60 protein-coding genes and 2 pseudogenes (1 of these 62 running past the window's edge) are annotated in these 53,993 nt (G+C 68.3%); 21 read left to right on the top strand and 41 right to left on the bottom strand.

The genetic code is table 11. From position 1 onward, the window contains the following. From AB0B91_RS53755 to AB0B91_RS53735, 5 genes are all read right to left on the bottom strand, one after another. On the bottom strand, window positions 1–320 hold the 5' portion of the coding sequence (locus AB0B91_RS53755; protein ID WP_358339093.1) for a DUF742 domain-containing protein. 61 nt of this gene lie to the left of the window's left edge; the window shows 320 of its 381 coding nt (coding positions 1–320); its start codon is at window positions 318–320; the stop codon falls past the left edge of the window. Then, window positions 317–2,512, bottom strand: a complete 2,196-nt coding sequence (locus AB0B91_RS53750) for a nitrate- and nitrite sensing domain-containing protein (protein WP_358339090.1) — start codon at window positions 2,510–2,512, stop codon at window positions 317–319. The genes AB0B91_RS53755 and AB0B91_RS53750 overlap by 4 nt, the downstream gene beginning before the upstream one ends. 57 nt (window positions 2,513–2,569) lie before the next feature. Then, window positions 2,570–3,244 (bottom strand): DUF998 domain-containing protein, encoded by a 675-nt coding sequence (locus AB0B91_RS53745; protein ID WP_358339087.1) that lies wholly within the window; start codon window positions 3,242–3,244, stop codon window positions 2,570–2,572. Window positions 3,245–3,459: 215 nt separating this feature from the next. Further along, the gene (locus AB0B91_RS53740) at window positions 3,460–3,648 is read right to left on the bottom strand and encodes a hypothetical protein (RefSeq protein WP_358339084.1); all 189 of its coding nucleotides are present in this window, start codon (window positions 3,646–3,648) and stop codon (window positions 3,460–3,462) included. Between the two features lie 58 nt (window positions 3,649–3,706). Further along, complete coding sequence (locus tag AB0B91_RS53735) at window positions 3,707–4,156, bottom strand: MarR family transcriptional regulator (protein ID WP_358339081.1); 450 nt, start codon at window positions 4,154–4,156, stop codon at window positions 3,707–3,709. 62 nt (window positions 4,157–4,218) lie between these two features. Between AB0B91_RS53735 and AB0B91_RS53730 the strand changes: the two genes are divergently transcribed. Together AB0B91_RS53730 and AB0B91_RS53725 are read left to right on the top strand one after the other, a co-directional pair. Next, window positions 4,219–4,728, top strand: coding sequence for a VOC family protein (locus AB0B91_RS53730; RefSeq protein ID WP_358339079.1), 510 nt, complete (start codon window positions 4,219–4,221; stop codon window positions 4,726–4,728). A 70-nt stretch (window positions 4,729–4,798) separates the two neighbouring features. After that, window positions 4,799–5,041, top strand: coding sequence for a hypothetical protein (locus tag AB0B91_RS53725; RefSeq protein WP_358339076.1), 243 nt, complete (start codon window positions 4,799–4,801; stop codon window positions 5,039–5,041). 100 nt (window positions 5,042–5,141) lie between these two features. Here AB0B91_RS53725 and AB0B91_RS53720 read toward each other — a convergent pair whose 3' ends face one another. Then, a complete protein-coding gene (locus AB0B91_RS53720; RefSeq protein ID WP_358339073.1) occupies window positions 5,142–5,717 on the bottom strand; it encodes an NAD(P)H-dependent oxidoreductase in 576 nt (191 codons plus the stop codon). A gap of 89 nt (window positions 5,718–5,806) precedes the next feature. On the opposite strand from AB0B91_RS53720, the gene AB0B91_RS53715 reads away from it, so the two are divergent. Beyond that, window positions 5,807–6,145 carry a helix-turn-helix domain-containing protein gene (locus tag AB0B91_RS53715; protein ID WP_214634886.1) on the top strand — a complete coding sequence of 113 codons (339 nt, stop codon included), beginning with the start codon at window positions 5,807–5,809 and terminating at the stop codon, window positions 6,143–6,145. Between the two features lie 7 nt (window positions 6,146–6,152). Here the strand turns inward: AB0B91_RS53715 and AB0B91_RS53710 are convergent, their stop codons facing one another. After that, on the bottom strand, window positions 6,153–7,256 hold the full coding sequence (locus tag AB0B91_RS53710; RefSeq protein ID WP_358339070.1) for a hypothetical protein: 1,104 nt from the start codon (window positions 7,254–7,256) through the stop codon (window positions 6,153–6,155). A gap of 99 nt (window positions 7,257–7,355) precedes the next feature. Between AB0B91_RS53710 and AB0B91_RS53705 the strand changes: the two genes are divergently transcribed. Further along, on the top strand, window positions 7,356–8,546 hold the full coding sequence (locus AB0B91_RS53705) for a CoA transferase (RefSeq protein WP_358339068.1): 1,191 nt from the start codon (window positions 7,356–7,358) through the stop codon (window positions 8,544–8,546). After that, window positions 8,543–9,382 (top strand): hypothetical protein, encoded by an 840-nt coding sequence (locus tag AB0B91_RS53700; protein WP_358339065.1) that lies wholly within the window; start codon window positions 8,543–8,545, stop codon window positions 9,380–9,382. The genes AB0B91_RS53705 and AB0B91_RS53700 overlap by 4 nt, the downstream gene beginning before the upstream one ends. Window positions 9,383–9,386: 4 nt before the next feature. Here the strand turns inward: AB0B91_RS53700 and AB0B91_RS53695 are convergent, their stop codons facing one another. Continuing rightward, window positions 9,387–10,178: an SDR family oxidoreductase gene (locus AB0B91_RS53695; RefSeq protein WP_358339062.1), complete on the bottom strand. Its 792-nt coding sequence runs from the start codon at window positions 10,176–10,178 to the stop codon at window positions 9,387–9,389. An 85-nt stretch (window positions 10,179–10,263) separates the two neighbouring features. Between AB0B91_RS53695 and AB0B91_RS53690 the strand changes: the two genes are divergently transcribed. After that, the gene (locus tag AB0B91_RS53690; RefSeq protein WP_358339059.1) at window positions 10,264–10,719 is read left to right on the top strand and encodes an NUDIX hydrolase; all 456 of its coding nucleotides are present in this window, start codon (window positions 10,264–10,266) and stop codon (window positions 10,717–10,719) included. Between the two features lie 6 nt (window positions 10,720–10,725). On the opposite strand, the gene AB0B91_RS53685 is transcribed toward AB0B91_RS53690, so the two are convergent. After that, complete coding sequence (locus AB0B91_RS53685) at window positions 10,726–11,853, bottom strand: hypothetical protein (RefSeq protein WP_358339056.1); 1,128 nt, start codon at window positions 11,851–11,853, stop codon at window positions 10,726–10,728. 62 nt (window positions 11,854–11,915) lie between these two features. Here AB0B91_RS53685 and AB0B91_RS53680 point away from each other — a divergent pair, with 62 nt between their 5' ends. Beyond that, window positions 11,916–12,773 (top strand): hypothetical protein, encoded by an 858-nt coding sequence (locus tag AB0B91_RS53680; RefSeq protein WP_358339053.1) that lies wholly within the window; start codon window positions 11,916–11,918, stop codon window positions 12,771–12,773. Window positions 12,774–12,792: 19 nt separating this feature from the next. On the opposite strand, the gene AB0B91_RS53675 is transcribed toward AB0B91_RS53680, so the two are convergent. From AB0B91_RS53675 to AB0B91_RS53660, 4 genes are all read right to left on the bottom strand, one after another. Further along, the gene (locus AB0B91_RS53675) at window positions 12,793–13,989 is read right to left on the bottom strand and encodes a cytochrome P450 (RefSeq protein ID WP_358339050.1); all 1,197 of its coding nucleotides are present in this window, start codon (window positions 13,987–13,989) and stop codon (window positions 12,793–12,795) included. 51 nt (window positions 13,990–14,040) lie between these two features. Further along, on the bottom strand, window positions 14,041–15,498 hold the full coding sequence (locus AB0B91_RS53670) for an MFS transporter (RefSeq protein WP_358339047.1): 1,458 nt from the start codon (window positions 15,496–15,498) through the stop codon (window positions 14,041–14,043). Continuing rightward, a complete protein-coding gene (locus AB0B91_RS53665; protein WP_358339044.1) occupies window positions 15,495–16,061 on the bottom strand; it encodes a PadR family transcriptional regulator in 567 nt (188 codons plus the stop codon). Before AB0B91_RS53665 ends, AB0B91_RS53670 begins: the two co-directional genes overlap by 4 nt. Before the next feature lie 65 nt (window positions 16,062–16,126). Continuing rightward, window positions 16,127–16,726, bottom strand: a complete 600-nt coding sequence (locus AB0B91_RS53660; protein WP_358339041.1) for an SIS domain-containing protein — start codon at window positions 16,724–16,726, stop codon at window positions 16,127–16,129. Between AB0B91_RS53660 and AB0B91_RS53655 the strand changes: the two genes are divergently transcribed. Then, window positions 16,727–16,942, top strand: coding sequence for a hypothetical protein (locus tag AB0B91_RS53655; RefSeq protein ID WP_358339038.1), 216 nt, complete (start codon window positions 16,727–16,729; stop codon window positions 16,940–16,942). It abuts the gene before it with no gap. Between the two features lie 3 nt (window positions 16,943–16,945). On the opposite strand, the gene AB0B91_RS53650 is transcribed toward AB0B91_RS53655, so the two are convergent. The 8 genes and pseudogenes from AB0B91_RS53650 to AB0B91_RS53615 form a co-directional block, all read right to left on the bottom strand. After that, entirely contained in the window at window positions 16,946–17,353 is a 408-nt protein-coding gene (locus AB0B91_RS53650) for a DUF2871 domain-containing protein (protein WP_358339035.1), read from the bottom strand. A 43-nt stretch (window positions 17,354–17,396) separates the two neighbouring features. After that, on the bottom strand, window positions 17,397–17,891 hold the full coding sequence (locus AB0B91_RS53645; RefSeq protein WP_358339032.1) for a cupin domain-containing protein: 495 nt from the start codon (window positions 17,889–17,891) through the stop codon (window positions 17,397–17,399). An 18-nt stretch (window positions 17,892–17,909) separates the two neighbouring features. Next, the gene (locus AB0B91_RS53640; protein ID WP_358339029.1) at window positions 17,910–18,281 is read right to left on the bottom strand and encodes a DUF4267 domain-containing protein; all 372 of its coding nucleotides are present in this window, start codon (window positions 18,279–18,281) and stop codon (window positions 17,910–17,912) included. 236 nt (window positions 18,282–18,517) lie between these two features. Next, window positions 18,518–18,820, bottom strand: coding sequence for an SUMF1/EgtB/PvdO family nonheme iron enzyme (locus tag AB0B91_RS53635; protein ID WP_358339405.1), 303 nt, complete (start codon window positions 18,818–18,820; stop codon window positions 18,518–18,520). Next, complete coding sequence (locus tag AB0B91_RS53630; RefSeq protein WP_358339026.1) at window positions 18,735–19,304, bottom strand: SUMF1/EgtB/PvdO family nonheme iron enzyme; 570 nt, start codon at window positions 19,302–19,304, stop codon at window positions 18,735–18,737. Before AB0B91_RS53630 ends, AB0B91_RS53635 begins: the two co-directional genes overlap by 86 nt. A gap of 62 nt (window positions 19,305–19,366) precedes the next feature. Then, window positions 19,367–19,837: pseudogene (locus AB0B91_RS53625) on the bottom strand (sulfatase-like hydrolase/transferase); the annotation flags it as partial. Between the two features lie 61 nt (window positions 19,838–19,898). Next, window positions 19,899–20,999 (bottom strand): winged helix DNA-binding domain-containing protein, encoded by a 1,101-nt coding sequence (locus AB0B91_RS53620; protein ID WP_358339023.1) that lies wholly within the window; start codon window positions 20,997–20,999, stop codon window positions 19,899–19,901. Window positions 21,000–21,003: 4 nt separating this feature from the next. Beyond that, a complete protein-coding gene (locus AB0B91_RS53615) occupies window positions 21,004–21,609 on the bottom strand; it encodes a DinB family protein (RefSeq protein WP_358339020.1) in 606 nt (201 codons plus the stop codon). Window positions 21,610–21,671: 62 nt separating this feature from the next. On the opposite strand from AB0B91_RS53615, the gene AB0B91_RS53610 reads away from it, so the two are divergent. Then, window positions 21,672–22,667: a WYL domain-containing protein gene (locus AB0B91_RS53610; RefSeq protein ID WP_358339017.1), complete on the top strand. Its 996-nt coding sequence runs from the start codon at window positions 21,672–21,674 to the stop codon at window positions 22,665–22,667. 4 nt (window positions 22,668–22,671) lie between these two features. Here AB0B91_RS53610 and AB0B91_RS53605 read toward each other — a convergent pair whose 3' ends face one another. Next, on the bottom strand, window positions 22,672–23,214 hold the full coding sequence (locus AB0B91_RS53605; protein WP_358339014.1) for a TIGR03086 family metal-binding protein: 543 nt from the start codon (window positions 23,212–23,214) through the stop codon (window positions 22,672–22,674). On the opposite strand from AB0B91_RS53605, the gene AB0B91_RS53600 reads away from it, so the two are divergent. Then, window positions 23,213–24,040 carry a helix-turn-helix domain-containing protein gene (locus AB0B91_RS53600; RefSeq protein WP_358339011.1) on the top strand — a complete coding sequence of 276 codons (828 nt, stop codon included), beginning with the start codon at window positions 23,213–23,215 and terminating at the stop codon, window positions 24,038–24,040. The genes AB0B91_RS53605 and AB0B91_RS53600 overlap by 2 nt on opposite strands. A gap of 18 nt (window positions 24,041–24,058) precedes the next feature. On the opposite strand, the gene AB0B91_RS53595 is transcribed toward AB0B91_RS53600, so the two are convergent. Further along, window positions 24,059–25,522 (bottom strand): MDR family MFS transporter, encoded by a 1,464-nt coding sequence (locus AB0B91_RS53595; protein ID WP_358339008.1) that lies wholly within the window; start codon window positions 25,520–25,522, stop codon window positions 24,059–24,061. 482 nt (window positions 25,523–26,004) lie between these two features. Here AB0B91_RS53595 and AB0B91_RS53590 point away from each other — a divergent pair. Continuing rightward, window positions 26,005–26,202: pseudogene (locus tag AB0B91_RS53590) on the top strand (hypothetical protein); the annotation flags it as partial. Between the two features lie 128 nt (window positions 26,203–26,330). Here AB0B91_RS53590 and AB0B91_RS53585 read toward each other — a convergent pair. Further along, window positions 26,331–26,576, bottom strand: coding sequence for a hypothetical protein (locus AB0B91_RS53585; RefSeq protein ID WP_358339005.1), 246 nt, complete (start codon window positions 26,574–26,576; stop codon window positions 26,331–26,333). A 116-nt stretch (window positions 26,577–26,692) separates the two neighbouring features. Next, window positions 26,693–27,220, bottom strand: coding sequence for an RICIN domain-containing protein (locus AB0B91_RS53580; RefSeq protein ID WP_358339002.1), 528 nt, complete (start codon window positions 27,218–27,220; stop codon window positions 26,693–26,695). A gap of 408 nt (window positions 27,221–27,628) precedes the next feature. Between AB0B91_RS53580 and AB0B91_RS53575 the strand changes: the two genes are divergently transcribed. Together AB0B91_RS53575 and AB0B91_RS53570 are read left to right on the top strand one after the other, a co-directional pair. Beyond that, a complete protein-coding gene (locus tag AB0B91_RS53575) occupies window positions 27,629–28,384 on the top strand; it encodes a GDSL-type esterase/lipase family protein (RefSeq protein ID WP_358338999.1) in 756 nt (251 codons plus the stop codon). A gap of 190 nt (window positions 28,385–28,574) precedes the next feature. Beyond that, the gene (locus tag AB0B91_RS53570) at window positions 28,575–28,700 is read left to right on the top strand and encodes a hypothetical protein (protein ID WP_358338996.1); all 126 of its coding nucleotides are present in this window, start codon (window positions 28,575–28,577) and stop codon (window positions 28,698–28,700) included. Between the two features lie 50 nt (window positions 28,701–28,750). On the opposite strand, the gene AB0B91_RS53565 is transcribed toward AB0B91_RS53570, so the two are convergent. Both AB0B91_RS53565 and AB0B91_RS53560 read right to left on the bottom strand, forming a co-directional pair. Continuing rightward, window positions 28,751–29,011 carry a hypothetical protein gene (locus AB0B91_RS53565; protein WP_358338993.1) on the bottom strand — a complete coding sequence of 87 codons (261 nt, stop codon included), beginning with the start codon at window positions 29,009–29,011 and terminating at the stop codon, window positions 28,751–28,753. A gap of 170 nt (window positions 29,012–29,181) precedes the next feature. Further along, a complete protein-coding gene (locus tag AB0B91_RS53560; RefSeq protein WP_358338990.1) occupies window positions 29,182–31,989 on the bottom strand; it encodes a BTAD domain-containing putative transcriptional regulator in 2,808 nt (935 codons plus the stop codon). Window positions 31,990–32,226: 237 nt separating this feature from the next. Between AB0B91_RS53560 and AB0B91_RS53555 the strand changes: the two genes are divergently transcribed. Then, window positions 32,227–33,873, top strand: a complete 1,647-nt coding sequence (locus tag AB0B91_RS53555) for a phospholipase A2 (protein ID WP_358338987.1) — start codon at window positions 32,227–32,229, stop codon at window positions 33,871–33,873. Between the two features lie 71 nt (window positions 33,874–33,944). On the opposite strand, the gene AB0B91_RS53550 is transcribed toward AB0B91_RS53555, so the two are convergent. Together AB0B91_RS53550 and AB0B91_RS53545 are read right to left on the bottom strand one after the other, a co-directional pair. Then, complete coding sequence (locus tag AB0B91_RS53550) at window positions 33,945–34,628, bottom strand: response regulator transcription factor (protein ID WP_358338984.1); 684 nt, start codon at window positions 34,626–34,628, stop codon at window positions 33,945–33,947. Continuing rightward, complete coding sequence (locus tag AB0B91_RS53545; protein WP_358338981.1) at window positions 34,625–36,001, bottom strand: histidine kinase; 1,377 nt, start codon at window positions 35,999–36,001, stop codon at window positions 34,625–34,627. The genes AB0B91_RS53550 and AB0B91_RS53545 overlap by 4 nt, the downstream gene beginning before the upstream one ends. A gap of 211 nt (window positions 36,002–36,212) precedes the next feature. Between AB0B91_RS53545 and AB0B91_RS53540 the strand changes: the two genes are divergently transcribed. The 4 genes from AB0B91_RS53540 to AB0B91_RS53525 are packed head-to-tail and all read left to right on the top strand — an operon-like array spanning window position 36,213 to window position 40,758. Next, on the top strand, window positions 36,213–37,103 hold the full coding sequence (locus AB0B91_RS53540) for an ABC transporter ATP-binding protein (protein ID WP_358338978.1): 891 nt from the start codon (window positions 36,213–36,215) through the stop codon (window positions 37,101–37,103). Beyond that, window positions 37,100–38,176, top strand: coding sequence for an ABC transporter permease (locus AB0B91_RS53535; protein WP_358338975.1), 1,077 nt, complete (start codon window positions 37,100–37,102; stop codon window positions 38,174–38,176). The genes AB0B91_RS53540 and AB0B91_RS53535 overlap by 4 nt, the downstream gene beginning before the upstream one ends. After that, complete coding sequence (locus tag AB0B91_RS53530; protein ID WP_358338972.1) at window positions 38,173–39,591, top strand: S41 family peptidase; 1,419 nt, start codon at window positions 38,173–38,175, stop codon at window positions 39,589–39,591. The genes AB0B91_RS53535 and AB0B91_RS53530 overlap by 4 nt, the downstream gene beginning before the upstream one ends. A gap of 12 nt (window positions 39,592–39,603) precedes the next feature. Next, the gene (locus tag AB0B91_RS53525) at window positions 39,604–40,758 is read left to right on the top strand and encodes an alpha/beta hydrolase (protein WP_358338969.1); all 1,155 of its coding nucleotides are present in this window, start codon (window positions 39,604–39,606) and stop codon (window positions 40,756–40,758) included. Window positions 40,759–40,986: 228 nt separating this feature from the next. Here the strand turns inward: AB0B91_RS53525 and infA are convergent, their stop codons facing one another. Beyond that, the gene (gene infA / locus AB0B91_RS53520; protein WP_358338966.1) at window positions 40,987–41,211 is read right to left on the bottom strand and encodes a translation initiation factor IF-1; all 225 of its coding nucleotides are present in this window, start codon (window positions 41,209–41,211) and stop codon (window positions 40,987–40,989) included. Between the two features lie 121 nt (window positions 41,212–41,332). Beyond that, window positions 41,333–42,130 (bottom strand): GNAT family N-acetyltransferase, encoded by a 798-nt coding sequence (locus tag AB0B91_RS53515; RefSeq protein WP_358338963.1) that lies wholly within the window; start codon window positions 42,128–42,130, stop codon window positions 41,333–41,335. 426 nt (window positions 42,131–42,556) lie between these two features. On the opposite strand from AB0B91_RS53515, the gene AB0B91_RS53510 reads away from it, so the two are divergent. Next, window positions 42,557–43,219, top strand: coding sequence for a hypothetical protein (locus AB0B91_RS53510; protein ID WP_358338960.1), 663 nt, complete (start codon window positions 42,557–42,559; stop codon window positions 43,217–43,219). Window positions 43,220–43,292: 73 nt separating this feature from the next. Here AB0B91_RS53510 and AB0B91_RS53505 read toward each other — a convergent pair whose 3' ends face one another. The 10 genes from AB0B91_RS53505 to AB0B91_RS53460 all read right to left on the bottom strand — a co-directional run bounded on the left by AB0B91_RS53505 (window position 43,293) and on the right by AB0B91_RS53460 (window position 51,026). Further along, window positions 43,293–43,619, bottom strand: a complete 327-nt coding sequence (locus tag AB0B91_RS53505; protein WP_358338957.1) for an SMR family transporter — start codon at window positions 43,617–43,619, stop codon at window positions 43,293–43,295. Next, window positions 43,619–43,981: an SMR family transporter gene (locus AB0B91_RS53500; protein WP_358338954.1), complete on the bottom strand. Its 363-nt coding sequence runs from the start codon at window positions 43,979–43,981 to the stop codon at window positions 43,619–43,621. The genes AB0B91_RS53505 and AB0B91_RS53500 overlap by 1 nt, the downstream gene beginning before the upstream one ends. Further along, a complete protein-coding gene (locus AB0B91_RS53495; RefSeq protein WP_358338951.1) occupies window positions 43,981–44,526 on the bottom strand; it encodes a TetR family transcriptional regulator in 546 nt (181 codons plus the stop codon). The genes AB0B91_RS53500 and AB0B91_RS53495 overlap by 1 nt, the downstream gene beginning before the upstream one ends. After that, the gene (locus AB0B91_RS53490) at window positions 44,484–44,864 is read right to left on the bottom strand and encodes a hypothetical protein (protein ID WP_358338949.1); all 381 of its coding nucleotides are present in this window, start codon (window positions 44,862–44,864) and stop codon (window positions 44,484–44,486) included. Before AB0B91_RS53490 ends, AB0B91_RS53495 begins: the two co-directional genes overlap by 43 nt. A 436-nt stretch (window positions 44,865–45,300) precedes the next feature. After that, on the bottom strand, window positions 45,301–46,299 hold the full coding sequence (locus AB0B91_RS53485) for an ABC transporter permease (protein ID WP_358338946.1): 999 nt from the start codon (window positions 46,297–46,299) through the stop codon (window positions 45,301–45,303). Next, complete coding sequence (locus AB0B91_RS53480) at window positions 46,296–47,783, bottom strand: sugar ABC transporter ATP-binding protein (protein WP_358338943.1); 1,488 nt, start codon at window positions 47,781–47,783, stop codon at window positions 46,296–46,298. Before AB0B91_RS53480 ends, AB0B91_RS53485 begins: the two co-directional genes overlap by 4 nt. Further along, entirely contained in the window at window positions 47,780–48,751 is a 972-nt protein-coding gene (locus AB0B91_RS53475) for a sugar ABC transporter substrate-binding protein (RefSeq protein ID WP_358338940.1), read from the bottom strand. The genes AB0B91_RS53480 and AB0B91_RS53475 overlap by 4 nt, the downstream gene beginning before the upstream one ends. A gap of 14 nt (window positions 48,752–48,765) precedes the next feature. Further along, on the bottom strand, window positions 48,766–49,137 hold the full coding sequence (locus AB0B91_RS53470) for an RbsD/FucU domain-containing protein (protein WP_219534534.1): 372 nt from the start codon (window positions 49,135–49,137) through the stop codon (window positions 48,766–48,768). Next, entirely contained in the window at window positions 49,127–50,008 is an 882-nt protein-coding gene (locus AB0B91_RS53465; RefSeq protein WP_358338937.1) for a ribokinase, read from the bottom strand. Before AB0B91_RS53465 ends, AB0B91_RS53470 begins: the two co-directional genes overlap by 11 nt. Continuing rightward, a complete protein-coding gene (locus tag AB0B91_RS53460; protein WP_358338935.1) occupies window positions 50,001–51,026 on the bottom strand; it encodes a LacI family DNA-binding transcriptional regulator in 1,026 nt (341 codons plus the stop codon). Before AB0B91_RS53460 ends, AB0B91_RS53465 begins: the two co-directional genes overlap by 8 nt. An 872-nt stretch (window positions 51,027–51,898) precedes the next feature. Here AB0B91_RS53460 and AB0B91_RS53455 point away from each other — a divergent pair. Further along, a complete protein-coding gene (locus tag AB0B91_RS53455; protein ID WP_358338932.1) occupies window positions 51,899–52,243 on the top strand; it encodes a CU044_2847 family protein in 345 nt (114 codons plus the stop codon). Then, the gene (locus AB0B91_RS53450) at window positions 52,236–53,708 is read left to right on the top strand and encodes a CHAT domain-containing protein (protein ID WP_358338929.1); all 1,473 of its coding nucleotides are present in this window, start codon (window positions 52,236–52,238) and stop codon (window positions 53,706–53,708) included. The genes AB0B91_RS53455 and AB0B91_RS53450 overlap by 8 nt, the downstream gene beginning before the upstream one ends. Window positions 53,709–53,993 lie beyond the last annotated feature (285 nt).

Raw genomic sequence — 53,993 nt, 5'->3', positions numbered from 1 at the left:
TTGTTGAGCGGCGGCCGGACCGACACCAGACCGTAGTCGAGCAGATCTCCGAGCAGGACCCTGGCCACCCCCACGGGCAGGTCCAGCTCGGCGGCGATCTCGGCGACCGGTCTGGTCTGCCCGGTGACGCAGTCGACCAGGCGGCGGTGCCGGGCGCTCAGATCCGCCTTGGCCGGCGGCGGCTGGCCGGTGGCCATCACGGTCGCCAGCAGGTCGAGTTCGGCGGGCGAGGAGGACTTGGTGCGCCCCCTGGTCACCGCGTACGGCCGTACGACGGGTCCGGCCTCCTCGTCAACCCACTCGTCGGGCTCACGGGTCACGATTGGGATCCCCCATCCTGATCGCTGTCCTGCCGCCCGCGCTGCCAGCCGGACTGGAGCGAGGAGAGCAGGGCTCTGGCCTCCTCCGGCGAGCGGCCCGCGGGCGAGCGTACTTCCGCCTGCTCAGGGGGCGCCTCCTTGAGCCGCTGCGACAGGTTGGCCTGCCGCACCCGGCGGGGCAGCTGCGCCTCCTGGGAGCGCTCAGGGCCCGGCTTGGTCGTGCGCTGCCGGCGCGGGAGCTGGCCCGGGGCCGTCGTGTCCTCGGGTGTCCTGACCACCGAGACGGACACCGACTCCAGCTCGGGCACCCGCACCGGCGTCGGGAGGGCCTGAATCAGCCCCGTGGGTACCAGCACGATCGCGGTGGTTCCGCCGTAGGGGGAGGGCTTGAGCGTGACCGTGATGCCGTGTCTGGCGGCCAGCATGCCGACCACCGCGAAGCCGAGCCGCTCGGTGTGCGACGCCTCGAACTCGGGCGGGCTCGCCAGTTGCTCGTTGACCGCCTGGCGGGCTTCGGCGGGCATGCCCAGGCCGCGGTCCTCGACCTCGACGGCGAAGCCCCTGCCGACCAGCTCGCCGCGGACCGACACCTCGTTGCCCGGCGAGGAGAAGGCGGCGGCGTTCTCGATCAGCTCCGCGAACAGGTGCATGAGGTCGGCCACGGCCGCGCCGGAGACCCCGCACTCCGGCATCGGGTAGACGCGGACCCGGGTGTACTCCTCGACCTGCGCGGCGGCGCCGCTCAGCACGTCCTCGACCGGGATGACGCCGCGCCACCTGCGCCCCGCCGAGCCGCCGGACAGCAGCACCAGGCCCTCGGCGTGGCGGCGCATGCGGGTCGTCAGGTGGTCGATCTTGAACAGCCGCGACAGCGCCTCGGGGTCCTCGGTCTCGCGCTGCATCTCGTCCAGCAGCTTGAGCTGGCGTTGCAGCAGCGACTGGCTGCGCCGGGCCAGGTTACGCAGCGCCTCGGAGACGCCCTGGCGCAGCTTGGCCTGCTCGACGGCCGCGTCCACGGCGGTGTACTGGACGCTGTCGAACGCGTTCGCCAGGTCGTCGATCTCGCTCGTCGCGCCGTCGCACATCTTGATGGGCGGCACTTCGGCCTGGATGTCGACGCTCTGCCCCTGCCGCAGCTTCGTCACGACGTCGGGCAGCCTGATCTCGGCCAGGTCGAGGGCCGTACGGCGGAGCGCCGCCAGCTCACGGCTGATCCGCCGGCCCACCCGGACCGAGATGAAGATGGAGAAGGCGACCGCGATGAGGCCGAGGACACCCGCCACCGCGGCCCGCACGATGATGCTGATACCCGCCGGCTCCATCCGGGCCAGGAACCGGTCCCCGTTGTCCCAGATGACCTGCGTGTAGTCCTTCAGCGCGGGGTCGACCATGCCGCGCCAGACCGCCGGATCGACCGGCCGGCCCGAGACGTAGCCGTCCAGCGTGCGCTCCATCGCGGCCCAGCGCACGGAGTTGGTGATCTTCTCGAACGGGGTCCGCAGCTCGGTGTCGAGGTTGGCCATGGCCTTGGGGAACAGGTAGCTCCGCGTGCCGTCGATCCTGGCGAGCATGTGCATGTCGGCCATGGACGGCTTGCCGTTCGCCGCGACGATCAACGCGCGCTCGCGGTCCAGCAGCTCGCGTACCTCACTGGCGGCGATCAGGCCCTGTGCCTGCTGAGCCAGCCGGACGTCGGTGGCGAGGGTCAGCGTCGGGTAGAGGCGGTGGACCGCGTCGGAGATCGACGAGTACTCGGTGACCAGCCCGCCGGGGCTCAGCCTGCGGTTGTCGACCTGCTTCCTGATCTCGGGCAGGCGCTCGACGGTCGCGAAGACCTCCTTCAGCCTCCCCTGCATCTCAGGGGTGAGGGCGGCCTGCGTCTTCTCCGTAAGTCCATTGTCGCTGAGCCGCTTCTTGACCTCGTCGACCTTGGCGCGCGTGGTGCTCAGCGCGGCCGGGTCGGTGACGTTGCCGGAGATCACCTCGGCGGAGGCGAGGCGCTCCTGCTCAAGGGTGTAGACCAGGAAGTCGGCGTGGCTGATGACGCCGTTCCAGATCGTGTCGACCTTCAACAGGTTCAGGGCCTCACCGGAGGTGGTGCTCGCGGCGAATCCCCAGAGTCCTACCAGGGATACCAGTGGGAGAACCAGCAGCGTCGAGATCTTGAATCTGATGGATCTGCCAGATGCCATGACGCCCGCTCCCGGATAGAAGATCGCGGGAGACAATAGCACCAATTGCGGCGGTTTTTAAGATCGACTAGCCACAAACTTAGGATATGTCCGGAAATTCACAGGTTGCTGGGCAATTGCTCGGCCCCATGCGAGCCGCACCAACCACGCCGCGAGCACCGCGAGCAACGCCACCTCCGCGCCCAGCAGCAACCGCTCCACCAGCCCGATCATCACCCGCTCGCCGGGCAGGGCCACATAGGTGATCGCCAGCACCCCGAGCCCGCCCGCCAGGGCCAGCCACTCGACCGTCCGCGCGACCGGCTTCCACGCCTCGTCGGCCGCCAGCCGGGGCACCAGCAGGGCCGCCGCGGCGGGCAGGCTGACGAACGCGGCCACCGACACGTAGCGGTGGATCTGCGCGGTCAGGGTCAGGTCGTGGCCGATCGGTGTGGTCGGGATGACCGCGGCGACGATCAGCGCGCCCGACCACACCCACAGCAGCCGCTCCGGTAGCCCCCGCACCGGTGCGTGCGCCGCTTTCAGCGCCTTCAGGAGAATGAGCGAACCGAGGCCCAGCACCATCATCGCCGCTTCCGTGACGCCCCCGCGGTCGGACACGGCGTACTCGCTGACGGTCACGTTGAGGGGGTTCAGGTCCGGGTCGGGCACGAGCTGCCCGACCACGATCCCGACCACCGCGAACACGATCGACCCGCAGGCGATGATGGGATAGAGCCTCTTTGCGGTCATGTCGCTACTTTCCCGCCCACCGCCCCCACCCCACATCAGGCCCCACCCCTGACCCGACCCTGATTAGGTATCGGGGTGTCTTAAGGGATCTTTTTGTTACGGCAGGCACGGGAGGGCCCATCCGCCGACCGGGGCCGGCGGCCTTCCAGGGGCACGGTCCTCCGCCTCACCGGCTGGGCGCCGCTACGTGCGTCTTGTTGGCCGGGTTCTTCGCTTCACAAGCCCGAAGGGTCTCTGCCCACGCTGATCTCTTCGGCGATTCTGCGGAGTTCGGCCAGGTCAAGGCCTGGGGCCTTGGGCAACTGGCGCATCAGGGCCTCCATCACCACCGGGACCGGGTGGCCCGCCAGGCGGCCGGCGATCCCGTGGACAGCCCTGAAAAGTGCCTCATCCGTGTCGTGCATCCGCTCTCCTTGTACTAGGTCCGGGAGAACGGTACGGCGTCGCTGGGACAGTTTCGCGCTACTGCTCCAGCGTGTTCCGGAGCGCCGTGGAGATCTCGGCGAGATGTCCCAGTTGCTCGGGGGTGAGGACGTCGAACAGGCTCCGCCGTACCTCCTCCACGTGGCCGGGCGCGGCGGCGGCCAGCGCGGCGAACCCCTCGGTGGTGAGCACGGCGTAGTTGCCCCGGCGGTCGGAGTCGCAGCGGTGGCGCCGCACCCAGCCGCGCTCCTCCAACCGGGCGACCGCGTGCGAGAGCCGGCTCTGCGAGCTCTGCGCCCTGGCGGCCAGCTCGCTCATCCGCATCGAGCGCTCGGGCGCCTCCGACAGGGCCACCAAGATCATGTAGTAGGTGTGCGGCATACCCGCGTCACGCTGGAGCTGGCGGTCGAGCGCCTCGTTCACCAACTGGGTCGCGGCCATGAAGTCACGCCAGGTGCGCTGCTCGTCGTCGTCCAGCCATCGGGTCATGCGGCCATTTTACTTGAACTCTCATATACTTATCGGTAGCTACCGCCGAAAGGGGTTCCACCATGCCGGTCCAACGGCTCAACCACGCGGTCCTGTACGTACGCGACGTCGAACGCAGCGTGACCTTCTACCGGGAGGCCCTCGGCTTCAAGACCGTCATGAGCATGCCCGGCGCCGCCTTCCTCCAGGCCGCCGGCTCATCCAACGACCACGACCTGGGCCTGTTCCAGATCGGCGCGCAGGCGGGCCCGTCCACCGCCGGCCGGTCCGCCGTCGGCCTCTACCACCTGGCCTGGGAGGTCGACACGCTCGACGAGCTGGAGCGCGTCGCGGCCAAGCTGAGCGAGCTCGGCGCGCTGGCGGGGGCCTCCGACCACGCCACCACCAAGGCGCTGTACGCGCACGACCCCGACGGGCTGGAGTTCGAGGTCTCGTGGCTGGTGCCCGCCGCGCTCCTCACCGACGAGGTGCTCGCCGCTCGTACCGGCATCCGGCCGCTCGACATCGCGGCCGACAAGGAGAGGTACGGCGGGCAGACGCGCGGCGGGGTGGGCGTCTCCATCCCCGCCTGATTGTCTGGCGTCGCATTTCTGGCTGGATGTACCGTGGCCTTATCCCACTCCCGCGCCTTGGAGAAGGGCCATGCCGAGCGATCCTGACCATGTTCTCGACGCCATCGACGGCGTCGTCGACGAATGGGAGACGCTGAGCGCCGACGCGATGCGCTGGGCGCCGCCCGAGAGCAAGACGGAAGATCTGCTCCACGAGGTGACCGAGATCTTCGGTCCGCTGGCGAACGCGCTTACCCAGGCGTTCCGCCCGCTGGGCGACGCCGTGACCCGCGCGCTCGACCACCTGATCGACGACGACGACCAGGAAAACTGACGATGACTCCCGCACCGGCCCGGCGGGCTTTACCCCGCCGCTCGGCTCCCTCGCGTCGGACGAGCCAAGCAGGCCGGCCGGGTCAGGCGGCCCTGTTGGGTCAGGCAGCCGCGAGCCGCATGGGGCGCAGGGCGCTGGTGAGCTTGGCGAGCTCGGCCAGCATGGCGTCGGCGGCGCCGGTCATCACGTCGTTGGCCTTGACCGTGCCGTCCTCGACGAACTGCGGGTAGAACGCCAGGTTGACGGCCTCGACCACCGGGATCATCTTCAGTGAGCTGGCCACCTGGCGCAGGCCGTTGACCGCCCGGGTGCCGCCGGACAGGCCGCCGTAGCTCACGAAGCCCGCCGCCTTGTGCTGCCACTCCTGGTGCAGGTAGTCGAGGGCGTTCTTGAGCACGGCGTTGAAGCTGTGGTTGTACTCGGGCGTCACGAAGACGTACGCGTCGCCGCGCTCGACGATGGCGCTCCACTCCTTGGTGTGCGCGTGCTCGTACTGCTTGAGCCTGGGGTGGTTCGGCTCGTCCAGGAAGGGCAGGCCGACCTCGGCCAGGTCGACCAGCTCGACGTCGAACTCGCCCCCGGCCACGGCCCGCTCGTAGAACCACTCCCCGATCGCCCGGCCGGCGCGGCCGGGGCGGGTGCTGGCGATGATCACTTGCAGTACGGGCTTGGACATGTCCTGCTCCTCAGTCTCGAAGGTCTAGCCACTCAACATTATTGAGTAACTACATATTTCTTAGCAAGTTGAGGAGTATGATCTGTCCCGTGAGCCTCCATTCGGTATGCACCCGGTTTCACACCGCCCTGGAGCTGATCGGGGCGCGGTGGTCGGGCGCCCTGCTGCACATGATCTTCAAAGGCACGCACCGCTACGCCGAGCTCAAAGCGGCCATCCCCGGAGTGAACGACACGATGCTCGCCCGGCGCCTGCGGGAGCTGGAGGCGGCCGGGCTCATCGAGCGGCGGGTGCTCGACACGTCCCCGGTCAGGGTCGAATACCACCTGACGGAGATGGGCGAGGAGCTGCGCCCCGTCCTGGACGAGCTGGTCGTCTGGGCGCACAAGTGGATCCCGCTCCCGGAAGACAAGGCCGAAGCCTCCTGAGCCTTCGTCAGGCGGCGCCCAGGTGCTCGGCGACGGCCCCGGTGACCGGTATGACCGTGGGCAGCGGCCGGGCGGTGAAATGCGCCGGCTTGTGGGTGCGCAACAGCAGCTCGCCGCTGCGCTCCCACTGGAAGCCGCGCTTGTTCAGCAGCCCGGCGAAGACCGCTCCGGCCTTCTCGGGATCGCGTTCGGCCAGCCGCCGGATCGGCACCGGCGAGACGTCGTCGCCCCGGAGATAGGCGCTGACGAGCTCGCGATAGGGCCGCTTGGCGATCAGGCCGGGGTCCAGGAAGACCTCCTCCAGCATGCCGAAGTCGGCGTAGCAGCCGAGCCCGGCGACCTCGTCGAAGATCAGCGCCACCGTCTCGGCCCCGGTCAGCTGCTCGGGCAGATCCTGCCCGGCCGGTGGGGCGCCGCCCAGCCGGCCCGACTGGTAGGCCAGGTAGCCGCGCATGCGGTCGGCCAGCTCGGCGCCCCGCAGCACGACCAGGTCGGCCCCGAAGTGGCCGATGAAGCACTGGCGCTGCTCGCGCTGCAGCTCCCTGGCCTGGGTCAGCAGCACCGGGTTGCGGAACACCCAGCCGGGATGCTCCAGCGCGATGTGCGCGGCCGTCGACAGGAGCGTGTCGCGCGCGGCGGCCGGGTGCACCGCCGGGGTGCCGCTGATCAGCCAGTCGAGCCCGAGCGGCACCAGCCTGCCCACGACGTACATGCCGGGCCGCAGCTCCTCGAACGCCGCCTCGCCCAGATTGGAGAAGGCCCGGTAGACGAGTTCGTCCACGAGGTTGAACAGCAGCACGGTCGCCCCGTCGACCACCCGCACCTCGTACACGCCCTCGACCACGTCCTTCCATCTCGACAGCAGCTCGACATCGGACCTGGCGAGGTCGGGCCGCTCGCGCAGGAACCGGTCGATGACCGTGTCGCCGCCGGTCAGCCGGTGCTGGTGGGCGAAGTAGTCGACGGGCAGGAAGGCCGCGGCCTCGTCGGCGGGCGGGCCGTCGGCGTAGAACCGGTCGAGCACTTCACTCAGCTCGCGCCCGAACCGGCCGGAGGTGGCAAAGTGGATCAGCTCGGCCTTGAGCTCAATGGCGCGCGCAAGCATGGTCATCATCACTCCTTGTGTCCGAACAGACACTAACCGTCCCTGGCATGGTCGAGACGGCTCTTCCACGACTTGGGGTCACCACCTGCCACTAACCTGCCTTCTGTGAACGATGCGGCGCCCCTGGCGGGTCTGCGGGTCATCGAGCTGTCGAGCTACATCGCCTCGCCGCTCGGCGGGATGACCCTCGCCCAGCTCGGCGCCGACGTGATCCGGGTGGATCAGCTCGGCGGCGGCCCCGACCTGGGCCGATGGCCGCTGGCCCCGTCCGGCCGCAGCCTCTACTGGGCCGGCCTGAACAAGGGCAAGCGCTCCGTCACCGCCGACCTCCGCTCCCCCGCCGGCCGCGACGTCGTCGCCGCGCTGATCACGACCGCCGGCATCGTGCTCACCAACGCCGCGCCGCGCCCCGGCCTGACCTACGACGACCTGCGCGAGCGGCGACCCGACCTCGTGTACGCCCGGCTGCTCGGCCACCGCGACGGCCGCACCGCCGTGGACTACACGGTCAACGCCTCCCTGGGTTTCCCCGCCATCACCGGGCCGGAGGACCACGACAGGCCGGTCAACCACGCGCTGCCTGCGTGGGACGTCGCCTGCGGGCTCTACCTCGCCGTCGGGCTGCTCGCCGCCGAACGGCACCGCCTGGTCACCGGCCAGGGGCAGCGGCTGGAGGTGGCGCTGCACGATGTGGCGCTGGCCACCGCGGGCAACCTCGGCTACCTGGCCGAGGCCCAGCTCTGCGCCACCCCTCGCCCGCGACTCGGCAACCACGTCTTCGGCGACTTCGGCCGCGACTTCGCCACCGCCGACGGACGGCGGGTCATGGTGCTGGTCCTCACCACGAGGCACTGGCGCGACCTGGTGGCGGCGACCGGCCTGGCGGAGGTGATGGCCGCGCTGGAACGCGCCCTGGGCGCCGACTTCCTGCGCGAAGCCGACCGCTACGCCTACCGGGAGACGCTGGGCGGCGTGCTGGCGCCGTGGTTCGCCGGCCGTACCGTCGCCTCGCTCGAAGGGGCTCTGGGGTCCGTGCTGTGGGCCGAATACCGGGACTTCGGCGAGCTGGTCCGGGACGGCACGCTGCGCGACAGCCCGCTGATGGGCGAGCTCGCCCAGCCCGGCGTCGGGCCGCACCTCGCGCCCGGATCGCCCCTGGTCTTCGGCGGGCGTCAACTCCCGCCGCGTCCCGCGCCGGAGTTGGGGCAGCATACGGACGAGGTGCTGGGCGAACTGCTGTCGATGTCCACGACCGAGGTGGCCCGGCTCCGCGCTCAAGGGGTGGTGGGGGAATGACGCTCTCGGATTACGTACGCGACTGGCGTCCTGGGGTTGTGACCAGCGAAGACGTCATTTCGCCCGGCCCGGCGGCGGCTCTGGCGGCGGTGCTCGACGCGCCGCCTTCCGGTGAGCCGCTGCCGTTGCCGTGGCAGTGGCTGTACTTCCTGGAGTGGCCTGCGCAGGCCCGGCTCGGCATCGACGGGCATCCGGCCGAGGGTCACTTCCTGCCGCCGATCCCGCATCGGCGGCGGATGTTCGCGGGTGGGCGGATGCGGGCGCGGCGGGGATTGGAGATGGGGCGGCCCGCCGTAAGGACCGCTGAGCTGACGGCCGTCACGCCGAAGGAGGGACGGTCGGGGGAGATGCTGTTCGTGACGGTGCGCTACGAGTACCGGCAGGGTGGGGAGCTGCGGCTGGTCGACGAACAGGACCTGGTCTACCGCTCAGATCCACCATCTCAGGCAACGGCTCCCACGGCGGCGGTCGCCGGTGAAACCGCCGGCGCCGATGACGGTGCCGGATGGCGCCTTTCGATGACCGCCGCTCCGCCGCTGCTGTTCCGCTTCAGCGCGCTGACCGCCAACGCCCACCGCATCCACTACGACCTGCCCTACTGCACGGACGTCGAGCGCTACCCCGGCCTCGTCGTACACGGCCCGCTGCTGGCCGTCCTCATGGCCGAGCTGCCCCGCCGGTACGCCCCGGGCCGCCGGGTCACCGGCCTGACGTACCGCCTGCGCCGCCCCGTCTTCGCGGGCGAGCCGATCGTCATCACCGGCTCACCGGAGTCGGGACAACTGACCGTCCAGGACGCGGCCGGCCACCTGAGGGCCGAGGCGCACTTCACCTGACCCTTCATACCGTCTTGAGCATCCCGCCGTCGACGAAGTACGTGGCGCCCACCGAATAACCGGCCCGGTCCGAACACAGGAAGACGACGAAGTCCGCGACCTCCTCCGGAGTGGCGAACCGCTTGATCGGCGCGTGCTCCCGCGCGACCTCGTCGAGGTGCCCCTGCCAGTCGCCGCCGCTGTCGGCGGTCAGCTGCTTGGCGGTCTTCACCCAGTCGGGGGTGAGGACCAGGCCGGGGTTGACGCAGTTCACCCGGATGTTGTGGTCGATGACCTCCGTCGAGAGCGTCTTGGAGAACATCATCAACGCGGCCTTCGTCACGTTGTAGATAGGCTCGTACCACAGCGGCTGTACGGCGCAGATCGACGCGTTGTGCAGAATGACCCCGCCACCGCGCCGCCGCATACCGGGCACGAGCCCGCGGGCCAGCCGGACCGCCGCCATGACGTGCAGGTCCCAGTACGCCTGCCATTTCTCGTCCGGCGCCTCGAGTATGGTCTCGTTGGACCCGGCTCCGGCGTTGTTGATCAGGATGTCCGCGCCCCCGAAGCCCTCCTCCGCCGCCTCGATCAGCGCCGTGGTGCCTTCCACCGTCGCCACGTCGCACGCGACAGGCAGCACCCGTACACCGTGAGCCTCGACGATGCCGCGCGCCTCCTCCTCCAGCCGGTCGGCGGCACGGGCCGCGAGCACGAGATGCGCGCCCTCGGCGGCGAGCCCCCGCGCCACGGCCAGGCCGATCCCGGAGCTGCCACCGGTGACGACGGCGACCTTGTCCCTCAACCCGAGTTCCACGAATCCTCCCGCACTGTCCGCACATGCCCTCTCCATCATCGGGCACCATGGATCTTTCTCCCGGCGCGACACAGGAGGGTTCGGTATGGCGGAGCGAACACTGAGGGTTGCCGCGTACGGGGTGTGCATACAGAACGGTCAGGTCCTGCTGGCGCGGTGGATCTCCGCCGATGGCGCGGAGTGGGGATGGACCATGCCCGGCGGCGGATTGGAGCACGGCGAGGACCCCCTTGACGCGATGGTGCGGGAGGTGCGGGAGGAGACCGGCTATGAGGTGGTCGCCGAGCGGCTCCTGGGGATCGATTCGCGGCGGCGTGCACTGGCCGGGCCAGAGGGCCCCATCGACTTCCAATCGCTGCGGATCGTCTACGCGGTGCGGATCGTCAGCGGTGAGCTGCGCCACGAGGTCGGCGGGACGACGGACCAGGCCGCCTGGTTCGACCTGGACGCGGTGGCGAGCCTGCCCCGGGTCGACCTGATCGACGCCGCCCTGGAACTCCACCGCGACACTCCCCCGACGGGACGCATCACCCAGATATAGGCGGCTTCATCGGCCGTTCCGGTGCTCCCACTTGCGCGTCTCCGGGTTCCAGCGGAGCGCGCCGCGGGGGCCGCTGAGATCGAGGTCGCGCAGCGCGGCCAGCGCCTCGTCCGTCGCGTCGGTACGCATGTGCAGGCGCAGGTGGGAGTGGGGATCGCTGACCACGATCAACGTACTCGCGGCGGGTTCGCGGCCCTTGCCGAGCCTGCGCGCGAGCTTGCGCAGCTTGCCGCGGACCCCGTCGTAGGTGTCCTCGGCCATGCGGCCGATCAGCGCCTCCACGAACGGGACCAGCGCGGACGCCGTCACGACAGTGGCGACGACCGTCACCCACTCTCCCGCTTCTGGGACAGTCGGTCTGGCCCGCCGGATCCTGTCCCGCATCGCGGCCGCCTCGCTGGAATCGCCGTGACGTTCGAGGAACGCCGCGAGCCGCTCGCTGTCCCCCTTCCCCTCCAGCATCGACCGGGCTTCGGCCACGCGCCCCCGCCGCTCAAGGAACTCGCCCAGTGCCCGGGCTGATCCGGCCTCACGGTAGAGCAGCTCCGCGCCCTCCAGGTCGCCCTCGCGCTCCTGCCGCTCGGCGTAATGCACCGCCGCCAATGCGGAGCCGAGATCGTACGCCTCCCGCATCCAGCGATCGGCCGCCTCCCGCAGCCCCTCCTCCTCCGCCAACGACGCGGCGATCTGGTAGGCCTCGCCGCCCGGTTCATCGGACTCCAGGCAGACTGCCAGCGCCTCGTCGTCGGCACCGCGCATCGCCAGCAGGAGGGCGAGCCTCGGACTCAGCGACCAGTCGAACCCGCCTTCGGTGGCGCGGCGCAGCCAGACCTCCGCCTCGGGCCGCCGCCACTGCTCTTCGTAGAGGCGCGCCAGCAGCGAGAACGCCGTACGGTCCCCCGCCTCGGCGGCACGCAGGTAGAGCTGCTCCTGTTCGGCCGGATCCTGGCGGCCACGCCACGCGCCGAGCCTGCGCATGGCCTCGGTGGAACCCGCCGCCACCGCCCGCCGCACCCACGCGTCACCCTCCTCGGCCCGCGGCCCGTGCCGCCACGCGAGCCACAGGCCGATCATCGCCTCCGGGTCGCCGGCTTCGGCTCGTGCGTGCAACGTCTCTTCGTCGGCTGACTCCATAGATCCATCATGGTCGTCCGACCGCTTGACAGTCGCCACGGTCCAACCGAAAGAATCACGGCATGCGGCGGATATTAGGCAAGGCCGCCCTGGTAGGGGCCACGATCGGCGTGTCGGTGAATCTCGTCGGGGACTATTGGCCGCAGGGGTCAGGAGCCGATGACTTCGCCGGAGTCGTGGCGATGGCGCTTTCCCCTTTCCCGCTCGGATTACTGCTCGGCTGGGCGACCAAACTGCCGTATTGGCCCCTCGTGGGAGTGCTCGCGCCGTTCGCCATGTACGGCCTTGCCATGGTCGAGCTCCCATTCAGCTGGTGGATACCCGAGGGGAACCTGTTTCACCTGCTCACCTTCGCCGTCCCTGCCATGATCGGGTTTGTCCTCACGGCATGGCTGTGCGCCCTGGAAAATTGGGCGGTGGGCACCGCCATGGCCGGGACGATCGTTCTCGCCTGCTTGGCCGCGCCACCGGTGGCCGGGGCAATAAGCGAATCGGAACGGACAAGAGATTTCAAGAACTCCGGGGTGCCGCTGATCGCGCCCGTCATCCCGAACTATCGGCTCGCTTCCGTGGACGAGTGGAGCCTGCCCAAGATGGTCAGCCTCACTTATCATCCGACAGCGGCGGACAAGGTCGGCCCGGCGATCGCGGCCTATATCCAGCGGGCCACGGACGCCACCCCGAAGGCCGCCTGCGCGAATCCAATTCCGAACTATGGCTGGCAGCCGATCACGCCATGCAGGGAGATATCACCCGGCGTCTGGAGAACGCGCCTGGAGAACGAGTCCACCCTCCTGTTCGCCAGGCATGGCGACGCCCTGGTGCAAGTGGCCGGCCATGACTCAACAGAGGCGACCTTGCTCGCCATACTGCCGACGTTCCGCCCCATCACCGCGGAGGAGCTGGCCGCACTCGGGTAAGGCTTGCCACCCGGCCTTCTCACCAGGCGAGGAAGAGCGCTTCGGGAGAGCGGTGGATGAGGGTGGGGGCCATGGTCACGTCAGTGCGGGCCAGGCGTAGGCCGGGGAGGTCGCGGATCAGGATTTCCAGGGTTATCCGCACCTGCTCCTTGGCGAGCTGCGAGCCCGGGCAGCCGTGTGGGCCGTGGCCGAAGGACAGGTGGCGGAAGGCCGGCCGGCTGATGTCGAACTCGTCAGGGCGCGCGCCGGCGTCCGCGTCGCGGCCGGCTGAGGCGAAGGAGACGAAGACCACGTCGTTCGGGTGCAGCTCGGTCTCGTTCAGTGTCACGTCGGTGGTGACCGTACGCCGGAAGCCCTGGATCGGCGCCTCGAACCGGGCCGCCTCCTCGATGGCCGCGGGGATGAGCTCCGGCTGCTCGCAGAGCAGTGCCCACTGGCGGCGGTCGCGTAGCAGGTTCAGCATGACCGTGCCGAGCAGGGCGGTCGTGGTCAGGTGGCCGGCCAGCAGCAGGTTCTGGACGTTGGACACGATCTCCCTGCGCTGGTCGAGCGTGAGGTCCTCGGATCCGGGCGCCAGGCCGCGGAGCATCTCCGTGACCAGGTCGTCACGCGGTTCCCTCCTGCGCGCGCGGACATAGCCGTCGAGCAGGCGCTGCAGGGCCACGATCTCTTTCGCGGCCTCGACCTGCCCGGCCTCCGTCAACTCGGTGAACACCAGGTTCTCCGCTTGCTGCCCGCCCCTGATCGCGCCGGGGACGTCGGCGGGATCCAGGCCGAGCAGGTGGCCGATCACGTCGGCGGGCAGCGGTTTGGCGTACGCGTCCATCCACTCGACCTGGCCGTCCCCGGCGAAGGAGCCGATGAGCGCTTCGGCCCGTTCGGTGATGAACGGGAGCGCGGCGGCGACCCTGGCCGGGGACAGTCCTCTGGTGAGGGGCCGGCGCAGGCGCCGGTGCGCGTCACCATCGGCGCCGAGCACCGCCTGCACTCCGCCGAATCCCTTGACCAATTCCGAGAGCGCGGCCTTGCTGGGCAGGTAGTCGGGCCGCAGCGCACCGGCCGAGGAGAACTGCTCGGGCTTGCTCAGCACCTCGCGTACGTCTTCGCGTCTGCTCACCAGCCAGGCGTCCAGCTCGGGTACGAAGGTAAGCCCACGAGTCCGGCGAGCCTCGGCATAAAGGGGGTACGGGGCGCGGTAAAAGGCCTGGGGGTTCACGTGCCTATGATCGCCGGTGAGGTATCTCCCGAACAGGTCCAAACAGCAGCGTCATGAGGCGGCCTTCTTGGGCAACGTGAACCCGAGGGCGAAGGCGAGGACCGCGAAGCCGGCGCTGACTCCCATGGCGTACGTGGCGCCGTGGGCGAAGGCGATGGCGGCGGCGTCGGGACCGGGGGTGCTGAAGTCGAGGTTTCCGAACAGGACGCTTCCGGTCACCGCGATGCCGACAGCGCTACCGATCCGCTGGACGGTGCCGATGACGCCGCTCGCGGCTCCCGCTTCGGCCCGATCCACGGTCGCGACGATGAAGTCGGCATTGGGCGCGATGAACATTCCGCTGCCGACGCCGCCGAGGAGGAGCGGGACGGTCAGGTACCACCCGTGCAGGCTGGTGGGAGCGACGGCCACCAGGACGAGCCAGATGGCGATGATGCCGACGGCGACGAGTCCGAGGCCGACGAGGAGAACGGTACGGCCGAATCGGCTGGCGAGCTGGTCGCTTTGGGAGGCGCCGATGATGCTGCCGATGGCGAAGGGCAGCACGACGAGGCCGGATTGCAGGGCGGACGCGCCAAGTCCCGCCTGCCAGAGCAGGGCGACGCTGAAGAAGATGCTGGTGAACGCGGCGAAGTAGACGAAGGCCAGGACGACCCCGCCGGTGAAGGAGGCATGGACGAACAGGTGCGGCGGGACGAGGGGCCTGCCTCCGAGGCGGGCGACCCGGCGCTCCCAGAACGCGAACCCGACGATCAGCGCGACACCGCCGGCCATCGAGAGATAGGTCCACTCGGGCCATCCCTGGTCCTGGCCCTGGATGAGCGGCACCAGCAGGGCGACCAGGCCGCCGGCGATGAGCACGAGTCCGATCCAGTCGGTCCCCGTGTCCCGGCTTCCCTCGGCCCGCGAGGGCAGCAGCCAGAAGGCGGCGACGACGGCGACGACACCGATCGGAAGATTGACCTCGAACACCCATCGCCATCCGTCATCGGCTCCGAACGCCTCGATGATGAGGCCGCCGGTGAGGGGGCCGAGGGCGGTGGAGAACCCGATCGTCGCCCCCATGATCGCGAACGCCTTGCCGCGCAGCCGCCCCGGGAACATCAGCTGGATGAGGGCTGTGACGGGCGTGAAGAAGATGCCTCCGGCAAGGCCCTGGACCACGCGGAGAGCGATGAGCTGCACGTCGTTCTGCGCCAGCCCGCAGGCCAGACTCGCGACGGTGAACAAGGCCAGTCCTGCGATGAAGACCCATTTATGGCCGTACCGATCACCGACCCGGCCGGCGGGGATGAGCGCCAGGCCGTACGCGAGCGCATAGCCGGAGATCACCCACGACAACGTGGACTCCGAGGCGCCGAGGCTGGTGCGGATCGTCGGGATGGAGACGTTGACGATGGTGGTGTCCAGGAGCGCCATGAACACGCCCGCCAAGAGGATCACCAAGGCGAACCAGGTGGCGCGGGAAACGGTTGCCGGGAGCGCAGCCGGCGCACTCTGCTGATTCATGATGTCCCTTTCCGGGCCTTCTCATCGGCGATCACCTCGGGAAGGAGAGACGCCAGCTCCTGATGCCACGCGATCTCCGCTCGCAGTCGGTAGGACCCGTGCTTCATCGACAGCTTTTCGGCAAGTGTCAGATGGGAAGCGATCGCCTGAGCGTGCGCTTCATGGTCGGCGAGCCTCGCCTCCAGGGAGCCGATCCGTGCCGCGATCACGACGGGCAGATCGTCCAGGCGATCCGGGTCGAGGCGGGTCATGGCCAGGTCGAACGGGTCGGGTTTGACCACGATCTCGCGCAACGCGGTCAGCCGGAGGGACGCGAGGGTCCTCGAACCCTCCTGGGTGATCCCCCAGACCTGACGCTGCGGGTATGCCCCCTTCCGCTCGACCCGTAGCTCCTCGATCAATTCCTCGGCCGCGAGGCGCTTGATCGCGCCGTACAGCCCGCCCACGGTGATGTCCGTCCACAGATCGATGTGCTCCTCCTCGGCGAGCAGCCGCAGTTGGTGTCCGTGCATGGGGCCGCGTTCGGCCAGTGCCCCAAGAATGAAGATCCGAATGGAAGACACGAGACTACTCTTGCATGAGTAGTAGGCCCGCCGCAAACCACCGCGATCTCGGCACACGCCACCTTTCACTCCATGTTGGTGTGCCTGTCGCGCATCGCCTCGGGGGTGACGCCGGTCAGCGTCCCGAGCTTCAGCACCATCACCTCGAACAGCACGAACAGCGCGCCCTCGTAGACCGAACCCATCGGCAGGACGGAGGTCCGCCTTCCGCCCTGGTCGCTGGCCATGGTCTGCGCCGGGATCACGAGCGCGAAGTCGGCGAGCTTCGCCGCGCTGCTCTCAGATTCAGCCGTCAGCAGGAGGTTCGTCGCGCCCGCCGCCTTCGCCGTTCGCATCAGCGCCAGCACCGTGGCGGCTTCGCCGGGGCCGGAGGTGACGACGAGAACGTCGCCCGGCCCCAACGCCGGCATGGTCATGTCGCCGACCACCGCGACCGGCAGACCGAGATGGAACAGGCGCATCGCGAACCCGTTGATCTGCAACGCCTCCCGGCCGCAGCCGTAGACGCCGATCGTTCGCGCATCGGCGATCATCCGGCAGGCCGCGTCGATCGGCTTTTCGTCCAGTTTCGCGAGCACGGCGCCGAGCTCGTCGAGCGCGGTACGAAAGAGATTGTCGCTCATGAAAGCTCCGCTATCAGCTCCCTTTTGCCACGATACGACCATTTGGCCGACCAGTTGCGGCGTACGAGCGGCAACCGGCAACGCCAGAAGGACGTCACAGCCCTGTGGGCCAAGATCGTCGACCTCCAGGGTCAGCTCAAGACCGGAAACGGCTCCTACGCCGCCAAGGACGACCTGAAGCGCCGGCGCGAGGAGGCACTGAACCTCCGCATCGACGCCCTGGCCGCCGACCTCCGCAACCGCGCCACCACCGCGTAGCTCTCAGTTCTTGCCGGGGATCCGCTTGCCGAGGTTGATGAAGAAAAGGATCAAGCCCACGGTCAGCACGATGTGTCCCAGTCCGGCGATGCCGGAGATCGCCGCGCTGGTCTCGGCGCCCAGGACCGTCTGGGTGCCGTGGATGAGCATCATGAGGACGGTCAACCCGAGACCCGCGTTGTAGACCCAGAAGGACCAGTTGAAGAGCCTGCTGGCCGACAAGGTGAACAGCTTCTCCAACGCCAGCACGACAAGGTAGAAGAGCATGCCGAGCGCCAGCAGGTGCGTGTGCACGACTCCGAGCTGGCTGTCGCCCGTGAAGTCGTTCAACTTGGTGAGCTCGCGATAGTACAGACCGCTGATCACGCCGAGGATCATGTAGGTGTGTGCCGCGTAATAGATCTTTTTCATGATTTGTGACCTTTTGTGGGGGAGATGTACGGCCGACGGTGCGTCAAGACCTGGCGTCGTTCCAGGTCGCGCTGTTGAGGAAGTAGGTGTCATAGAGCTCCTGCACCTCAAGCAGGCTTTCCGGCGGCACCTTGCCGTAGGCGATGCGCTCCAGGTGGCGGAAGTACTCGAACCGTTCGACGCCCGGCGTGATGACGATGAGGATGTCGGCATCCTCCCCCGGTGCCGCGGCGAAGGCGTGGGCGAGACCGGGCGGCACCACCACGAGGTCGCCGCGCTCGGCGGTGACGACCTGCTCGCCGGACAGCAGCTGGGCGGTGCCGTCCAGCACGTAGAACAGCTCGGCGGAGCCGGCGTGGTGGTGCGGCTTGGCGCCGTCCGCGCCGTTCACGAGCGTCACCCGCTGGGTCGAGAGCGCGCCGCCGGTCGAGCTGCTGTCGGCCAGCAGCCGGATGGTGGTGGGGGCCTGGCCGATCACTTCGGCCTCCGCGGAGCGGACGATGACGGACTCGTCGAAGTCCGGCACGATCAGCGACATCTCGGTGACTCCTTTGGTTCAGACGAGGAAGAGCAGGGCGGCGCAGATGAGGACGAGCACGGCGGTGGCGAAGTGGATGCCGAACGCCACCGCCTTGGTGCCGCCGTTGCGCAGGACGATGACCGTGTCGAAGAGGGGGAGGATGGCGACCACCAGCATGAACCAGGCCTCGGCGCGCGCACCCACGAAGACGAGCAGGGCCAGGCCGACGAGGCCGTAGACGGAGTCGCGCTGACCCTTGATGGTCAGGTAGGCGGAGTCCCCGTCCTTCTTGGCGGGGACGCCGTAGCCGGCGGCGGCGGCCTGTGGCACCAGCAGGAACCGCAGGCCGATGAAGAGGATGAGCAGGTCGAGCAGGATGGCGAGTCCATAGGCAACGGGGGTGAGCACGATTGACTCCGATTTCTAGCGCCGCTAGTTGCAGGAGTGACGCTAACATAGCCTCGACAGAAGCGCTAGCGGCGCTAGAGTTGCGGTCATGGCGATCCAGCTCGGTTACGTCCCCAGCATCGAATGCGCTCTCCATCTGGAACAACGACAGATCTGACAACGCACCATCAACCTCGACTTAACAATCCAGACCAGCCGCAGGCGAGGCCGCTACGACGGCAGCGTGGTCCCCGAAGTCACGGCGCGCCACCACCCGTCATACGCCCGGCAGCCGGAGAGCCCCAGACGCAACGAAAGCCGATGTGGCTCATACCGGTGTCGATCATCTGTGGCCGGCGAGCGGCGGGCCGGTACCGCAGGCAGTAGGTGTCGGCGCACAGGTACGGCCCACCCTTGATCACCTTGCGCGGGATGCGGAACTGAGGCTGAGCCAGGTCATAGCTCGATTCGGCATCACCACCGCAGCAGGCCGCTTCGGGATGCCGTTCGGCAATCGGAGGTCCATTCCCAGACGTTGCCCGCCATGTCGAACAACCCATAACCGTTCTGCGGAAAGGACCCGACCGGTGCGGTCCCCGACCAACCGGACTCCCCCGTCGAGCGCCAGGGGAAGTCGGCTCCGTCCCAGGTGTTGGCCATGATGCGACCACCCGGGCGGGGCTCGTCGCCCCAGGCGAACGAGGCGCCTTCGAGTCCGCCGCGTGCGGCGTACTCCCACTGCGCCTCGGCGGGCAGCACGGCGCCGACCCACGTCGCGTAGGCGGCGGCGTCCTCGTACGCGACGTGGACCACCGGATGGTCGAGGCGGTCGTCGACGCTCGATCCTGTCCCCTCCGGAAAATGCCAGCACGCGCCCGGCGTCCACCTCCACCACAGACTGAGATGCCGCAGATCGACCGGGCCGCGCGTCGGTACGAACACCATCGACCCGGGCACCAGGTTCTCCGGAGGCGCGCCAGGGAAATCGGCCGGGTCCAGCGGCCGTTCGGCCACGGTGACATAGCCGGTCGCCGCCACGAACACGGGTGGGTGGTGTTGAACCACACGAAGAAGGGCGTGCCGGCCTCGGTCTGGCGGCGGATGAAGTCGATCGCCGAGTCACGGAACTCCTCGTCGCAGGTCTCCATCCGCTTCTTGGTGAGCGGCCCGGTGTCCTCGATGCGCTGGGTACCGTCCTCGCCGGCCCACGAGTGGATCACCCCTCGCGGCCCGAACCGCTCCCTGAACCCCGGGAACTCCTCCTCGGTCGGGTAGTCGGGCTGCTCGGGCTCCTCCTCGGCGTTGAGGTGGTAGAGATTGCCGAAGAACTCGTCGAACCCGTGCGCCGTGGGCAGGTACTCGTCACGGTCGCCGAGGTGGTTCTTGCCGAACTGGCCGGTCGCGTACCCCTGGTCCTTGAGCGCGGTGGCGATCGTCGGGTCCTCGTCGCGCAGCCCGATCTCGGCGCCGGGCATGCCCACCTTGGTCAGGCCCGTCCGGTAGGGATTCTGGCCGGTGATGAACGCGGCCCTGCCCGCCGTACAGCTCTGCTCGCCGTAGCAGTCGGTGAACCGCACACCCTCGTCGGCGATCCGGTCGATGTTGGGGGTGCGGCATCCCTGAGCTGCCAAGATTCGCTCAGCCGGTAGACGCGACGATCTGTACGCGGTCACTGTCGTTGTCGGAGAGGAACGACGCCAGCGCCTGCCCTTGCTCGGCCACGGCGGTGTCGTCGGCTCGCGAGAAACCCCGCAGCGGGGCGACGATCACGGTGCCGGCCTCGACGGTCCAGGTCGCGGCGACCCGGCCGTCGACCAGGACGACGCGGGCACCGGCGACCGACAGGTTGCGGTGGGCGTCGTCGACGATCCGGCCGCGGTCGTGGTAACCGAGGAGCGCGTTGTCGAACGCCGGCAGGAACCGCACCGGAGCGGGTGTGTCGGGGTCGGGGCGCGGTGCGTCGGGGAGGTCCAGCAGTTCCCGGCCTCGCTCGTCGCGGAAGGTGACCAGCTCCTCGCGTATCGCGGCCACCGCGGCCGGCAGTCCGGCGAGGCCGCACCAGGCGCGCAGGTCGGCTGACGAGGCGGGGCCGAACGCGGCCAGATAGCGCCGTACCAGCTCTTCACCGACCGGATCTGAGCCGTCCGTGGCCGGCGGGTCGATCTCGCGCCCCAGCCAGGAGGAGAGCAGGACGTTGCGTACCCCCGCCCTCGTACGCCATAGCCCGCGCGGCGGCAGCTGCACCATCGGGATCAGGGCGGCGATCAGCATCTCACCCAGTGCCCGCTGCCCCGGCGCCGGCCAGCGCTCGGCCAGCGCCCGCGCGAGCTCGGCCATCGAGCGGGGCTCGTCGTCGGCCATCACCGCCCGGCCCGCCGCCGCGAGCTCGTCGAGATCCACCCCGTCGAGCTCGCGGCGGTAGGTCCCGAGTACCCGTTGGCGCAGCATGAAGTCGTGACGGGCCCGCCAGGCCAGGACGTCGTCGGCGGTGAGGAGGTGGACGGTGCGGCGCATGAGGTGGGTCCGTACCACGTTCCGCCGGATCAACAGGTCCGAGAGCACCGCCGGGTCGAACGCGCGCAGCCGCGACCAGAGCCCGACGAACGGTTCCTGCGGCTCCTGCGCCTGCAGGCCGCACAGGTGCGCGACGGCGTCGAGGGCCGGCAGGTCGGCGTGCTCAAGCAGTAACTGCCGGGCGAGTGTCGCGCGGTTGAGCGCCCGGGTGCCGAGAACGGTCATCGGTTCAGGTGGACTTCTGCCCGTCGAGCGTCTCGCGCAGGATGTCGGCGTGCCCGGCGTGCTGGGAGGTCTCGGCGATGACGTGCATCAGCACCCGGCGTACGCTGCGCACCGCTCCCGGCTCGTGCCAGGGCGCCGCCGGCAGCGGGTGTGTCGCCGACAGGTCGGGGACTGTGGCGATGATCTCCGCGGTGCGGGCGGCCACCTGCTCGTACCGCGCGAGGATCCCGGCCGACGTGTCACCGGGCAGCATCTGGAAGTCCTTCTGGTGGTCGATCGCCCACTGCGGGAACTCGCGTGCGGTACCACTTGCGAAGTCGGCCCAGGTGACACCGTCGGGCAGGTCGTAGGACATCGCCGACGGGCCCTCGACCACGAAGCGCATCCACTGCTCCTCCATGGACGCGACGTGCTTGACCAGCCCGCCCAGGCACAGCTCGCTGACCGTCGGGCGCTCCCCGAGTCGCTCGTCGCCGAGCCCGCGGATGGTGTTGGTCAGGGCGGTTCGCGCGTCCGCGAGCTGGGCGAGCAGGTCGCCTCGCTCGGCGTCGAGCGTGGTGGTGGCGGTCATGGTGTTCGGCCCCTTCGCGTTGTCGTCGTTGACTGGCACACGACAACAGTCGCAGGTGAAGCGGACAGGGAGTGGCCTCTTCTCAGGGCAATATAGGCAGCATGCCGAAGACTTCAGCGCGACTGCTGTCGTTGCTCTCGCTGCTCCAGACGCGCCGGGACTGGCCGGGGGCGCTGCTGGCCGAGCGGCTGGACATCAGCTCGCGCACCGTACGCCGAGATGTCGACCGCCTGCGCGAGCTCGGCTATCCCATAGTGGCCTTCAAGGGGCCCGACGGCGGGTACCGGCTCGAGGCCGGCACGGAGCTGCCCCCGTTGCTGTTCGACGACGAGCAGGCCATCGCTCTGGCCATCGCACTCCAGATCGCCACCACCACTGGTGCCGACATCGCGGAAGCCGCGGCCCGGGCGCTGAACACCGTCCGGCAGGTCATGCCCGCCCGGCTGCGCCACCGGATCGACACCCTCCAGGTCATCGCCGTCGAGCGGCCCGGGATCCGACCGGACCCACAGGCCGACGGCGGCGTACTCATGGCACTCAGCGCCGCCGTCCACGCCCGCGAGGTGCTGCGCTTCGACTACACCCCCGTAACCCCAGCAGGAGCGGACGACAACGGCGTGCGGACCCCGCCGCGCCGGGTGCAGCCCCATCACCTCGTCACCTGGGGCGGGCGCTGGTACCTCGTCGCCTGGGACCTCGATCGCGAGGACTGGCGCACCTTCCGTGCCGATCGGATCACCCCGCGCACCCCTACAGGGCCCCGCTTCACCCCGCGCGAGCTGCCCGCAGGTGACGTGGCCGCCTTCGTGGTCAGCAAGTTCTGGAACTCCGACCGCTCCGGCAACTGGCCCTGCCGCGGCGAGGTGATCCTCGGCCTACCCGCCGCCGCCGTGTCCCCTTATACCCGCGACGGAATCGTCGAGGAACTCGGCCCGAACCGCTGCCGGCTCATCCTGAACTCGTGGTCCTGGCTCAGCCTGGCCGCCGCCATCGGCAGGTTCGACGCCGACATCGAGGTCGTCGGCCCGGCCGAGCTCAAGGACGCCTTCGCGCGCCTGGCCCGCCGCTACACCGACGCCACAACCGAAAGGCTGTAGCGGATCACGGTGTCCAGGCCGGATCCCGGCCGATGACGCCGAGCAGACGGTCGAACGCCGGGGCGTGGTCCGGCACCGCCACCGGCGGCCCGAAGGCGCCGCGCTGCCTGCCCATCTCCACCATCCGGCCGGTGAAGTCCAGCGCCCGCGCGACGGCCTCGGGCTCCGGCTCGTACCGCTGACCGGTGGCCCTGGCCAGGTCCCAGCCGTGCACGACCATGTCGACCAGGTACATGTGGGCCAGCGTGGTCATCGGCAGGCCCATGCCGGGGCTGGTCCCGTCCCATGCCTCGCGCCGCGACCAGGCGGCGAGCGTGCCCTTCACTCGCTCGGGGAAGTCGCCCGCGTAAGGGCCCTGCTCGACCAACGGCCCCTTACGGCCCAGCGACTCGAACAGCTCCGCTACCCACTCCAGATGGTTGATCAGGTCTTTGACCTCGAACTTCGCGCATGGCGTAGGCGACCCGAACTGGTCTTGCCGCACCGCGCGCACCAATCCAGAGGTGCGTTCGGTGGCGCGTGTCATCAGCGGCATCATGTCGTCCATGGCGGACATGGTGCCCCGCGCGTCTCAGGCGCGGCTTGTAGAAACGCGACAGCGCGGCTGGGTCAACCCGTACGCGGGGCTCAACTCCTTCAATTTCGCGCGCCAGGCGCCATCCCCCGAAATTTCGCCGTACGTGGAGCATTTCTGGGTCGTCACCTGGACCGACCTCGCCGAGCCGTACGAACAGCGCATCGTCTCCCACCCCACCGTGAACATGACCATCACCCAGGACTTCCACCAGATAGCGGGAGTGATCAAGGGTGGGTTCTCCTACACGATGCGGGGCAGCGGCCGCGTGCTCGGCACGCGGTTCCGCCCCGGCGGCTTCCGGCCGCTCCTCGGCGGCCCGGTCTCCGAGCTGACCGACCGTTTCGTGGAGATCGGTGAAATGTACGGCACGGCAGGCGCGGCCCTGGTCGGGCAGGTCCTGGCCGAACCCGACCCCCGGGCCGCCATCGGGCTCATCGAGAAGTTTCTAGTGGGTCTGGGGCCGAAGCGGGATCCGCTGGTCGAGGAGGTCGCGGCGCTGGTGGCGGCGGTGGAGAGCGACGTGTCCATGACCAAGGTCAACGAGCTGGCCACCATATCGGGCCGGTCGGTGCGGTCGCTGCAGCGCCTGTTCAGGGACTATGTCGGCATCGGCCCCAAGTGGGTGATCCGCCGCTTCCGGCTGCACGAGGCCGCGGAGCGGATCTCCCAGGGCATCGACCTTGCCACGCTGGCCGCCGAACTCGGCTACACCGATCAAGCCCACCTGACCCGTGACTTCACCGCCGCGGTCGGCATGCCACCCGCGGCCTACGCCCGGCTCAGCAGCCAGGCCTGACCCTCCACCCCGGCGTTGTCACGCCGGGTGCGTCGGCTGGGTCCCCTCGCCGGCGCTGTCCGCTCGAGCGGGGAGGAGCAGGGCGGTGACGACCACGGCCACGGACAGCACCGCGCCGATGATGAAGGCCAGCCGCATGCCGTCGAGGCTGGCGAGCGCCTCCGTGACCCCTTCGGACTTCAGGGCATCGGCTCGCGCGCTCATCACGGTGACCACAAGCGCGGTGCCGAAGGCCGCGGCGACCTGCTGCAGCGTGCTCAGGATCGAGCTGCCGTGGGAGTAGAGCCGCGGGGGGACCGCGCCGAGCCCAAGGGTGAACACCGGGGTGAAGGTCAAGGCCAGACTCGCCATCAGCAGCGCGTGCAGACCGAGAAGCTGCCAGTACGGCATGGTCATCGAGACCTGGGTGAAGCCGGTGAGCGCGAGCATGATCCCGATCGCGCCGGGGATGACCAGCACCCGGCCGCCGAACTGGTCGAACAACCGGCCGACGGTCGGACCGAGCAGCCCCATCGCGAGGCCGCCCGGCATCACGAGAAGGCCGGTCTGCAGTGCGGTGAGCTCGCGGATGTTCTGCAGGTACAGCGGCAGCAGGATCATCGAGCCGAGCATCGCCATGAAGGCCACCGACATCATGATCAACGCGACCGTGTAGGTGCGGTAGCGCAGGGTCCGCAGGTCCAGCAGCGGCACGCCACGCTTCTGCAACGACAGTTGCCGAAAGACGAAGACGGCGATGGCCGCCAGGCCGACCGCCACGATCGCCGCGGCGACACCGGCGTCACCGCCCTCGAACCGGCTGAGCCCGTAGACCAGGCCGCCGAAGCCGACAGCCGCGGTCACCACGCTCAACCAGTCGATGGTGCTGAACTCGGGCTCTCCGACATTCTTGAGCTGCTTCAGGCCGCGCCATGTGATCAGGGCGGCGATGGGGAACACCACGGCGAACAGCAGGCGCCAGGACCCGAACTGAAGGATCACCCCTGAGACCGTCGGGCCCATGGCGGGCGCGACCGAGATGGCCAGGGTGACGTTGCCCATCACCCGGCCCCGATCCTCCTCGGGCACCACCTGCATCAGTGTGGTCATCAGCAGCGGCATCATCACAGCCGTCCCGGACGCCTGGATGATGCGGGCGCCCAGCAGCACCTCGAACGACGGCGCGACCGCGGCCAACGCCGTACCGAGCAGGAACAGGCCCATCGCTGTGGTGTAGGCGTTGCGGGTGGACACCCGCTGCAGGAACCATCCGGTGATCGGGATGACAGCGGCCATGGTCAACATGAAGGCGGTCGAGAGCCACTGAGCCGTCTGCTCGGTTATGTGCAGCGCGCCCATCAACCGCGGGATCGCATTGATCATGATCGTCTCGTTGAGGATGACCACGAACGTGGCGAGCACCAGCAGCCGGATCACGGCCGGGGTGCGACCTGAACCGGCGGTCGCGGACTTGGCGGGTGAGTCGAGCTGTGGGCTGGGCACGGCACCTCTATCGGGGGTCGTCGGACATGATGTGGTCATGGCTGGCGAATTGTTGGTCATGCAAAGTCTGACCGGCACCACCGACAAAACTCATCGCCCTGCCCCAGCATTCCGGCAAGTGATACGAAATACCACCCGATTTTCACCGGCGAACGATGGTCTCCCGATCACGCGAAGGAGCACCTAATCGCCCATGACCTGGGCGAACATACCCCGAGAGCTCGCTGTCCGAGACCGCGGCGTGCTCCCCGGCGGGTTCGCACAGCGTACGGGCATCGGACGACCTCCCGCCCCGAGCGGCGCGGCAGCGGGGGCGCCGTGCCGCCTACGGTCGGCGCGCGGTTTGCGACATGAGCACCGCCCCCGATACCGCCCAGCAGCGCTTGGACGAATATCAGCGGCTCTTCGGTCAGGAGAAGACCAGCCAGGGCATCCGCTTCCGCCTGCGCGCCGAGCCCGGCGTGGCGGCGTGGGTACGGGACCTGGCCGATCGGGAGAAGGCGTGCTGCGCGTTGTTCGCCCTTGCCGCCCTCGCCGAGATCGGCGGAGCATGGCTGGTCTGGTAGGGCGTACGCGAGCAGCGCGGCGTCATCTGGATCGGCGCCGGCGTCCTCGCGCTGGGCCTGTACGGGTTCGTCGCCGCCCTTCAGCCTGATGCGAACTTCGGGCGCATCCTGGCCGGTGTCGCCGTGATCATGTACGCGCCGCGCGGCTGAAACGCTCCGTCACCAGCCGTTCGTGTGCCCCCCTGTCGTAAGGGTCCGCGTGCTGTTTCAGCACGCGGACGCTCTGTGCGGACCGGAGTGACTCAGTACCAGATGTAGACGCCGTAAGTCTGGAACGGGTGCCAGGTGCCGTCGAGCTCGCATTTCACGCGGTCCGCAGGCCAGCCGCCATAGGTGACCAGAATGTATGCGTGACAGGTCACGAAATCGCTGGAGGTGTGGACGCGGTGCCACGATGAGGCGTGGGCCGGAAGGGCTCCGGCCAGGAGCGCGCCACTGACGGCGGCGGCGCCCAGGCTCGCGGTGAGAGCTCTTTTGATTGCCTTCACGCTGGTGTTCCTCTCTGGTGCCCGAGCGGAACCCTCCCGCCGGGTGATGACTACGTGCCGAGCGTCTTGTTCGGTGAAGTGGCGATGGCGAGGTGCGCGCCTGGGAGCCCCGTGTTCTACATGGCGTCCTTGACCCTGATCTGGCCGTTGTCAATGACGAACCGCTGGTTGGCGTGGTCCATGCAGCGCCACAAGCGGACCTTGTCGCCGTTGTAGCGGGTGTTGCCGACGTCCAGGCACACGGGTTCACCGGCGGCGAGGGTGTCCTGGAGGATGATCTTTCCTCGCCTGACGACCCACTTCTGGTTGGCGTGGTCCAGGCACTGCCACAGGCGGACCCGGGCGTCGTTGGCGCGGGTGTTGCCGGCGTCCAGGCATACCTCCCGGGCGGTGCCGACGGTGTCTTCGACCTTGATAGCGCCGTCTTCGATGACGAACCGCTGGTTGGTGTGATCCAGGCAGCGCCACAGCCGGATCTCGGTGCCGTCGGCGCGGTCGTTGGTGGCGTCGATGCAGACCGGGAACGGAGCCAGGCCGGAGCGAGCGGCATGGTGCTGGGCAGAGGCCGCAGCGGGCAGAGCGGTGAGCGCGCTCACGGCGGTGACGACGGCGGCGCCGGCCAGCAGACGGCGGGCGAGCAGCATGGTGCCTCCTGAAAGGAAGATCACTTCGACCCGAGAAGCCTCCCGCAACCCACAGTCAAAGATCAACTACCCTCAGTACATGTTGCCCGCTCCACCTTGCGCCACCGCTTTCCCGGAGGGGCGCCACAACAGGGCATACGGGTATCACCGTGGCGGCAATGCCACCACCACCACCTCGCATGATTACTTATCGAACGTAATCAACTACTTAATGTAGCGATCGTTTCGAGGTCGGAGGATCATGCGTCTCCCCCCACGGCATGCACCACTCGCCGCCACCATCATCGTCATCGCCGGCCGTCCAAGCCCCGCCACTGCCAACGGCACCTCCCACGCCGAAAAGACGCACGCCACGATCGCCGGGCCACCGCCGGCCGCCACACGGCCGGAACCGGAAGGAGCCGGGGCATGAGGCAACCAGCGGCGACCGACGTCATCAAGGTGATGATCGTGGGAGATTCGATCAGTCACGGGAGCAGCGGGGACTGGACATGGCGCTACCGGCTCTACAAGCACCTCCGCCACCACGGGGTCAACCTGGACCTGGTCGGGCCGAAAAACGATCTGGAGGCCATCACCACGGCCCGGACCGGCGACGGTGACCAGAGCTATGCCGATCCCGACTTCGACACCGACCACGACGCGCAGTGGGGACGTCCCTACTGCGCGGAGATGAACGAGATCGCCGCCAAGGTCGCCGAGCACCACCCGGACTATCTGCTGGTGCTGCTCGGTATCAACGACCTGTTCTGGTACGACCATGGGACGGAGCAGAACGAGGCGAACCTGCGTACCTTCATCGGCAACGCCCGCGCCGGCAACCCGGCGCTGCGCCTGGTGCTGGGCACCCTGCTGGACACTCACAAGGCCACGCACGACCCCCTCTTCAACGCCCGGGTCTCCGACTTCAACCGGCAACTGATCTTGGTCGCCAACGACCTGCACACCCAGCGGTCCCCCATCGTCATCGCCGCCACCCACGCCGAGTTCGTCGCCTCCGCCCACACCTGGGACGGCACCCATCCCAACGCCCAAGGCGAACTACGGATCGCCGCCGCCTTCGCCGACACCCTGGCCGGCCAGTTCAAGATCGGCGCCCCCTACCCCCGCCCGTTCCCCACCGTCACCGAGGTCCTCCCCACCGCCAAGACCGTCACCTCCTGACGCGCTCGAACCAGCGCCAACAGACACCACGAGAACCAGCCGGGACGGCGCCGGGCAACACCGACGCCGTCCGAGCTCCGCCACCAAACCGCGCGCGAGTCGGTGCGCAACTCCAGATCACCGTTTCGACTCGCGACTCGGGCCGCCTGGAGCACCAGGCCCCTTCCCGGACGACACTCAGGAGGAACCCATGCTCGCCACCCTCGGCGCCCTGGCCGCCGCCGCCCTGCTCACCCCGACCATCCCCGCCTCGGCGGACGCGGCCACCGACATCCAGATCGTCGACGGCTACACCACAACTGTCTCCGACAGATAGGACAGCACCACGGAGACGGCACGGCCTGCTGAACACCCTTGCCATCAGCGCTAAAAGAGAGCGGTGGACGCCAACTTCGCCGCGCTAAGGGCGATCGCCACCGCCGCCACCGCCATCCCCGCCACCGATGTGCTGCGGTTGTACACCGTGGCGATCGTGGCTTGCTTCCGTACCCCAGGCCATGCCAGCGCCGCCGCGATGACCCCGAGCCCCGGCCTCAACCAGTCCTGCGTCAGCCGGATGCCGACGAGGATGGCGAGCACCGCGAGAATCAGGGAGACGGGACCGAGACGATCAGTTAATCGGGTCATAGCGAGCGAGTGTAGAGCGCTCACCCTCACTGTGATCGATCGCCGCCGAGCTGGACCGCAGCCCGTCCACGGCGCTGGACATCGGCAAGCCTTCCTGATCTGCTGCGTGCGGGTACCGGACAAATACCGGCCGGGGCGGCGGCTGCAGGAGGTGCGGGCGCTCAGCCGGCTCACAAAGGCAGGCCGGCCGATCGGGTGATGTGCTCATGGGCCATGGAATCCCAGTCCGACAGCCCCGTGAGCCTGGCCCTGACCCGCTGGGCGTCGGCGTGGTCGAGTTCCTCGAAAATGTGCAGCGCGTCGCCCCAGATGAGCCGGGCGGTCTCGCCTTCGCCCAGCTTCTGGTGGCTGTCGCCCAGCCGGGTGAGCGTTCCCGCCACGCTGCACAGATCGCCCGCGTTCCGGAACAGCACCAGGCTCTGCCGGTAGCAGTCGATGGCCTGCTCGTGCTGCTGGAGATGATGATGGATGTGGCCCAGGCTGTCCCAGGTCGCCGCCTGGCCGTGGAGGTCACCCGTCAGGAACTGCAGGTCGAGCGCCTGCCAGCAGTAGGCGAGGGCCTTGGAATGCTCGCCGAGCAGCGTGTAGTGCCAGCCGACCGCGTTGAGCGCCCGCGCCTGCCCGGCCTGATGGTTGGTCCGCTGGTAGAGCTCGAGCGCCTGCTTGGCGTGGCTGAGCGCCTCCCGGTAGCGTTCCTGCCGTTCGAGCACTCCTGACATGTTCCCGTGCGTGTGCGCGGCTCCGGTGAGGTCGCCCAGGTCGCCGTAGAGCCGGAGCGCCGACTGGAAATGCCCGAGGGCGTCGTCATAGCGGCTCAGCTTGGTGAGGGCCCACCCGAGGTTCCGGTAGGCGTGCGCCTGTCCGATCATGTCGCCGGTACGGCAGGCGGCCTCCAGGCCCAGCTCCTGGAGCCCGGCCTGTTCACGCCATCGGCCCTGTCGATCCAGGAAATCATTCAACAGCCATGTGAGCTGCCATAAATGCGTGTCGAACCCTGACTGCGCAGCGAGGGAGACGGCCGCCATCAGGACCGGATGCTCGGTCTTGAACCATTCCATGGCCTGCTCGTGGTCGTTCGCCGCCGACAGGACGACTCCGGGCTGGGGCGGCGTCAGGAGCAGCGGGCTCTGATGGACGTTGAGCAGCCGGGCCGAGTGGTCCGCGGTGTGCACGTAGTGGTCGAGCAGCCGGTGGAGCGCGGCCTGCCGTTCGGACTCGACCTCGTGGGCGCTCGCGAGCTCGGCGGCGTAGGCACGCAGCAGGTCGTGGAAGGCGTAGCGGCCGTGAGCGTGCTGGGTGATCAGGTGCGTACGCGTCAGCTCGGCCAGCAAGGGACGCGTCTGGGCCAGGGACATGCCCACGAGGCTGGCCGCGGCCGGCGCGGTGATCTCTGGGCCGGGGTGGGAGCCGAGCAGCCGGAACAACCGCGCGGTGTCGGCGGTGAGCGCGTGGTAGGACCACGAGAACACGGTACGGATCTGCGTCATCGGTTCGCCGCCGTCGAAGACGTCCAGGTAGGCGTCGTCGAGTTCGGCGACCAGAACGGACAGCGAGACGTCGGGGTTGCTCGCCGCCCGTGACGCCACGATCGCGATGGCCAGGGGAAGCCGCGCGCACCGTCTGATGATCTCCTCCGCCGCGTCTGCCTCGTCGACCACCCGGTTCGCGCCCAGGCGCTTGGCCATCAGCTTGCGGGCGTCCGAGACGGGCAGCAGCTTGAGCGGCAGCGGGTGGGCGCCTTCCATCGCCATGAGCCCGGACAACTGGCTGCGGCTGGTCACCAGGACCAGGCAGCCCGGCGAATCCGGCAGGAGCGGACGTACCTGCTCGGAGTCACGGGCATTGTCGAGCACGATCAGAACCCGGCGCCCGGCGAGCATGCTCCGGTAGAGGCCGGTCTGGGCGGCCAGGCCGGCCGGCACCCGTTGGGGTGGCACGCCCAGCGCCTCCAGGAGGCTGCGCATCGCCTCGGCGGGGCTCATCGGCGATCCGGTCGGGTCGAATCCCCGCAGGTTGAGGTACAGCTGGCCGTCCGGGAAACGTTTACTGACATGGTGCGCCCAGTGCACCGCCAAGGCGGTTTTCCCCACTCCGGCCGCTCCCGACAACACGGTGACGACGACCGCGGTGGGCTGTTCGTCGGCGGCGCCCAGGAGCGCGTCGAGCCGCTCCAGCTCGGGGGCGCGTCCGACGAATCCGTAGACGTCCAGCGGCAGCAGGGCAGGCGACATCGGAGCGGGCTCGGGCGAGGCGTGCAGAACCTGCCGGTGAACCTCGCGGAGGTATTCGCCCGGCTCGATGCCCAGCTCCTCGATCAGCACGTGCCGGACTTCCTGGTAGACCCGCAAGGCCTCGGCCCGCTGGCCGGAGGCGTTCAGCGCCAGCATGAGCTGGCCGTGGAACCGTTCACGCAACAGGTGGCTGGCAACGAGGAAGCGCAGCTCGCCGACGAGCGAGGCGTGCCGGCCCAGCGCGAGCTCGGCGTCGATGCATTCCTCCATCATCTGGCACCAGATGTCCTCCCACACCCGGACGTAGTGCGCCCGCAGCACCTCGGAGTCGATGCCGGTCATCGGCTCGCCCCGCCACAGCGCGAGCGCGTCCCGGAGCAACGCGGACTGCCCCTGCTGGTTCATGCTCGCGGCGGCCTGGGCGGCTCGCGCCCGTAGGCGCTGGACCTGTGTCGTGTCCACTTCGCACTTGTCCACGTTCAGCAGGTAACCACCCGGTTTGGTGAGCAGGACCTGCGAGGTCGCGAGGAGCTTGCGCAGGCGCATGACATGGCTGTGCACGGTCTCGCGTGCCGTCGGGGGCGGCTCGCCGTCCCATAGGCAGTCCACCAGATGCTCGACCGGGACGACCTCGCCGAGGCGGAGCGTGAGCGCCGCGAGGATGATGCGTTGTTTGGCGGACGTGACCGGTATCAGCATGTCCTGGTCGTCACGGATCTCCAGTGGGCCCAGCAGTTTGATCTTCACCGACTGCCCCACCTTTCTGGTGTCATCGAGTTGCCAGCCAGCTGCCAGGAGCGCAACGCATAATGCTGCTTTTTGTGGATCAATCACACAATGATCAGCCAAACCGGACACGTCAACGGGGCTGGTCGATCAGTGTAATGAATTCCTGACAACCGGTGCCATCGAGCTGCCATCCGCCTGCCAGGCGGCGTCGCGACGATCTCGTTACCAACGAGTAGCGTCTGTGAGGAGCTCAGCTTGCGCAGGTTCACCTTAGCCACCGCGGTCGCGGCGGTATTGCTTCCCCTGCTCGCCGCGTCACCCGCCGCCGCCGACACCGTCGGGGACGCGCCGACGGTCCCCGTCCAGGGGATCGGCCCCGGCCTCTACTTCCCCGCATCCCACACCTACGAGCTGCATGAATCTGACGTGGCGGCGGGCGCGATCGGCCGGCGTCACAACGTGACCGTCGTGGACGATGGCCTGGCCAAGCCGCAGACCGCCCCCGCGTCACGTCCCGAGCTGGGCGTCTTCGGACCCGGCTGGCAGGCCGAGTTCCTCGGCGGCACGATCGCCCGGAAACTGGAGATCCAGAACGGCGCCGTCGTCGTCACCGAGCTGGACGGCGGCACCTCGACCCGCTACGCGCTGACCAGCAGCATCTCCTTCCCCTCGGGCGGCGGCATCCAGAAGTACGAGGACCCGAACGGCTCCAAGATCACGGAGACCACCAAGTGGGACGCGGCGGCCGGAGAGCTGCACACCACGGTCGTGGAGACCATCGCGTCGAACCTGGCCACGGCGGACGAGGGCGACGACGTCTTCGTCAACGCCGGCGGCACCCCGTTCACCGAGGCCGAGCTCAGCCCCACCTACACCTGGAACAAACTGGGCACACTCCAGGGCGACAACTGGCGTGTCACCGGGTTCGGGACCAGCGCGTACGGCACGAGCCTGCTGACCTACGACTCCGCCGGACGGATCAGCACCATCAAGGACCCGGCCGTCGACGAGAAGCCGGAAGAGACGGTGACGCTCCGCTACGCGACCACCACCACGGCCACCTCCGGCTCGTTCGGCGACTACGCCGGCCAGGTCAAGGAGATCACCGTCGTCTCCGGCACCGAGGCGCCGAAGACCGTGGCCAGATTCGACTACAGCCTGTCAGGCTGGCTCAGTGCCGCGAGTGACCCCAGCAGCGGCACTGCGGCGGAGACGTACACCTACGACACGGCTGGACGCCTTGACCACCTGAACTCGCTAGAGCTCGGCAACTGGGACCTGTCCTTCCCCGCGAACAGTGCCTCCCCCACTGTGGCCTCGACCGAGCTCGACCGTCCGTCCGCCATCGACCCCCTGGCCGGCGCTACGGGAGTCGGCGACCCCAACGCCGTCGAACCGCCCGCGTCCGACTTCACCGACCCTGCGAGCATCGACGGGACGCTGTCCTCCCCCACCAAGTGCGCAACCGTCGAGAACTGGTTGTGGTACACGAAGAAGGGCTGTTCGGCCTGGGCCGCGCACTACGGCTGGCACAACCCGCAGTTCAAGAACACCCCCACCGGATTCCAGGTCGTCGGCATCAACCACGACCACTGCACGAACTCGCCGGACAAGCCCCGGTACCTGTTCTGGAAGTTCGACTTCCGGGTGCCCTGTGACATGCACGACTACGGCTACGGCCTGATCGGCAACACGTACAAGGGCTACAAGTGGTACATCGACCGGAACAAGAAGTCCAAGGTGGACAACCTGTTCTTCACCACGCTCGTCAAGAAGACCTGCCCCGCGTACTCGAAGGCCGCGCGTGTCGGCTGCCTCCAGCTGGCCGCCATCTATCGGGTCGGGGTGCTGGCCGGTAAGCCCAAGAACGGTGCGGACGCGACTCACGGTTCGCGCCCATAGAAGCACCTGAACCATGACCGGATGGCGGGCGGACGCCATCCGGTCCTTTCACGAAGGTCCTCGACAGCGCCTCAGCTGTCGGCGGGGCCGGTGCGGCCGGGAGAGATCAGGCCGGTTTCGTAGGCGACCACCACGGCTTGGACACGGTCGCGCAGGTCGAGCTTGGACAGGATGCTGGCGACATGGGTCTTCACCGTGGCCACGCTGAGGGTCAGCTGGTCGGCGAGTTCGGCGTTGCTCAGGCCGGTGGCGAGCAGGCGCAGCACATCCAGTTCCCGGGGCGTCAGCTGGTGCAGATCGCGGTGGAGGGTGGGCTTCGCGTCGTCGCGGCGGGCGAAACGCTCGACCAGGCGGCGGGTGATGGTGGGCGCGAGCAGGGCGTCGCCGGAGCGCACCAGACGTACCGCGGCCACCAGGTGTTCGGGTGAGACGTCCTTGAGCAGGAACCCGCTCGCCCCCGCGGCGAGCGCGGCGTACACGTAGTGGTCGAGGTCGTAGGTGGTCAGGATCAGCACGCGGGTGTCCTCGGCACCGCCCGCGAGGATCCGCCGGGTGGCTTCGAGGCCGTCCATCTGCGGCATCCGGATGTCCATGAGCACGACGTCGGGCCTGGTACGGCGGACCGCGGCGACCGCTTCGGCCCCGTCGACGGCCTCGGCCGCCACTTCGATGCCGTTGGCGGTGAGGATCATGCGGAATCCCGTGCGTACCAGTGCCTGGTCGTCGGCGATGACGGCGCGCAACCGCTCGGTCATACGGTCCGCCACGGGACGCGGGCCTTGATCCGGAATCCGCCCCCGGGCGTCCGTCCGGCGTCCAGGGTCCCGCCGTAGACCGCGAGCCGCTCGCGCAACCCGATCAACCCCCTGCCGTCACCGGTACGCGGCCCGGCGCTTCGTGTCCCGCCGGTGTCGCTCACCTCGATCTCCAGCCAGTCGCCGTGATGGCCGATCGTCACGGACGCGGCGGCTCCGGGCGCGTGCTTGATCGTATTGGTGAGGGCTTCCTGTACGACCCGGTAGGCGGCGAGGTCGATCCCGGGGGGCAAAGGCCCGGGCGGCGACACCGCGACGCGCACCGGCACTCCGGCGGCGCGGACTCGTTCCACCAGGCCGTCGAGCTGTTCGAGCCCGGGTTGGGGTTCGAGCCCGTCGGATGGCCCGTCGAGGCGTTCGCCGCCCGGGCCGGCGAGCAGGCCCATGACATGGCGCAATTCGGCCATGGCGGCCCGGCCGCCGGACTCGATCGCGAGCAGAGCCTGCTTCGACTGTTCCGGCTCCACGTCCATCACGCTGCGGGCCGCACCGGCCTGGATCACCATCACATTGACATTGTGGGTCACCACATCGTGGAGCTCGGCGGCGATCCGGGACCGCTCCTCGGTGACAGCCCTGCGCATGGCGTCCGCCTGCGCCTGCTGCAGCTCGGTGAGCCGGTGCCGGCTGGCTCCAAGCTGCCGCCGCCAGAAACGGACGAAACTCCCGATGACGCCGACGCTCAGCAGGACGACGAACGGCCCCATCCAGCCCGGCAAGGCAGGCGTGATGTCCCCGAACCCGGCACTACCGGCGAGCCCGGCGGCGAGCACGAGGCCACCCATCGCCGGGATCCGGTGACGGCTATAGGCGGCGGCGCCGTACGCGGCGACAGCGCAGGTCAGTACGGTGATCCAGGTCGCATCCGCTTGGGTGGCCCGGGCCGCTGCCAGCACCACCCAGAAGGTGATGAGCGGGTACCGGCGCCGCGCCGCCAGCGGCAACGCCGTCAGCGCCACGAGGAACACGGGCGGGTCGTGGGACGGAAGCCGGGCAAGTGGTAGGGATGCGCCGGGAGGTAGTGCGTGGCCGGCCGGGGGACCAGGTCGCAGCCGCAAGTACTCGATCGCTTCGGGCTGATGCGCGGTAGAGCCGATCGCTGGATCTTTCGCCCATAGGGTCACCGCGATGACCGTCAGGACGATCGCGATCACCACGTCGACGGCGAGTGCTCCGCGAGACAGCCTTGGGGGTCCGCCGCTGCTCCGCCCCGGCGTGTCCCGGACGCCGCGCTGATCTGAGTAGTCCTCGTTCAGCCGGCTGTACAGGTCGAGCACCTGCCGCCACCACGACCGTCGTTCACCGATTTCCACCGGCACATTGTCACGCCTGCCCCGTTCGTCCCACATCGGTCGCCATGACGGGAGTTCCCGCTCTTCGGGACTAGATCGCAGGGATGAGCCGGCGGCCCCTCGTTCTCAGGCGGTACGTGATCTCGGTTTGACGGCCGAAGCGCACCCACATGAGCAGTACCTAGTTTCGTTCCCGGCACTGTTCATGACCACCTTTTCAGGAGGACATAGCGTGACTTCTGTCCTGCAGGCCCAGGCACTGGGCAAGAAGTACGGCAGACGCTGGGCGCTGCGCGAGTGCACCATCGACATCCCGGCGGGCCACGTCGTGGGGTTGGTGGGTCCCAACGGAGCCGGCAAGTCCACGCTGCTGAAGCTGGCCAGCGGCCAGCTCGAACCGACCGCGGGCGGCATCACCGTGCTCGGCGGCCGGCCAGGCGGCACGTCCGCGCAGTTGGCCAAGGTCGGGTTCGTCGCCCAGGAGACCCCCGTCTACGCGGGCATGACCGTTGCCGAACACCTGCGGCTGGGAGCTCGGCTCAACCCCCGCTGGGACGACGGCATGGCGCGGGAACGCATCGCGCGGCTCGGCCTCGTCCCCGCGCATCGGGCGGGCAAGCTGTCGGGCGGCCAGCGCGCCCAGCTCGCCCTCACCCTCGGCCTGGCCAAGCGGCCCGAGCTGCTGATCCTGGACGAACCCGCGGCCGCACTCGACCCGCTGGCCCGTCACGAGTTCGTGCAGGGGCTGATGGAGGCCGCCGTCGAGCACAAGCTGAGCGTGGTGCTCTCCTCCCACCTGGTCTCCGACCTGGAACGGGTCTGCGACTACCTGATCGTGCTCGTCGACTCCCGCGTCCAGATCGCCGGGAAGACCGACCAGCTGCTGGCCACCCATCACCGGCTCACCGGCCCGCGCCGCGATCCCGACCGGCTCCCCGACGACCAGCATGTGGTCTCCGCCAGCCACACCGACCGGCAGAGCACGTACGTGGTCCGTACCGACGCCCCGATCCACGACCCCGCCTGGACGGTCAGCCGGCTCAGCCTGGAGGACCTCGTCCTGGCCTACATGGACAGGCGCACCGCCGAGAACCGGCGAGTCGCCCTGGAGGTGCGGCGATGACCTGGCTGACCTGGCGGCAGTTCCGCGACTCGGCCGCGATGACGGCCGCCGTACTCGTGGTCCTCACCGCCGTGCTGGCCCTGACCGGCCCGGATCTGGCCTCCCGCTACGCTGCGGGGATCGCCGGCTGCACCCCGGACAACACCTGCGACGACTTCTTCGACCGCTTCTTCGACGAGTACCAGCTCCCCTTCCTCGCCCTCACCCTCGTCGTACTGATCCTGCCGGCGCTGGTCGGGCTCTTCTGGGGAGCTCCGCTGATCACCCGCGAGCTGGAGTCGGGCACGCATCTGCTGGTGTGGAACCAGAGCATCACCCGCGGCCGCTGGCTGGCGGTCAAGCTCGGGCTCACCGGCCTGGCCGCCACGGCCGCCGCCGGACTGTGCGGCCTTGCGGTGACCTGGTGGTCCGACCCCCTGGACAAGTCAGCGGTTCCGGAAATGGCCCGGATGGCTCCCCTGGTGTTCAGCGCGCGCGGCATCGCCCCGATGGGGTACGCGGCCTTCGCCTTCGTCCTGGGCGTGACCATGGGCGTGCTGGTGCGCCGCACACTGCCCGCCATGGCACTCACCCTGGTCGCTTTCACCGCGATCCAGCTCGCGATGCCGCTGCTGGTCCGTCCCCACCTGATGCCCCCGGTCACGTCGACCTTCGAGCTCGGCCGGACGAACGTGAACGGCATCGTGCCGCAAGGGCAGCAAGGCGGAGCCATGCAGGTCTTCCTGAGCACGTCGGCCGTTCCCGGCCACGCGGGCGCCTGGGTCCTGTCCAGCGTCCTGGTCGATCCGTCCGGACGTACCGTCGCCGGCGGCGATGGAGCCTCGGGGCCGTCGTCGACGATCGCGCGGTCCATCCCGATCTCCACGACGTCGGGACCCTGCGCACCATCGAGGGGACAGGGCACGGACGCGTGCACAGCGGAGATCAACCGGCTCGGCTATCGGCAGCAGGCGACGTACCAGCCCATCGAGAGCTTCTGGCCCTTCCAGTGGATCGAGACCGGGATCTACGCCCTGCTCACCCTCGGCCTCATCTGGCTCTGCTTCTGGCGGGTACGGAGAGGCTTGTCATGACCGTCGTCAGGATCGCGGCCGCCGGGCTCGCCCTGCTCCTGGCGGCGGCCTGCACGGCACCGGCGCCACCGCGCGGCGAGGCGAGCACGGCGGGCAGTACGGTCTGCGCGCCGCCCCAGGGAGCGCCCGGGGCGGAGACTCCCACCACGATCGACGTGATCGAGCAGGCGTACTTCTGCATCCTCGGCAACTACTACAGCGGCGCCACCCTGGACGCCCGCTCACTGCTGACCGCCGGATTCGTCGCCCTGACCCAGGAGCTCAACCGCGACGGACGCGACCTGCCGGGGGCCGGCATGCCCGCGCTGACCGGCGACCGCAAAGCCGACTGGGCCGCCTTCGAGGGGGTCTATCGGAAGGTCACCGATCAGGTGCCGGACCTGCGTGACAAGCTGGCCGTCGTCACCCTTGAGGCGATGGTGGCCGGCCTCGGCGACAACCATGCCGGCTGGACGCACGACGCCAAGCGGCCGCCCGACTACTACGACGGTGACGGCTACGGCCTGGGTCTGCAGGCGAACGTGGACGCTTCGCAGGCGGACGGCAACCTCGGCGTCGCACTCGCTCCGCTGTTCGTCACCGCCGTGCAGGGCGGCGCGGCGCAGGCCGCCGGACTGCGCGCGGGCGACATCATCGAATCGATCAACGGATCGGCGCCCTTCATCGACGCGAAGGCCACCCCCGCGATCGCCGCCCTCTACCCGCAATATCCGGAAGCGCACCCCGTCCGGCTGCGGCTCCTACGGCAGAGCACCGGCCGCCGCTGGAGCGTAACGCTCAAACCCGGCCTCTACCAGCGAGACCTGGCCACTCTGCAAGTGGTGCAGTCGAAGCTGCTGGACGACGATGTCGCCTACGTACGGCTGACCGGATTCGTGCCCGACTCCGCGGACCGGGCCCTGCGGGCGATCTCCAGGCTGCGGAAAGGCCGGACGCTCACCGGCGTCGTGCTGGACCTGCGCGGCAACAGCGACGGCAGCCCCACGGAGGCGATCCGGCTGCTGAGCACGTTCGGCCACGGCAAGGTCACCGCCTACCAGTGCACCGTGGACGGCAAATGCGAGACTTCGTGGACCGACGACACCGTCGAGCTGCTCGGCCTGCCCCTGATGGTGCTCACCGACCGCAGCTGCGCCTCGGCCTGCGAGCACTTCAGCTCCGCGGTCAAGGACCTGCGCCTGGGCCAGCTGGTCGGCACCAGAACCGCCGGCGTCATCTCCGGGCCGGCGCAGTCGTACCTGCTGCGCAACAACACCCTGCTGAGCTTCCCGGCCAGGCATCACCTGGGGCCCAACCGCGAGGTGATCGACCGGATCGGCGTGCCGCCCGACCACTACGTACCCCTGACCCCCAAGGACGCGGCCGCCGGACGCGACCCCGCCCTGGCCAAGGCCCTGACCTTGTTGCACAAGTGAACGGACCTCTCCATGAGACTGCTCCTGGCCGTCGCCGCGGGACTGGCCGTCCTCGCCGCGTCCGCCTGCTCCACACCCGCGCCGCCCCGATCCGACGCCGTGTCCGCCGCGCCCGCCGGGCCTGCCACCCTGCCCGCCCCCTCCGGCGCCCACCCGGTCGGCACCACCGCCCTGTATCTGAAGGACACCTCCCGCCCCGATCCCTGGAACCTCGACGTCGACGCCAGGGAGCTCAAGGTCACCCTGTGGTATCCGACCGAGCAACGGGACGGACCGCAGGCGCCGTACATGACACCCAAGGAATCGGAACTCCTCCTGAAAGGCTCCGGGATTGCGAGCGCGCCGTACAACACGCTGAGCAAGACCCGCACGAACGCCATCAAAGACGCCGAACCCGCAGGGAAGACGTTGCCGCTGGTGGTGCTCTCCCCTGGCTTCACCAAGCCGATGAGCACCCTCACGTCCTTGGCCGAGGACCTGGCCAGCCGAGGGTACGTCGTGGCCGGGATCGACCACACCTACGAGAGCTACGCCACGACCTTCCCCGATGGGCGGGTCGCCGAATGCCTCGCCTGTGACAGCAACTCCGATCCCGGCTTCGGCGCCGGGCTCGTCCAGGGCCGGGCGGCCGACGTCTCGTTCGTGCTCGACCAGCTGCCGGCGAAGTGGGCCGGTTCCGACCGGATCGACCGCTCCCGCATCGCGATGGTCGGCCAGTCGATCGGCGGATCCAGCGCTATGGCGACCATGCTCGAAGACCCCCGAGTGCGGGCCGGGATCGACATGGACGGCACCGCCTACGCCCGGATCCCCAAGAGCGGGTTCTCTCGGCCGTTCATGTTCCTGGGTTCGGCGGAGCACGTCTCCGGAGGCCCCATGCCTACGTGGGACCGCGACTGGAAGCTGCTCACCGGATGGAAGCGCTGGATCGTGCTGACAGGAGCGGAACACCAGTCCTTCACCGACACCCCGCTGCTTTCGGACGCCCTCGGCATCAAGCCCCTCCCCGGCGTCCTGGGCGCGGCGCGCGGCGCCGAACTCACCCGCACCTACGTGGCGGCCTTCCTCGACCAGCACCTGAACTCGCAACGGCAGCCCCTCCTGGACAAGCCGTCATCGCGCTATCCCGAGGCCAAGTTCTGCCCCGCGGCCTGCGCTCACCCCTGAGGCCATCGGATGCCTGCCTGGCCGGGTGCACGGCGGCGAGCCTGGGCAGGTGACCAAAGACGCGATGCGCCAGCGGGATCGGCGACCGGCTGGAAGCCGGACGCTCGATACCGCTGGCGCGTCAGGCCGGTGACGTGCCTACCCGGACGAAGAACCGAGCCGAGTCGTCATCCTGGAGGGCATTTCCGGTCCAGATGGGAGAGCTTTCAGGGCGCGTCCCGCCCGCCGCTACGTCCTGTATCGGAAGATGATCCGGCCGCGGGTGAGGTCGTACGGGCTGAGCTCCACGAGCACCCGGTCATACGGCAAGATCTTGATGTAGTGCTTCCTTATCTTCCCGCTGATGTGCGCCAGCACCTTGTGCCCGTTCGCAAGCTCCACCCTGAAGGTGGCGTTGCGCAGGCACTCGACGACGGTGCCCTCGACTTCGATGCCGTCTGCTGTTCTGGCCATAATTCTCGCATTTCTCCGGTCGGTGACTTGTGAGGTCGATGAGGAGACGGATTCCGTTGACGCAACCGTGATCGACGCGCTGCATCAGGCCGGTCCCCTCGCGCGGTGAGGCGGTGGGGCGTCAGCGGAGCACCAACTCCAGGTTGCTGCTCGTACGCCGGGCGCCGACGCCCTCGAACAACGCCGTGGCCGCCCCGTTGGATTCGTTCACCTCGGCGGACGCCGTTTCGATCCCGCAGCGGTGCAGCGAACCCAGCACGTGGGCGAGCAGCGCCTGAGCGATACCGCGGCGGTGGTGGTCGGACCGGACTGCGATCAGCCCGATCCGTGGCTGCCGGGTCACCGGCGCCAACCGGACCAGTCCCACATATTCCCCGGACTGTGCCGCCACCGCGTACTTCGACGGGTCCAGCAGGGTGACGCCGTCCGGGCGAGGCAGCACCTCAGCCGGCATCTCCTGCCATCCGACGGTGGCCTCGACCTCGTCGCGAATCACGCGGTCCAGCTTGCGCAGAGGACCCTCCTCCGCCTCGCCGACGGTGACTATCGTCACGCCCGGCGGCGGCAGCACTGAGCCGAGTCCCGTGACCCGCGGGTCGGTGGGCACGAGGTACTCCCACTCGCGGCGTCGGGTCGTGAAGCCGACTCGCTCCCAGTGGGACGTCAAGTCGAGGTCGGCCTCGTCGACCAGCGTGTGCAGTGGCTTCGGCAGATCTGCCAGCATGGCATCGGCGAGTTGGTCGAAGGCCGCGCAGTGCCACGCGTCGATGCTGAGGAAGATCCGCCCGTCGGGTCTGCGCGAAGAATCGCCGCGGCCGACCACCCGGTCGTCCGCCACAGCGTGCCACTGCCTCTCCGCGACCCGCGTGATGGCTACGGCATGCTCGCCCGTGCCCGGAGTGAAATGCCCAGAGTCCATAGGTTGTTGCCTTTCGGGAGTGCCTTGTCGAGGCGCTCCCGGCGACACCTACGTCAATCGCCCGACCGTGATGACGAGGGGGAGCACCCACATCGATACAGCGTTCATGGGTCTCACCTCCTCGTGGCCTGTCACGGTGTAGCGGACGCTATCAGCCCGAACGTCGTCCCGCCCAATCATTTTCCGCCGGCCAACCAGGCGGGCCGCCAACGCGCTCATCTGCCGCGATGTGTGCCGCCCGAACCGCGTCGTCGGCCACTTTCGCAGCACCTGTCGATCATGGTGTGTGCACGGTTGGTGCATCATGCAGCGCGCCAAGCCGGCCGAGTGGCGTCGTTCCTACCGGGGAGGACAGCCGCCTCTACCGATGAGCGGACGCTCGGCCCCTGACCGATGGACGAAGGTGACTCTGCCACCATCAGTGCCATGAGCGACTGGGAGCAGTTCCTCCACGAGGTTTCATGGTTCCTCCAACCCGGAGAGAGCGCTGTAGTGGGCGAGGCGCAGCCGTGGATCCGCGGATCGATCGACGACTTGCCTGAACTGTCTGCTCTGCTCCAATCGACGACCCTCACGCCTGTCTCCGTCGGAAGCAATGCCTACGAGTTGCTGGCATGGGGATCACCGGACGATCGACGGGGATGGCTCTGCCACCCGCCTCACGACGTGGACGGCGATTCCGTCCCCCAGACCCACAAGAGCTTCTGGAAACTCTGCGGCGGGATCGTCGAAAGGTTCCGTGAGCCCGCCACCTGGTGGAACAACCAGAACGAGGTGCTCACACTTGATGCGACGCGCGTAGGCATCGCAGATGTACTCACCGACTATGCGTGGCTCTGGGAAGACGTCGGCCTGGAAGTTTCCATCAGCCCCGATGAGTACTACGCCGTCGCCATAGAGGCCAACGGGAATCTGACGCTGGCACATCGGGACGACGGTCGGCTACTTCTCTTCGCACCGGACCACGCGTTCACAGCTGTCGCGCCATTGGCCGGCTCCCCGCCGTACTCGTTACTCACGATCGATGACGTGCCTGACCTCGCGACCTGGATAGAGGTGTGCGCCGCAGCCTGGCGACATCATCGATAGACCGACAAGCGTCCGGATCTGCCGCCGACCGCGCGCTATGGGGTGTCATGGTGAGCGGATCGAGTCAGCCCTGTTAGTGCTGAGCGCCGAGTTCGACGGCCATCACGCCACCGATGATCAAGGCGATGCCCAGCATCATGACCTTGGTGAGCGGTTCGCCGAACAGGACGCGGGAGCAGATGGCGGTCAGGGCGACGCCGGCGGCGGCCCAGATGCCATAGGCGACGCCGAGGGCGATTCCGCCGTTGAGGGTGATGGTGAGCATGGTGAACGCGGTGAGGTAGCCGGCGCCGACACCGATGAACCACTTCCTGGAGCCGCCGGGCTGCGAGGCCATGCGCAGCGCCAGGGTGCCGGCCGTCTCGGACAGGATGGCGCCGACGAGAGCGAGCCAGACCATCAGCTGTGCCCTTCCTGTGTGTGAGCGGCCTGCTTGGCGTGGGCGGCCTGGGACCCGATCTCGACGCAGAGCACGCCGCCGATGACCAGGCCGATGCCGAGAGCCATGACCCCGGTCAACGGGTCACCGAAGATGATGGTGGCGAGGATGGCGGTCAGGGCGACGCCGGCGGCGGCCCAGATGCCGTAGGCGACGCCGACACCGACGCCGAGCCGTAGCACGTAGGTCAGGGCGACGAAAGCGCTGATATAACCGGCCGCGACGAGCGCGTACCAGCCGGGATGGTCAACGGCCGCGCGCAGCGACAGGGTGGCGGTGACTTCCAGGAGGATCGCCGCGGCGAGCAGCAGCCACTTGTTCATCAGTCGGTCTCGTCTTCCAGAAGCTTGTCGATAGCAGTCGCCAGCAGCACCCGGTCTGGCTCGGCCGGGGCGAACACGCCGGTGGCGGCGGCGATCCAGTAGCCGTCGGCCGCCAGCCGAACCATGGTGAGCCGGGCACGGGTGGCTGGCGAAAGGTCGTCGGGCAGGATCAGCCAGGGTTGCAGCCGCCGCACCCAGGCGTCGGTAAACGCGTCGCGGTACATCGCATCGAAGTAGATCGCGAACTCGGCCTGGTCGTGGCGTTCGGTCAGCGAGACCTGCGCGTAGGCACGGATGCGCTCGGTGGCCGACGCGGCCGCCAGCGGCTTGTCCAGGCGGTCGAGCAGCAAATGCTCCCAGCGGGCGGCGACATGGTCGACCACCGCCAGCATCAGCGCCTCCTTGGTCGGGAAGTGGTACATCAACCCCGGCTTGGTCAGCCCGACCTGCTTGGCGGCCCCATCCAGGGTGATCGAGCCGCCCCCCTGCGCCCGGAGCAGCTCTAGCGCGCCGTCGATGATGCGTTGCTTTCCAGCTCTTGCCATGCCGTTACTTTACCTTCCGGTTGGTAAAGTAAGCAAGCTATGCGGAGCCGCGAGTACTCTGTCGAGAACAGGTTCTCCGTGTTGCCATTTCTCTTGACGACCAGGCACGAATCGCCTTCCACCCATTCCAGGCGCGCCGTCAACGGCATCAGCGTGGAGTAGAACTCTCCTCGATAGACGACGATGGCCGGGTCCTTGCCGACAGCCGCGTAGCACACGTTGCCAGAGGAGCACGATGAAGTCTGAGCAACCTCGACGGACGGAGCAGGCCGGTCGGTGCAGGCGGCTGCACTCAATGCCGTACTGAGCGTGGCGACGATGCTCCATAGCCGTCTCACGAAGACAACCTTCCAGCCAAGGAGGCGTCGCGGTATACGGAAACATGGCTGAACGTGCAGTACAGGCCTGACTGTCCCGCCACTCTGCGGGTCTATGCCCACGTGATCCGCGCAGCGGAAGCCTCGGCGGCGGACATCTTCACCCAGGCGATCGCCGAGTGAGCGCCCCTTGTTTGCAGCAGCGTTAGCAAGATCCCGAGATTGTCCCGACAAACACAAAGGCCCGTTCCAGGTTTTCCCTGGTAACGGGCCTTGATGCTGTGTGCGGCCGGAGGTACTCGAAACCCCAACCTTCCTGATCCGTAAGGCGGCGTTGCTGTGCAGCATCCGCGTCAACCTGCAAGAGAGCTGCACCCTCTGCCCTGTTCAGGCGGCCTTCGACCTGGCCTTCGCCTTTCCGAGGCCCTCACTACCCGTCCGCCGAGCTGGTCGATGGTCAGGAGGGGACCGTCGCCGGTGTGAGTGCCTGCGCGGGTTGGGTGACGGCCAGTTTGCGGGCCAGGCGCAGCCGGTACGCGTCCAGCACCACGGCGACCAGGATCACCAGCCCGGTGATGATCTGCCGTTCGAAGTCGGAGACGCCCATGAGCAGCAGCCCGTTGGTGAGCACGCCGAGCAGACATGCCCCGAGGAACGTACCGACCATGGAGCCGCGCCCGCCCAGCAGGCTGGCTCCGCCGATGACCACGGCGGCGATCGCGTTGAGCTCGTAGCCCTGGCCCAGGATAGGGCTGGCGATGTTGAGCCTGGCCATGTACAGGATGGCCGCGATGCCCACGGCCAATCCGGCGATCATGAAGGCGGCGATCTTGATGCGGGAGGTCTTGTGGCCGGACAGGCGGACGGCTTCCTCGTTGTTGCCGGTGGCGTAGATCAGTCGCCCGAAGACGGTGCGCGACAGCACGAACCAGCCGGCCCCTGCTAGCAGCAGCGCCACCCAGAACACCGCGGGGATGCCCATGAGCGTTAGGGTCCCGAACTCGTTGAGCGCGGCGGGCAGGTTGTAGATGGTGGCCGCGTCGGTATACCGTTCGGCGCCGCCGCGCGCGATGTTGAGCATGGCCAGGGTGACGATGAATGACGGCACCCGCCACTGTTCTGACACGAACCCGTTGACCCAGCCGACCACGCCGCCGACGAGCACGCTCACCAAGATCGCGCCGACCAGCGTCATGGCGGAGCCGGATCCGGCCATCATGGTGCCCGACACGACCGCGCACAACGCCATCGCCGAGCCGACCGACAGGTCGATGCCGCCGACCAGGATCACGAACGTCATGCCCACGGCGAGCACGGTGTTCAGCGTGATCTGGGTCATGATGTTGCGTAGGTTCTGCTCGGTCGCGAAGTTCGGCGCGGCGATGACGAAGAAGCCCGCGAGCAGCACCAGGGCGACGCCGATGCCGGCCTCGCCGAGCACGAGCCTTTTGATCACTGTGTTTCACCGTTCTTGAGGTAGCCCGAGTAGGCCATCGTGAGGATGTGCTCGGCGTCGAAGTCCGCCCGGGCGACCTCGCCGGCGATCTTGCCGCGGGAGAAGACCAGGACGCGGTCGCAGATGCCCATCAGCTCCGGCAGGTCCGAGGAGACGACGAGCAGGGCCTTGCCTTCTGCGGCCAGGCCGAGCAGCAGCTCGTGGATCTCGTACTTGGCGCCGACGTCGATGCCGCGGGTGGGCTCGTCCACGATCAGGATGTCGGATCCGGCGTTGAGCCACTTGGCCAGCACGACCTTCTGCTGGTTACCGCCCGACAGGGTGCGCACATGCTGGTCGACGCCCGCGGAACGCAGGTGCAGGCGCCGCCCGAGGTCCTCGGCGAGCGAGCGTTCCTGGCCGAAGCGCACCAGGAATCCGCGCAACTTGGCGAGCGTGACGTTGGCGCTGATCGGCAGGTCGAGGACCAGCCCCTGCGACTTGCGGTCCTCGGTGAGCAGGCTGATGCCGTGCCGTACCGCGTCCTGGGGGTGCCGGATGTGCACTTTCTTGCCGTAAAGCTCGATATTTTCGGACAAGGCGGGGTCGGCGCCGAAGATCGCGCGCATCGCCTCGGTACGACCGGAGCCGACCAGCCCGGCGAGCCCCACGACCTCGCCGCGCCGTACCGAGAAGGAGAGCGGCCCTTCGAAGCCCGCGACCTTGAGATCGTGCACCTTCAGCGCCACCTCGCCCAGCTCCGTCAGTGGCTTGGCCGGGAACTCCTGCGCCAGGTCGCGCCCCACCATCAACCTGACCAGGTCGGGCGCGGTCACGCCCGCCATCTCGCGGGTCTCGATGCTGCGCCCGTTGCGCAGCACGGTGACCCGGTCGGCCAGCTCCAGCACCTCCTGCAGGTGGTGGGAGATGTAGACGATGGCCACGCCGCGCTCGCGCAACGCCCGCAGGATGCCGAACAGGCGTCCCGCCTCGCGCGAGGTGAGTGTGGCGGTCGGCTCATCCATGATCAGCAGTTTGCAGTCGGTGGAGATCGCCTTCGCGATCTCCACCAGCTGCATCTGTGCGATGCCGAGCCGCTCGACCAGGGTGTCGGGCGAGACCTCCAGACCGATCTCCGTCAACAGCCGCGTGGCGTCCGCGCGCAGCCGCTTCCTGTCGACGACGCCCGCCGTGCGCGGCAGCGCGCGCAGGAACAGGTTCTCCGCCACGGTGAGGTACGGCAGCAGCGCCAGCTCCTGGTGGACCACCGAGATCCCGGCGGCCAGACCGTCGGCCGCGCTGGCGGGAGTGTACGGCGCGCCGTCGAAGGTCATCGTGCCGCCGTCCGGCGCGTGGATCCCGGCCAGGGCCTTGACCAGCGTGGACTTGCCCGCGCCGTTCTCTCCCACGAGGGCGTGGATCTCGCCCGCGCGGATGTCAAGGTCGACCCCGTCGAGCGCCATCACACCGGGAAAGCGCTTGACGAGGCCGGTGACGGTCATCATCCGACGTTGTCCTTGGTGATGAGCTTGATCTCGGTCTTCTGCCAGCCGCTGAAGTTCTCGCCGGCGATCATCTTCATGGCGTAGTCGATGCCGTTGGAGGCCTGCTGCGCCCCGTACTGGTCCAGGGTGGACACGACGGTGCCGTCCTTGACGTACTGGGCGATGGCCGGGATGTTGTCGAACGCGGCGACCTTGATCTGATCCTTCTTGCCCTGCTCCTCGATCGCCTTCAGCGCACCGAGTGCCATGTTGTCGTTGCCGGCCAGCACGCCCTTGATGTTCGGGTGCCCGGTGAGCATGTTGCCGAAGACGGTGTGCGCCTCGTCGGTCTCCCAGTGCGCGGTCTTGGAGTCGACGAGCTTGAGCCCGCCCGCCTTGATCGCGTCCTCGAACCCGGCCTTGCGCTGGGCGGCGTTGGCCGCGCCTGGGTTGCCCTCCAGGATGACGACCTCGGCGTCCTTGCCGAGGGCCTTGGCCAGCTCCATGCCCGACTGCTTGGCACCCTCGCGGTTGTCGGGGCCGACGAAGGGCACCTTGTCGCCGATGCCGGCGGCCTTCATCGCGCCCTCGTCGAGCTGAACGTCGATGTTGACGACCTTCACGCCCGCGTCGACGGCGCGCTTGATCGGCGCGATCAGCGCGCGCGAGTCGGCGGGGGCGATCACGACCGCCTTGGCCTGCTGGGTGACGCACTTCTCGACGGCGGCGACCTGGTTGTCGATGTCGGTCTCGTTCTGGATGCCGACCACGCTGAGTGTGAGGTCGCCGCGCTTGGCGGCGTGCTCCTCGGCGCCCTTCTGCATCTGCTGGAAGAACTCGTTGGCCAGCGACTTCATCACCAGGCAGACGCTCGGCTTCTCACCAGGCTTGGGGGCGGCGGCGGGCGCGGCGGCGGTGGTGCCGCCCTCCTTGCCGCAGGCGGTCAGCGCGAGTGCCAGACCGGCCACGACGACGATCTTCTTGTTCATGTGGTGTTTCTCCTTCAGAAGGGAACGCCCGCTTGGAGGACGACGTTCGCGTACGGCGTCGCCTCGCCGGTCCGCACGACTGCGCGGGCCCGGCCGGTGAGCTCTTTGAGACGGGTGTGAGGAATGCGTTCGGTTCTTGTCAGTACGCCGTCGAGGAAGCCGGGCGGCGACTCCTCGGCGACGTAGGCGGTCTCGACGACGAGCTCGCCGAGCACCGCTTCCAATACGGGCAGGAAGGCAGGCTCGCCCCTGCGCCAGACGAGGTCGACCGTCTCGACGCCGGGCGGGACGGGCAAGCCGGGGTCGGCCACCACGATGAGGTCGGTGTGTCCCGCCGCAGACAGGATGTGCAGCAGGCGGGGATGCCAGAGGCCGTCATGACGCACGGGCGAGCAACCTTTCCACTTGGTCGCCGGTGGGCATGGCGGTCTGGGCCCCGTGGCCGGTGGTGGCCAGCGCGCCGGCCGCGCAGGCCAGCCGTACAGCCTGGGCGAGAGGCAAGCCGGCCGCGTGGGCGAGCGCGAGTTGCGCGCAGAAGGTGTCCCCCGCGCCGACCGCGTCCACCGCATGCACCGGGAATGCGGGCACCTGGCAGACGCCGGAGGCGTCCTGGCCGCGCGCCCCGTGCTCGCCCAGCGTCACCACCGCGGCGCACGGCCCGAGCGCGAGCAGCGCCGCGGGGTCGGTGCCGCCGCACAGGGCGGCGGCCTCTCCCTCGTTGACGATCAGTAGGTCCACCTGGGTGAGCAGCTCTTCAAGACCCTGCGTGTACGGCGCGGCGTTGAGGATCACCGGCACGCCGTGGGCTCTGGCCTGCCGGGCGGCGGCGAGGCAGGCGGCCACCGGGATCTCCAGCTGTAGCAGGAGCGCGTCGGCGCCGGTGAGGTCGAGGTCGGTGAGGCGGAGCAGACCGTTGGCGCCGCTGGCGACAGTGATCATGTTCTCGCCGCCGTCCTCGACGACGATCATCGCCAGCCCAGTGGCGGCGGGCACCTGCCGTACGCCTGAGACGTCCACGCCCTCACGCGCCACGGCGGCGAGCAGCTCGCCGCCCAGTGCGTCGTCGCCGACCTGGCCCACCAGGCGAACCCGCGCGCCCAGCCGGGCGGCGGCCACCGCCTGGTTGGCGCCCTTGCCTCCGGCGGCCCGCACCGCGGCGGCGCCCGCGACCGTCTCGCCCCGGCCGGGCAGGCGCGTCACCGGGACCGTGAGATCCATGTTGAGACTGCCGACGACGACCAGCTCCAGCTCACGCATCGTCGACCCCGCCGACCGGGTCAGGGCAGCCACACGAGCCGCGCCTGATCAGCGTGGCGGACAGGACGACACGCTCGCCGCCTGATGAGTCACCGATCTGTGCCACCAGCAGCTCCACTGCGCGCCTGCCCAGTACCTCGATCGGCTGGCGCATGGTGGTGAGCGCGGGCACGGTGTAAGAGGAGGCGGCGATGCCGTCGAACGAGCACAGCGCGACGTCGCCCGGCACACTCAGCCCCAGCTCGGCCGCGGCGCGCACGACGCCGATCGCCTGCTCGTCGCTGGTCACGAAGAGCGCGGTGGGCCGGTCCTCCTGTGACAGGAGCTCGTGGCCGCCGAGGTAGCCCTGCCGCCGCCCGAACGGACCGTTGACCAGCGGCATCGAGGCCGGGTCGAGACCGGCTTCGGTCAGCGCCCGCGACCAGCCGGCGACACGGTCGACGGTCGGATGGATGTTCTTCGGCCCCGCCACGCAACCGATACGCCGCTGCCCGTGCGCGAGCAGGTGGCCGGTCGCCTCGTACGCGCCGCCCTCGTTGTCGAGAAGCAGGTGGCTTGCCGGGGTGTCGTCGAGCTCGCGGTCGAGCACGATGCACGGCACCTTGGAAGCGGCGAGCTGGGACCGCCAGGCGTGCGGGCCGTGGGCAGGAATCAGGATCAACCCGTCCACCTGGCGGTCGATCAGGGTCCGCACGTAGGCGGCCTCACGATCGTCGTCGTCCATCGCGTTGCCGAGCAACAGCGTCAGGCCGTGCTCGAAGGCGACGTCCTCGATCTCGCGGGCCAGCTCGGCGAAGAAGGGGTTGGCGTTGTCGGGGACGACAAGCCCGATCGTGTGCGTACGGCTGGTGCGCAACGAGCGTGCGACGGCGTTCGGCCGATAGCCGAGCTCGTCGATCGCGCGCAGCACCCGTTCGCGGGTGTGCGGCGCGACATTTCTCGGCCCGTTGTTGAGCACGTAGCTGACGACGGCGTCTGAGGTGCCGGCCAGCCGCGCCACATCGCGGCGTGTGACCACTACGCAAATCCCATCTACTCGTGTTGCAGCAGTATTCGGCTAGGGATTCCGCAGTAGCAACACGAGTAGATGGGACGTTATGAAGGTGTTATCGCAAGGTTTCAGGACGATCACGACCAGCGGGCTGAGGTTGTGCGCCGGCCTGCCGATGTCGCACAGTGCATCCTGTTCCGTACGGCAGCGCGCGGAGCCTGTGCAGGTCAGGCGGTTTCGGGGCTGCGCGATGGGCGCGGGGCTCCATGGTCGCCTGCTCACCGTACTGGCGCCCGTCCGATACGCCGATGGCCTCTTAAGGCTCGATCTGGCCGTACGCGCGCAACGTTCGGCGAGCACCGCGCCGTCGACGGGATCGATCTGGAGGTACGACCCGGTATAATCTTCGACGCCATCGGCCCGAACGGCGCCGGCAAGACCACCACGCTACGGACGCCGGCGGATCGACGCGGCCGTGCCAAGATCTTCGGGGTCAACGCGGCCGGCAACCCGCACGTGATCCGCCAGTTGGTCGGCGTCACCGGACAATACGCGTCCCTGGCTGCCCGCAAGAACCATGCGCTGGGGCCTCTCAGACATCATCGCTATCCCGATTCGACGGCGATGTTAGCGAACAATCTCGCATATCGATTTATAGTACGCAATAACGACAAATACTCGCCTGGCTGTTCGGCAGATAGAGGGGGCGTCGGCGGCACATATATCGCCTCTGCTGGAGATAGGGCATTGACGCTCAATGGATTACGGCGCGAGCATAATTGCGCAGGATTCATCCCCCGCCCGTGATCTTTATTCGAACCACGGCAATCGTCGCACTTCTGTGACCTATTCACTATCGGATGCCGACTCCAAGTGCTATCAAGGATCCTTGGAGGCCAATGATGGAGCGACTCGTCGAGTTTCAGTCAGACGGTGGAGAGACGCTACTGGTGGAAGTCCATGACCTGCCCGCATCCGATGGTGCGGCAAGACGCGGATGGGGCTCACGCCCCACAGCCCAAGAGGCTGACCGCAGTTTCGAGCAAGCCGTCGAACGTATACGCCCAGCCGCCCAAGCCGTGATCAATCGACTCCGACTCCTCTCGGACGCGCCTGATGAGATCAACGTCGAGTTCGGACTGGGACTGAGCGCGGAGGCCGGCGCCTTCATCGCGAAGACGAGCGGTTCGGCCAATTTCAAGATCTCGTTGACTTGGCATCGATCCAAACAGGGCAATGAATAAGAATACTTACAAGAATTTCGACATCCTCATCGAACGACATGGCAGCTCCTACCGCGCCAGAGTGTTGGACTCACCCAGCGGCCAGGGCGCCACACGTATTTTTCAACTTCCCTTCACCGATGAACAGCTAGAGATACTGTTACTCAAAATAGGACGTCGCCGCGGAATGCGCGGGGCTCCGCCTTCATCAAACGCAGCCGCAATCGAATTTGGCGGCAGCCTCTACTCTGCAGTTTTCCAAGAGCAGGTCCAAGCGCACCTCCTCATGAGCCTGCAGAGCACCGAAGAAGAGCAGTCCGGGTTGCGAATCAGAATACGCTTGTCAGGTTGTCCGGAACTTGCCGATCTCCCTTGGGAGTATCTGTACGACCCCGAGCGACGCCGCTTCATCTGCTTGTCAACCAGAACCCCCATGGTGCGATTTTTGGAGCTTCCCGATCCTAGTCGTGTTCTTTCGGTCACCGGGCCACTCAGGATGCTCGTGGTCATCTCCAATCCGAACGAACCCGACTTCGACGAACTCGATGTAGAACGAGAGTGGACAAATCTTGAGGAGGCATTGAGCGGTGTAGTGGAGTCAGGCTACGTCGAAATTGATCGTCTTGAGCCGCCAACCCTTAGCCGCTTGGATGCTCAGCTACGCCACCGCGACTACCATATTCTCCATTTCATTGGACATGGCCGGTTCAGTCCGCAGGTCGGCTACGGTGAGCTTCTCTTCGAAGATGACAATCACCGTGGCCTGCCGATAGGAGCAGCTCAGCTAGCCGCCCTCCTCCATGACCACGGCTCTCTCCGCCTTGCCATCCTCAACGCATGTGAAGGCGCTCGCACAGGTCATGTCGACCCTCTGGCAGGAGTGGCCCAGACGCTCGTACAACAACGTATTCCAGCGGTAGTGGCCATGCAGTTCGAGATCAGCGACCGCGCCGCGATTGCCTTCTCCAAGGTTTTCTATGAGATGCTCGCCGTTGGCGATCCCATTGATACATGCATCGCCCATGCTCGAAGAGCTATCTACGCAATTCCAAATCCCGTGGAATGGGCAACGCCTGTTTTGTATCTTCGCGCAGCCGACGGTCAGGTGTTCGACGTATCTTCCACTCCAACGCGGATACCTGATGTCCCACCTCGCAAAGCACCATCGGCAGAGAGCCTTTGGCGTGCCACCGTATCCACAGAGAAGCGAAGCTCCATGGTATGGGCTACGATCATCAACGTAGCGTTGACGAGCGAGTCACACATCATTGTGGCTCGGTGGGGCTGGTCGGACAGTCTTGAGGTCGATGGTCGCATCTTAAAAAAATCCATGAACGACCTGAATGGCGACCATACGTTCGTGCTAACCGATGCCGGTCGAAGATTGGCTGCGGAGCTGACTCTCACGTCAAAGAGGATGCGATATATTGTCCAATCCCTTGTGATCGATGGCCAAATCCTGTCTTGGTCGGATAAAGAGGCATGACCATAGGAAGATAGGCAGGCGGCGGTCGCGTGCAGTTCTTTGCGTACGTTGGTCCGGCGCACCTGAGGGCGCTGGTCCTGAGACCCGGCACCCCCTACGATGCCGTGTCCTGCCTCGCTTGATGCTTGACAGTCCTGCCTGCGAGCCGAATCAGGGCGTACGAAAGTGGGAGAAGGAGGAGAACTAGACTCAACGCCGTTCAGTTAGGGCGGGGTCGGTGGTGTCATGGGCTGCTCGTGAGCATGTTGATGCTGATGGTGGCTTTGTAGGTGGTGCGATCGATGG

This window comes from Nonomuraea sp. NPDC049141, assembly GCF_040648415.1.
Taxonomy (GTDB): domain Bacteria; phylum Actinomycetota; class Actinomycetes; order Streptosporangiales; family Streptosporangiaceae; genus Nonomuraea.
The sequence above is the reverse complement of the archived record's forward strand: the minus strand, read 5'-3'. Positions and strand labels throughout refer to the sequence as shown.

Excerpts from the sequence above, each read along its gene's own strand:
- AB0B91_RS53710 (WP_358339070.1), bottom strand. The coding sequence starts at position 7,256 with ATGACCATGCTTGCGCGCGCCATTGAGCTCAAGGCCGAGCTGATCCAC.
- AB0B91_RS53535 (WP_358338975.1), top strand. The coding sequence starts at position 37,100 with ATGACCTGGCTGACCTGGCGGCAGTTCCGCGACTCGGCCGCGATGACG.
- AB0B91_RS53525 (WP_358338969.1), top strand. The coding sequence starts at position 39,604 with ATGAGACTGCTCCTGGCCGTCGCCGCGGGACTGGCCGTCCTCGCCGCG.
- AB0B91_RS53475 (WP_358338940.1), bottom strand. The coding sequence starts at position 48,751 with ATGAACAAGAAGATCGTCGTCGTGGCCGGTCTGGCACTCGCGCTGACC.
- AB0B91_RS53635 (WP_358339405.1), bottom strand. The coding sequence starts at position 18,820 with ATGGGTTGTTCGACATGGCGGGCAACGTCTGGGAATGGACCTCCGATT.
- AB0B91_RS53455 (WP_358338932.1), top strand. The coding sequence starts at position 51,899 with ATGATGGAGCGACTCGTCGAGTTTCAGTCAGACGGTGGAGAGACGCTA.
- AB0B91_RS53575 (WP_358338999.1), top strand. The coding sequence starts at position 27,629 with ATGAGGCAACCAGCGGCGACCGACGTCATCAAGGTGATGATCGTGGGA.
- infA (WP_358338966.1), bottom strand. The coding sequence starts at position 41,211 with ATGGCCAGAACAGCAGACGGCATCGAAGTCGAGGGCACCGTCGTCGAG.
- AB0B91_RS53650 (WP_358339035.1), bottom strand. The coding sequence starts at position 17,353 with ATGAAAAAGATCTATTACGCGGCACACACCTACATGATCCTCGGCGTG.
- AB0B91_RS53750 (WP_358339090.1), bottom strand. The coding sequence starts at position 2,512 with ATGGCATCTGGCAGATCCATCAGATTCAAGATCTCGACGCTGCTGGTT.
- AB0B91_RS53735 (WP_358339081.1), bottom strand. The coding sequence starts at position 4,156 with ATGACCCGATGGCTGGACGACGACGAGCAGCGCACCTGGCGTGACTTC.
- AB0B91_RS53680 (WP_358339053.1), top strand. The coding sequence starts at position 11,916 with ATGCGGCGGATATTAGGCAAGGCCGCCCTGGTAGGGGCCACGATCGGC.
- AB0B91_RS53700 (WP_358339065.1), top strand. The coding sequence starts at position 8,543 with ATGACGCTCTCGGATTACGTACGCGACTGGCGTCCTGGGGTTGTGACC.
- AB0B91_RS53720 (WP_358339073.1), bottom strand. The coding sequence starts at position 5,717 with ATGTCCAAGCCCGTACTGCAAGTGATCATCGCCAGCACCCGCCCCGGC.
- AB0B91_RS53530 (WP_358338972.1), top strand. The coding sequence starts at position 38,173 with ATGACCGTCGTCAGGATCGCGGCCGCCGGGCTCGCCCTGCTCCTGGCG.
- AB0B91_RS53510 (WP_358338960.1), top strand. The coding sequence starts at position 42,557 with ATGAGCGACTGGGAGCAGTTCCTCCACGAGGTTTCATGGTTCCTCCAA.
- AB0B91_RS53565 (WP_358338993.1), bottom strand. The coding sequence starts at position 29,011 with ATGACCCGATTAACTGATCGTCTCGGTCCCGTCTCCCTGATTCTCGCG.
- AB0B91_RS53450 (WP_358338929.1), top strand. The coding sequence starts at position 52,236 with ATGAATAAGAATACTTACAAGAATTTCGACATCCTCATCGAACGACAT.
- AB0B91_RS53600 (WP_358339011.1), top strand. The coding sequence starts at position 23,213 with ATGGCGGACATGGTGCCCCGCGCGTCTCAGGCGCGGCTTGTAGAAACG.
- AB0B91_RS53660 (WP_358339041.1), bottom strand. The coding sequence starts at position 16,726 with ATGGTCGTATCGTGGCAAAAGGGAGCTGATAGCGGAGCTTTCATGAGC.
- AB0B91_RS53670 (WP_358339047.1), bottom strand. The coding sequence starts at position 15,498 with ATGAATCAGCAGAGTGCGCCGGCTGCGCTCCCGGCAACCGTTTCCCGC.
- AB0B91_RS53725 (WP_358339076.1), top strand. The coding sequence starts at position 4,799 with ATGCCGAGCGATCCTGACCATGTTCTCGACGCCATCGACGGCGTCGTC.
- AB0B91_RS53685 (WP_358339056.1), bottom strand. The coding sequence starts at position 11,853 with ATGGAGTCAGCCGACGAAGAGACGTTGCACGCACGAGCCGAAGCCGGC.
- AB0B91_RS53505 (WP_358338957.1), bottom strand. The coding sequence starts at position 43,619 with ATGGTCTGGCTCGCTCTCGTCGGCGCCATCCTGTCCGAGACGGCCGGC.
- AB0B91_RS53620 (WP_358339023.1), bottom strand. The coding sequence starts at position 20,999 with ATGACCGTTCTCGGCACCCGGGCGCTCAACCGCGCGACACTCGCCCGG.
- AB0B91_RS53500 (WP_358338954.1), bottom strand. The coding sequence starts at position 43,981 with ATGAACAAGTGGCTGCTGCTCGCCGCGGCGATCCTCCTGGAAGTCACC.
- AB0B91_RS53550 (WP_358338984.1), bottom strand. The coding sequence starts at position 34,628 with ATGACCGAGCGGTTGCGCGCCGTCATCGCCGACGACCAGGCACTGGTA.
- AB0B91_RS53495 (WP_358338951.1), bottom strand. The coding sequence starts at position 44,526 with ATGGCAAGAGCTGGAAAGCAACGCATCATCGACGGCGCGCTAGAGCTG.
- AB0B91_RS53740 (WP_358339084.1), bottom strand. The coding sequence starts at position 3,648 with ATGCACGACACGGATGAGGCACTTTTCAGGGCTGTCCACGGGATCGCC.
- AB0B91_RS53515 (WP_358338963.1), bottom strand. The coding sequence starts at position 42,130 with ATGGACTCTGGGCATTTCACTCCGGGCACGGGCGAGCATGCCGTAGCC.
- AB0B91_RS53645 (WP_358339032.1), bottom strand. The coding sequence starts at position 17,891 with ATGTCGCTGATCGTGCCGGACTTCGACGAGTCCGTCATCGTCCGCTCC.
- AB0B91_RS53480 (WP_358338943.1), bottom strand. The coding sequence starts at position 47,783 with ATGATGACCGTCACCGGCCTCGTCAAGCGCTTTCCCGGTGTGATGGCG.
- AB0B91_RS53730 (WP_358339079.1), top strand. The coding sequence starts at position 4,219 with ATGCCGGTCCAACGGCTCAACCACGCGGTCCTGTACGTACGCGACGTC.
- AB0B91_RS53605 (WP_358339014.1), bottom strand. The coding sequence starts at position 23,214 with ATGGACGACATGATGCCGCTGATGACACGCGCCACCGAACGCACCTCT.
- AB0B91_RS53570 (WP_358338996.1), top strand. The coding sequence starts at position 28,575 with ATGCTCGCCACCCTCGGCGCCCTGGCCGCCGCCGCCCTGCTCACCCCG.
- AB0B91_RS53465 (WP_358338937.1), bottom strand. The coding sequence starts at position 50,008 with ATGCGTGAGCTGGAGCTGGTCGTCGTCGGCAGTCTCAACATGGATCTC.
- AB0B91_RS53745 (WP_358339087.1), bottom strand. The coding sequence starts at position 3,244 with ATGACCGCAAAGAGGCTCTATCCCATCATCGCCTGCGGGTCGATCGTG.
- AB0B91_RS53580 (WP_358339002.1), bottom strand. The coding sequence starts at position 27,220 with ATGCTGCTCGCCCGCCGTCTGCTGGCCGGCGCCGCCGTCGTCACCGCC.
- AB0B91_RS53610 (WP_358339017.1), top strand. The coding sequence starts at position 21,672 with ATGCCGAAGACTTCAGCGCGACTGCTGTCGTTGCTCTCGCTGCTCCAG.
- AB0B91_RS53690 (WP_358339059.1), top strand. The coding sequence starts at position 10,264 with ATGGCGGAGCGAACACTGAGGGTTGCCGCGTACGGGGTGTGCATACAG.